A 57,671-nucleotide genomic window follows, 5' to 3' on the forward strand; every position below is an offset into this window, starting at 1 on the left:
CTTATCCCGAACTGACGTGTATAGTAAAGGTTATATAAATTCTGGGATACGGTCAATTTTACTTTTAGAATGTAAAGAAATTGAGGATTTATGTGACAAAGAGAAAACTTTAGAAAAGCTGATTATCAGCAATAATAAGCAAAGTGAGAAAGCTACTAGGTTGCAGACAATTTTTGGCATTGGAGCAATCAATGCTAGTTGTTTGAGTGTAGCCCCAATGGAAAGTTATCCAACCCCGAGGGATTTTGCTGCTTCGCTTGGTTTGGTACCAAAGCAACATAGCTCAGGAGATAAGATAGTTTTAGGAGGGATTACCAAACAGGGAGATAGATATGCCAGAACTATGTTGATTCAAGCCGCAAGGACAATAGCAATAAGAGCAAAAAGTGGTAAGGAATCGAAAGATAAACTAGTGCAGTGGGCAGTGAAGAAATTTGCTGAAAATAAATCATATAATATTATATGTGTTGGTTTAGCAAATAAGTTAGCAAGGATTGCTTATGCAGTAGTCACCAATGGTAGCGAATATGTTGCAAATTAGTTTAGTTGAGAAAAAAGAAGAAACTATGTCAACTAAATAAAAATTGGTAATTGATAAATATTGCGAGTAAAGAATAGTAACAATAAAGAGAACGAAAGTTAAAGAGTTAATGAATAAGTATTCTGAATAAATCCGTAATTATGTCGAGGCTCTAGAAGCCGTGGGAATGAGAGGTCACTCAAGGATATTTATAAGAATGCAGAAACCAGAGCCTATCCAAATGCCAAGTAACTCCTTTTTCCCTTCTATATTTACAGCAAGTGCTAAATATACTGCTTTATTTATTACTATGTGATTGTCTCTAGATTTTACATAGATACAGTCCAAGTATAATATTGGATACACCCTATCTAAACAACGATTTTGCCACCTAGTTACTTCTTCTATTACCCCATCTGTTATGGTGGATATCAAGTCACCAGATACATCAGTTTGATATATTTCTTCTAAATGCCCTCGGATCTCGCTGACTGTCATACCGCGACCATAAAGGGATATCACTTTCTCATCAAATCCATTAAATCTCCTCAGCCCTTTTGGTATTAATTGAGGATTATACTCTCCTTCCCGATCTCTTGGTACTTCTACTGTCAGCTTACGACCATCCCCATCAATTACTGTCTTCTCATAGCTACCATTACGACGATTATTATCTACTTTTGCCATCTTGCTATGTTTTGAATATCCTAATTCATGATCCAACTCACTTGCTAATATTTTCTCAACTATTTGCTTCTTTAGCTGTTGAAATAAACCATCTCGACCAAATAACTCCGATGGATCTGCTTTTGATAATAATTCTTCTACTAGCTGATTACTGATGTTTAATGTATCTTTATCTGTATCTAATTTTTTAGCCATAATTCCTCCTTGCTTGCTTAAGTTACTTTTTTTACAGTAATCTCTTACTGCTTTCTTTGCAACTTACACAAACTATAGGACAGACTCGCCGAATATATGACCGCTTCCTTTGTGGCTCTATTTTTTTATTTTCTTTGTTGACAAATTCACTCGTCCATATATGACAAATTTTGCGTTTAAAGATAGATGTTGTGACTCGGATATATTCAAATTTCCTTCAAACAACCTACTATTTATAAGCTCTGCAAAAAACTTGATTATCGAGTATAAGTATTAAACAGCATAAAACGTCATTGCGAGAGGTGCGGAAACCGCCCGACGAAGCAATCCATCTAGTCTTGATGTATCATACTAATTCTTATGAGTTGCTTCGTTGTGCTTTAGCACTCCTCGCAATGACGTTTGGGGTGCATATACGTCATTGCGAGACCATGTAATGGTCGAAGCAATCCGTTTTTAATTACTTTCTGGATTACTTTGTCGGCTCATGCCTCCTCGCAATCTGATGTATCCCCACGAAATTAAGCACGACAAAGCTCCGTCTTTATAATAGATGCCAGGGGTTCTACCAATGGTTTTATGGCATGCAAATAATTAAATTCAATAATAAATTTCCCAAGGGTAAAATACGAATAAATCTTTTTATCTTTTACTGTGTTAGGTTGGAAAATTCTTTGCATACCTTGGCTATAGCCTACCACACCTATAACCCAATATGTTATAATAACAATGGCAGATAGTAACATTAAAACTCCCCATCTATTCACATCTAAAGTTCGAATATATCTTCCAGCAAGACCAAATTGATGACTTTTTATCCATAATACCCTACAATTTTTGTAAAGATGGTATTAGGATAGAAAAAAGTTTTTGTTTGGGAGGTATTAATAATGTGGATATTAGCTGCGTTATGGCTGTTGTAGATTGATAAAAAGCATTTTTGATATGATCAAAGCCATAGGTAAATAATGAAAACAATTGTCTTTCAATGGTTTTGTACCGTTTTATTCGGATGGGATTTAAGGCATTTTGTATTATTCCATTTTTGACTATTAAAGCTGAAGCAATAGCAGTTATCACTAATAATTTTTCAAATCTATCCAATTTTACAATGTGACTTTTTTCAATATCAAAACCACCGCTTTTTAGGTGCAAAAATAGTCGTTCAACACTCCAACGAAATTTATATAAAGCAAAAATATCTTGCTCTATTTCAATTGAAGACACCAGAACCATCAGCTCGCTCTTATCATTTCTATATGCGGTAAAATTAACCTTTCTATTCCATAATATACCACTACAAGCCCTATACTCTAAGGCTTTAACATCACTAAATATTCTTTCAATGGTTAAAGTTCTTAAACCTTTTGTAAGACGAATTTTATGATCCATTTTTAATGGAATAACAAACTTTAGATGGTTATTTATCAGAAAGTCTAACCATTCTTTATTCATAAATTCTCTATCAGCAAGCAAATATTTTATTCTTTCAACGCCAAAATTATTAATAAATTTCTGTAAAAATTCCTTCATAAATTCTGCAGAACACCCGCCACCATGCGACAAAGTCTTCCAGAATATTGGCACCGATATTTTACCAATTACCATTACTAAAAATAAAATATTAATATCGGATTTACCAAATTTCCAACTTGTCCTATCCATTGCTACGACATAATTTTTTGAAGCAAAAAAGCTTAATAGCAAATAGCCAACCTTCATATAATCAAAATTAAAATCTTTTAAAAAACGATAAATTCTATGAGTTTTTGACGTCGCTTTAGCATCACCTAAAATACCAAGTGCTAAACCTTTTTGATAAATTGAGCTGCCCGTCAGCAAACTAATTACCATACCAACCAAACATTTTAATCTTGATTTATTTCCGTCTATATATAAAATCAATTCTTGAAGTATTATATTATGCATTTTGTTATAAAAATACCTACCTTATACTACTTCACACCACTCTAAATCAACCATTCTTCTTCATCTTCTCAAAATTGTAGGGTACTATAGTCCTATACTGCAAACTACTTTACGCTTACGGTTAGGATTTGGTAATATATATTTATTTTGCTCCGTATCAAAATGCTTGCAAAAATCATCAATTAAGCAGAAAATCTCCGTAATAGGGATCATAATATATTCTCCAATTTTGTTGTTATTATTCGAGAACTTTATAATCCCTCCCTTCTTACTTTTCAAATATTCTTTCTCCTAACACACTAGTTTGAAAGAAGGTTTTATTTTTACCATAGCTCACCACCAACAGTTTGTTTATGTTATTACATAATGCTTAGCATTTTGTTTGGTGCTTACGTCAAACTCAGGTTGATATAGATATACCTACGCTTGGTGATAGTAATTCAACTGAAAACTAAAAGTTTACAAGACTCAATTTAGTTCTGAAATTTAACTTTTAGATGTAATTTTTACAGTTTCTACAGTCTTTAATTGCAAAATTCTCAAGCAATTAAATTTCATTAATCTGATATTCTAATGCCACTTCCTTACCACAAAAAGCCATAGCAATTTTGATGATTTTTTGAACATGTGAGTGTTCTTTTATTTTAGCCTCATATTTTTTTCTCACGATTTGATCTAACCCTTCTTTTGCAACAGATTCTAAAATATCAGGAGATTTACATATTTTATATTCAATAATAATAGCATTGTCACTTTTACCTATCTTGGGTAGTAGCACAATATCCGCCCTACCGCTACCGCTTTCTCTTTCACTGTCTATTATATAGCCAAGAGATAACGTGTTAATCAAACCTAGCATAAAGCCGCTATAAAATAGCTCAGCTTTTTTCTCACCTGTTTGGTAGAAACTGGTAGCATTGAGTAACAACTCTTGTAATTTCTCTTTAAATTCTTCTATTTTACCCGCAGGCAACAAACTAGCAAATGAATAATATAAAGAACTATCCATTTGTAGTTTGCTACTCACCCATTGTAATAATCTTGCATTATATATGTGTTTCACCTCTTTATTAGGAGCAGATAATTCATAAATATCCTCGTCTGACTCGATTACCATTGGGTTTAAATAACCACTAAATAGCAATAGACTAAATAGCCCTGACCGTGTGTTAATATCACTGAAACTAATTTGTCTGGTAATAGGGGAGATAATAGTCTTACCACTAGCGAGTAGCTGAATATCTTGTTGTATTTCATCCGATAGTAATGCTTTATCAATGAGTCCAGTACCCCCGCTATCTAGCCAATAATGATCAAGCTTGCCCTCATTAGATAAACACTGCATAATTGACCAGGGATTGTAGATGATTTCTCCACCAAAGCTGTAACCATTATACCAATATTTAATTTCTTCTGCTTCAGTATTGAGTGGTACTTTAGTTAATAAATCATCAACCTCTGCTTGAGTAAAGCCGTAACTGCTAGCAAATTTTTTGTCTAATAGACTACATTCAGTTAAATTATTCAAATCTGAAAACAAATTAGCCTTAGCAATCCGTAATATGCCAGTAATAACGCCTTTTTGTAATGAATCATTAGTTTTAAGACTATTGCCAAATATTGCCCGAAATAGAGCTAATACTTCCTCAAACTCTTCTGCCTTACTGCCAAACTTCATATATGCACTATTAATTGGCGTATCATATTCATCAATTAATATGTAAACTTTTTGATTAAAATGTTTAAAAAGTAAGTCACTTAAAAACTTTAAACTATTTTTAATGTCATCTTCTATTAACTTGCCTGTAAAATATCTTTGTAATATTTCCTTTTGTGCATCAATCAATAATTTTTCATCTTGTTTTATATAACGCTCTAAATAACGATGCTTGGCAAATAAATTAATTATTTGACTTTTAATTCCCACCTCAATTTCTTCATAACTACTACCCCTAACGCCCTTAAAAGTTATAAGAATAACTGGGAATTGACCTTGACGTTTCATAGAGTTTGCTACATTAGCAATTTTTAATGGCTTTAGTTCTTTAGTTTCATCAAAACCCAAATCCACCTCTCCTCCACTAAACAACTTATAATTAACTCTTTGTTCTTGCGGCAAGGGTATCGCATGCTCATCCACCTCTATCTCAAAGAATCTCCGAACCATATCCATATTCAGGCTTTTCCCCCACCGCCTTGGGCGGGTGATGAGTGTTACATCTCCAGTATTAACCAATAGTTCTTTGATCATTAAACTCTTATCAACAAATACGTTGCTATTAAGCAATAATTTCTTAAAATCATCAGTACCAACTAGCATGGTTGGTTGATCATCAACATTATTTTTGTTTGTTTCTTCTATCATTGTTTTCACGTATTCCTTCCAACTATAATATCCATTATACTACTTTTTTATTGTCCACTAATAGCTAATTAGCAAAATTTTTATAATTTTTTGTTTTTTATAGTGAATTAACCTGAATTAACACCCAGTACGATATAATTATGCAGCCTTAGAAAATGTTATAATTTCAGTGCCGTTGGTAGTTGTTATGTGCAACTCTGCTTTATCTACCTGGCTCGGTGTAAAAATCTTTCCGCCTAAATGAAATTTATAGTCAATTCAGGAGAATTTGGGGCTAGGAGCGATGGAGCGACGCCTATAAGTAATAGGCGAGCGACAACGTCCCCAACTTCTCCTGAATTGACTATAGCAATATCCGGTAAATGATCGCTATTACTCGCGTAAACATTTTTCATGATTTTTTTAAGATTTTCGATATCTTGTAACTTGTTAAATTTGACAGTAATTTTTCTCATATAAATCCCCTGTAGTATCTGTATTTCAAGGGAATTATTATATAGTCAATTGATGAGAAGTTGGTGACGTCGTTACTCGTCGCTCGCCTATTACTTATAGGCATCACTCCATCGTTCCTAGCCCCAAATTCTCCTGAATTAACTATACCATAAAAATCACAATTTGCATCATATTTCGTGATATTTTTACCTCGTATTTTTAATTGTATAATTACCACTAAATTTGATATTCCACAAATTTCTTTAAAAAGTACTTTGCATGTTAAAATATATTAATATTATACAAAGCATATTAAGCTTTAATAATAAAGATTACTTTGTTATATTATAGAATAGGACTCGTATGAGTCTAAAGAACGTCATTGCGAATTATGTCATTCTTAGCAACGGCGGGAATCTGGATACCTGCCTACGTAGGTATGACACAAAACAGGCTTGCTTCGTCACCGCTAAGCAGCTCCTCACAATGACGTCATACTAATCTAGCCTGAATATTGCATGAAAGAATAGAGACAAAACCCTTGTAATACACGTCAATTCGGGATAAGGATATTGTGAACATGTAGATTAAAATCAAATTTTGTTGAAGGTTTATTTTTCTTTAATGAGTAAGCAACAAGAGTAGATAATATATGGACAAAGGCATTTATTGGTGATCTATGTCTAGTATGTTCAAGGTTCATTTTATTTTTTAGATAATCAAAAACTGTTTCAATTAAGTTACGCTTTCGAAGTAAGATTTTTTCTTTCAAATCCATTAATTTATTTTCCATATTCTTCTTAATTCCATGAATCATTTTTAAGCCTCTTTCATATAAATTTAAGAACAAATTTTGCTTAATATAACCTTTATCAGCTGCTATAATTCCAGTTAATCTTTTTGTTAACTCCGGTACTGGAACCCTATCATCTACATTGCCTTTGGTCACTTTTAATGCCATAAACTCCCCTTTATTATTGATTATTACATGTAATTTAAAACCATAAAAATACCCCATAGAGGATTTACTATGTTTGGCTAATCCTTTAAAAACTTTATTGCTATAACGCCTTTTATTGTGACAAGCTTTAATCGTTGTAGAGTCAATAAAATAAATACCTGTTTCCTCACCAAACAACAAATGAATCAACATATTTAGCGGTATGAATAATCGTGCCATTAATTCAACAAATCTATTATAACTCAAGGCTTTGGGAAAATCATCCTTATGCATGCACTCTATATAACTTTTATAGAAAAATTTAAAATTCTTAGCATAGGATGTATGAAACATAATTATTATTGTTAACATTTCACTTAGACTCATGCTACAACAGCGATTTCTTTGCTTATTTGATGGTAATAACTTTCTCTGTTCATACTCCAAATAAATTTTACAAAAATCATCTATAAAACTATATAATTCTGTGATATCTTTTTTCATGCCTGTAGTTTGTTTTTTTGTTTAAAAATATAAATACTGCAGGCACTCCTTTTTGACAATCCTTTTATCTATTACTATTTCATCTATATCTTATCCCGAACTGACGTACTACTATATAATATCAGTGTTAAAAGAAGATTACATAGAGGGTTTTGCCATGACAAATTGTACAGGATTAATTTACCAATCGAAAGTAAAAAATCGTCAAATAGAAATAAATTTCACAGGAGGTAATATTAGTAGCGATGGAGGTGTATTATTGCTAAGAGAAGCAGATAAAAGACTTGGTCTAACTAATGAACTGGCTAAGATTTTTCCTGATAAGCGAGATTCTGATAAAATTACTCATACTATTTTAACAATGCTCAAACAGCGTATTTATGGTATTGCTCTTGGTTATGAAGATTTAAATGATCACGATAATTTAAGAAAATGTCCAGCTTTGCAAACAAGTATAGACACACTGGACGATATGGCTAGTAGCTCTACTTTATGCCGTTTAGAAAATAAAGCAGATCGTGGATTTGCTCTTAAAGCTCATAAGGTGATGATTGACAAGTTTGTCGAATCTCATAAAACCGTGCCGAAACAATTAATACTTGATTTTGATGCCACTGATGATGAAATTTATGGCAATCAAGAGGGGAAGTTTTATCATGGATATTATCGTCATAATTGCTTTCTACCTTTATATGTTTTTTGTGGAAAAAAGCTGTTAGTAAGCAATCTTCGCAGCTCAAAGCTAGAACAAGCAAAGCATAGCTGGGCAATATTATCTCTATTAGTCAAGCGTTTTTGTCAATCGTGGCCTGAAGTAGAGATTATTTTTCGTGGTGATGGTGGATTTTGTCGTCATCAGATGCTGGATTGGTGTGATGAAAATAATGTAAAATATATAGTCGGAATAGCCCAAAATACTAGACTCAACAAGCTGCTTGAGCCATTGATGCAACAATCTAACGAAGCCTTCACAATTAGCAAAGAGAAGCAACGCTTTTTTAGTGAATTTAAATATAAAGCTGATAGCTGGAGTCGTCATCGTAAGATAGTTGGTAAATCAGAAGTAACTAGCCTTGGTGAGAATCCAAGATATATAGTAACTAATTTAACCTGAGTTTGACGTAAGCACCAAACATAATGCTTAGCATTTTGTTTGGTGCTTACGTCAAACTCAGGTTATTATAAAAAACAATCATCAGACAATAGGTGATTTGTTTAATATTATTAGTGGTTTAGATATAGACCAAATCTGGAGAGAGCAAAAAGCATTTACTGTAGCAGAAGCAATATACATTGCTGCTACAACTTATGATGGTGCTAGAAGTGCTTGTATCCATGGAATATGAACTCAGATTATTAAGAGTGCAACTGAAATAAGCTCAACATTGCTTGAGAAGTTTAGTAAGTTTCGGGAAGAAGAGATCAGAAAAGAGAAAGCAAGGGATTCTATCACAGAAACCAATATTCAGGAATTTATTGGCGTATTGGCTAAGAAATTAATAGAGTATGTTAAAGATAAAGCAGAATTACAAGAATGCCTTGCAGAATTTGGTTCAGGTTGGGTAGACATTAGCAACCCCCTGAAGATTACTAGAGAACAACAAAAGATTTTAGCTGAAATCAATAAAGTATTTAGGGAAGTAATCCAAGAATTCTTACCTCTTTATATTAAAGAAATGCCAGGATTTGAGGAATATAAAATTATAATCACAGAATTAGCAGAAAATAATGATATGAGAAAGTTTGCAAAAGACTACTATGACTATGAGCCGCCAAATAAAATAAGGATATTAGAAACAGTTGAGATACACCCACAACAATTGGATAAGGATGACCAAGATGGTGTTGACATAATTGGGGATACCGAAGGTCAGCAATTATAATTGTCACCCCTGCGTAAGCAGGGGTCTAAAGATTCCGCACCGAAGCGAGAATGATGGTATGGACGAGTGAAGCGAAATATGCTTTACTGGTACGGAGTCAGCTGAAAAATAGTTTTCAGCTGCTCCAAATTAAATAATAATTTAATTAATAGGTCCATACCATGATAAATAATAGCATAAAAAATACTATAATAGGAATAGATTTAGCAAAAAATAGTATGCACTTGGTGCAAGTCGATCAAAATGGCAAAAAAATAGGTTATCAAAAAGTTACAAGAGATGAGTTAATAGCCTATTTAAGCAATCTCGATAAAAGTTCATTGGTAGCTATGGAAGCATGTGGAGGAGCTAATTATTGGTCACAGGAAATTGCTAAGCTTGGTTTAAGGTGGTCCCCTTTGTCTAGACAAAAATTTAGATAAATAGAGATATAATTCACAAAAATTAAATTGTTGTTTTTATACAATATTTTTTTCAAAATATACACATTCTGGGAGCCTTTCTAATTAAGTGTGTAAATTTTTCATAGGGCTTAAATTCTACCTTCAAATTTTATCAAAAAGTGAGCCATAGCTGCGTTCCAGTTCGGAATCGGCATAACCCATTTCTTGGTCATATAATCAATTGCCAAATATAAGGTCTTAAAAACGGCATTATCATTTGGAAAAACCCTTTTATTCTTAGTAACCTTACGTAATTGGCTATTGACAGATTCTATACTATTAGTTGTGTATATTACTTTCCTTATCGCCTCAGGGTATTCTAGAAAAACCATTAAATTTTCCCAATGAACATACCAAGATTTAGCAATTTGTGGATACTGTTTACTCCATTTAGCTTCAAAAGATTCTAAAGCAAGATGTGCTTCTTCCTCTGTGCTAGCAGTATATATAGGCTTTAAATCAGCCGCTAATTCTTTTCGGTCTTTATATGATACATATTTTAAACTATTTCTAATCTGATGTACAATACATAATTGATGTTCGGTTTTCGGAAAAACTGCTTCTATTGCCTCAGACATACCGGTTAAATTATCACTGCAAGCAATAAGCATGTCTTGCATACCTCTGTTCTTCATCTCAGTAAAATTACCAAGCCAAAATTTAGCTCCTTCATTTTCACTGTTCCACAATCCTAAAATATCCTTCCTTCCAGATAAATCAATACCTAATGCTACATATACAGACTTATTGATAATTCGTTTATCTTGACGTACTTTTACTACTAAACAGTCAAAAAATACTATAGCATATACTCGATCCAATGGTCGGCTTTGCCATATCTTGACATCCTCAATTACATCATCAGTAATTTGACTTATCAAACTTTCGCTAACGTCAGCTCCATACAATTCTTGCATTTGAATCTTAATATCAGATAAGCTCATTCCTTTAGCGTATAACGATATTATTTTATCATCAAATCCTTCAATACGTCTTTGACGCTTCGGAATTAATGCAGGTTCAAATGTACTACTTCTATCCCTTGGAACCTCAATCTCTACAACTCCATTATTTGTTACTAGATTCTTTACTTTACTACCATTACGAACATTATTGCTATCAGTATGACAATATTTATCATATCCTAAGTGATTATTCATCTCTGACTGCAATGCCTTCTCTACAAGCCTTTTGGTTAATTGTTTTAATAAACCATCCTCTTTAAATAAAGTTGATATATCTGTATCATTATTTATTAATAAATCTATTGCTTGATTCATTGCTTCATTTTGTTTGTGACGCATTATAATTTCTCCTTTTGTTATATTATATTTTTATATAACCTTTGAAAAATTTACACACTTATTTGTACAGAGCCTTAAAATCTCCACAAAGTATTTCAAATTGATTTAAAGCTAAAGACCAATCTTTAATAGGCATGGTCCATTTTTTGGCTGCATTTTGTAGGGATAAAAATATTATTTTTTGAATTGACTTATCATCTGGAAACACCCCCTTATTTTTGATAATTTTTCTAATTTGACGATTTACAGATTCTATAGTGTTAGTAGTATAAATTACCTTTCTGTTCTCTTCAGGAAAGGCAAAAAACGGTATTATCCCAGACCAATTACGTTGCCAAATATCAGAAATTACCGGATATTTTTTATCCCATTTTACACCAAATTGCTGAAGTTTTAAACGTGCCATTTCGTCATTATTAGCTGTATAAATTTGTTTTAGATCTGATGTGACCTCTTTTAAATCTTTATATGACACATACTTTACTGAATTGCGAACCATATGTACAATACATAATTGTACTATAGTACTCGGGAATACACTGCTTATAGCTTCTGGAAAGCCCTTTAAACCATCCACACAAGCAACATAAATTTGTTCAATTCCTCGATTCTTTAACTCAGTAACTACTTGCATCCAAAATTTAGCACCTTCATTTTTGCCTATCCAAATGCCAAGTAACTCCTTTTTCCCTTCTATATTTACAGCAAGTGCTAAATATACTGCTTTATTTATTACTATGTGATTGTCTCTAGATTTTACATAGATACAGTCCAAGTATAATATTGGATACACCCTATCTAAACAACGATTTTGCCACCTAGTTACTTCTTCTATTACCCCATCTGTTATGGTGGATATCAAGTCACCAGATACATCAGTTTGATATATTTCTTCTAAATGCCCTCGGATCTCGCTGACTGTCATACCGCGACCATAAAGGGATATCACTTTCTCATCAAATCCATTAAATCTCCTCAGCCCTTTTGGTATTAATTGAGGATTATACTCTCCTTCCCGATCTCTTGGTACTTCTACTGTCAGCTTACGACCATCCCCATCAATTACTGTCTTCTCATAGCTACCATTACGACTATTATTATCTACTTTTGCCATCTTGCTATGTTTTGAATATCCTAATTCATGATCCAACTCACTTGCTAATATTTTCTCAACTATTTGCTTCTTTAGCTGTTGAAATAAACCATCTCGACCAAATAACTCCGATGGATCTGCTTTTGATAATAATTCTTCTACTAGCTGATTACTGATGTTTAATGTATCTTTATCTGTATCTAATTTTTTAGCCATAATTCCTCCTTGCTTGCTTAAGTTACTTTTTTTACAGTAATCTCTTACTGCTTTCTTTGCAACTTACACAAACTATAGGACAGACTCGATCTGTGCCTTGTATGGTCTATATGACAAAGGTTTTTTAGTTGATCGTTAATGGTTTCAATAATATACCTTTTATTTAAAAACCGCTTTTTAATAGGATCTATTATTCTTTCTTTCATATTACTTTTAATTTTTGTTATTAGTTCTAAACCTTGATTAGCAAGGGATTGAGTGAGTTTTTTACTGATATACCCACGATCACCAAAAAGCCAGCCTTGTAATTTATCTACTAAATTTTCCACCACTGCTCTATCATCAACATTTCCTGGAGTTAAAGAAAAACTCATAATCTCTCCGCAACTGTTAATGACAATATGTAGCTTACAACCAAAGAACCACCCAGTGGAAGTCTTACCTCTTTTTGCTATGTCTTTGAATACTTTATGTCTATTAATTCTTAAATTAGGGCAAGCAGGAAGTTTAGTAGAGTCGATATAATATTGACCAGTTTGTTTTCCTGATAGGCTTTTTAGCAGTAATACCATGGGCATGAAGCTCATTGGCATTAACTGAACAAAACGACTATAGCTCACAAGTTTTGGAAATTCCTTTCTATAACTTTGACATAGGCAGCATAAATAAAAATCTTTAAAGGTACGGTAGTGACTCAAGTGAAACATTACTATAATAGTAATAATCTCTGAGAGTCCTATACTGCAAACTACTTTACGCTTACGGTTAGGATTTGGTAATATATATTTATTTTGCTCCGTATCAAAATGCTTGCAAAAATCATCAATTAAGCAGAAAATCTCCGTAAGAGGGATCATAATATATTCTCCAATTTTGTTGTTATTATTCGAGAACTTTATAATCCCTCCCTTCTTACTTTTCAAATATTCTTTCTCCTAACACACTAGTTTGAAAGAAGGTTTTATTTTTACCATAGCTCACCACCAACAGTTTGTTTATAAGGTGGTCCCCTTTGTCTAGACAAAAATTTAGATAAATAGAGATATAATTCACAAAAATTAAATTGTTGTTTTTATACAATATTTTTTTCAAAATATACACATTCTGGAGTTTTATAATCCAAAGCTTGATGCATCCTTTGTCTATTATAAAAGTCCATATATTCGTTAATTGCTGTCTTTGCCTCCTTTACTGTTGTTAAAATAATCCGATAAATTTTTTCCTGTTTTAATGATCGCCAAAAACGTTCAATAAAAATATTATCTAAGGCTCGTCCCTTACCATCCATACTAATCAAGATATTATGTAGCTTTAGCATACTAATAAAATTCTCCGAGGTAAATTGTACTCCTTGATCAGTATTAAATATTTTTGGCATACCATATTTTTCTATAGCGTCTTCAAGGGCTGTTACACAAAATTCACTTTCCAAACTAATGGAGATTCGCCAACTTAGAATATAACGACTATACCAGTCAATAATAGCTACTAAATATACGAACCCTTGGCTCAGTCTTATATACGTTATACCAATTGCAATAATTAACGCAGTGGTGTAAAATGGGTTTTTAACTGATAAAGGTACTCAAATGGCTAGGTTAATATTACCACAAGGTTTTCATGGTCATGATTTTATAAAAATGATGAAACATGAGCCGCATGGTCGAAATCGTATACGTTTATTGGCGATGTATCACCTTCAATTAGGCAAATCTTTAAAAGCCATATCTGAAATAGTGAAGTCACACTGGAAAACTGTGCAATCATGGCTCAGAAGATTTAGGAATCATGGTTTTGAAGGATTATTTGAATCACAAAGAAGCGGCGCCCCTAGGAAGATTAACACTATACAAGAGTCTGCTCTTTTTGATAAAATCAATACGCTCAGTGAAAGTAAAACTGGTGGGTATATAACTGGAAAGGAGCTACATATCATGTTACTTGAGGAATATGGTGCTAAATGCGCTTTAAAAACAGTCTACAATACTATGCACCGCCTTGGTTTTAGCTGGATTACTTCTCGTTCAATGCATCCAAAGTCAAATCAAGAGACTCAAAATACATATAAAAAAACTTCCCAGACATGTTAACAAAATTATTACCAAAAAATATCGATAGATGTAAAGTTGATATATGGTCTCAGGATGAAACTCGAGTTGGGCAACAAGGTAGCTTAACTCGTATATGGGCTAAGCGTGGCACTAGACCCCGTAAAGTTCGGCAACAGCAATTCATTTCAACATATATTTATGGAGCTGCTTGCCATGATACAGGAGAAGCTTTTGCATTAATTTTACCATATGCAAACACACAGGCAATGAATAAATTCTTAGAAGAGCTTTCTCGCAGTATTCAAGGCAACCGACATATAGCTTTACTAACGGATAATGCAGGTTGGCACACAGCCAAAAAACTAACTGTGCCAAGCAATATCACTTTGATACCGCTTCCGCCCTATGCACCGGAACTTAATGCAATGGAACAAGTTTGGGAATGGATCAAAAATCATTTCTTGTCTAACCAATGTTATGGTGTATATGAAGATATCGTCACTATGGCTTGTTACGCTTGGAATCAATTTGCTCATAATGTAGATTTAGTAAAATCAATTATGTATAGAGACTGGATAAACACACCGTGTTAATTATTGCAATTGGTATTATATCTGCACTCCAAACCTGGTTTGGCAATACTATTTCTAATCCTTTTAGTAAATAAGGATATATTTTATGCGCTTGATTCCTCTTGCTTAAATTTATTTTAGGATAAACAGCTTCAAGACCCATTATCTTGTAGTAACGTCTAACAGCTTTACGACCTACCGAAAAACCTTGGGCTTGTAAATATTTAGCCATCCGCCGCATACCATAATATGGATGCATAGTATAGGTCTCATCAATTATTGCCATAATCTTGATATCTTGTTCACTAATACCAGTAGGTTGATAGTAATAGGTTGACCTGCTAATATCCAATAACTTACACTGTTGTACAATTGTTAACTTATTATGATTAGGCTCTATCATATTACACCTAACCTTTAATTCCAAACAATGCAGATTTTTTTTTGAGCCAGTCACACTCAACGCTTAACTGACCAATTTGCTCATATAGATTCTTGATTAACCCCTGCTGATTTGGATCAGCACTCTGTGTTTTATTCTTAAAACCTTGTACTAACAACTCAAGACCTTGTTTTTTCCAGTTACTTATCTGTGTTGCATGAACACCATACTTACTGGTTATCTGGGCTATTGTTAGCTCTCCCTTAATTGCTTCTATGACAATTTTGGCTTTCTCCTCAGCACTATATTGCCTTACTTGTTTTTTCATCTCTAGCTCTCCTTGTTTGCTAAAGAATTCTATCTCATTTTTCTTATTTTTCTGTCCAAAATATTGGAACCATTATACGATCTCTGATCGTATTACTTCTAATTTTATGCAAAAATTTTATATCTTGTTCCTCTTTGCTTTTTGGCAGCACAGTTTTTAATTCTGGATCACGAGCCGCTTTGCATATTGCTAACGCATCGTTATAATCATTTTTCTGTTTCGATGTAGCATAAACTTTTACATCTTTTGTTTTCATTAGTTTGACTTGCAAACCAAGCTTAGCAATTTCCTGTGACCAATAATTAGCTCCTCCACATGCTTCCATAGCTACCAATGAACTTTTATCGAGATTGCTTAAATAGGCTATTAACTCATCTCTTGTAACTTTTTGATAACCTATTTTTTTGCCATTTTGATCGACTGGCACCAAGTGCATACTATTTTTTGCTAAATCTATTCCTATTATAGTATTTTTTATGCTATTATTTATCATGGTATGGACCTATTAATTAAATTATTATTTAATTTGGAGCAGCTGAAAACTATTTTTCAGCTGACTCCGTACCAGTAAAGCATATTTCGCTTCACTCGTCCATACCATCATTCTCGCTTCGGTGCGGAATCTATAATACCTCAGGGTATTTTTAGATCCCTGCTTTCGCAGGGATGATAACCATGATCCTATATTTTATTCAAATCTGCAAAAAAACTTGATTATCGAGTTTAAGAAAACAATAATTGAAAAATCGTCATTGCGAGGAGACCGTAAGGTCGACGAAGCAATCCAGAAAAGTGATTAGAAATGGATTGCCACGCCACCTACGGTGTATAGTACCCTACAATTTTGAGAAGATGAAGAAGAATGGTTGATTTAGAGTGGTGTGAAGTAGTATAAGGTAGGTATTTTTATAACAAAATGCATAATATAATACTTCAAGAATTGATTTTATATATAGACGGAAATAAATCAAGATTAAAATGTTTGGTTGGTATGGTAATTAGTTTGCTGACGGGCAGCTCAATTTATCAAAAAGGTTTAGCACTTGGTATTTTAGGTGATGCTAAAGCGACGTCAAAAACTCATAGAATTTATCGTTTTTTAAAAGATTTTAATTTTGATTATATGAAGGTTGGCTATTTGCTATTAAGCTTTTTTGCTTCAAAAAATTATGTCGTAGCAATGGATAGGACAAGTTGGAAATTTGGTAAATCCGATATTAATATTTTATTTTTAGTAATGGTAATTGGTAAAATATCGGTGCCAATATTCTGGAAGACTTTGTCGCATGGTGGCGGGTGTTCTGCAGAATTTATGAAGGAATTTTTACAGAAATTTATTAATAATTTTGGCGTTGAAAGAATAAAATATTTGCTTGCTGATAGAGAATTTATGAATAAAGAATGGTTAGACTTTCTGATAAATAACCATCTAAAGTTTGTTATTCCATTAAAAATGGATCATAAAATTCGTCTTACAAAAGGTTTAAGAACTTTAACCATTGAAAGAATATTTAGTGATGTTAAAGCCTTAGAGTATAGGGCTTGTAGTGGTATATTATGGAATAGAAAGGTTAATTTTACCGCATATAGAAATGATAAGAGCGAGCTGATGGTTCTGGTGTCTTCAATTGAAATAGAGCAAGATATTTTTGCTTTATATAAATTTCGTTGGAGTGTTGAACGACTATTTTTGCACCTAAAAAGCGGTGGTTTTGATATTGAAAAAAGTCACATTGTAAAATTGGATAGATTTGAAAAATTATTAGTGATAACTGCTATTGCTTCAGCTTTAATAGTCAAAAATGGAATAATACAAAATGCCTTAAATCCCATCCGAATAAAACGGTACAAAACCATTGAAAGACAATTGTTTTCATTATTTACCTATGGCTTTGATCATATCAAAAATGCTTTTTATCAATCTACAACAGCCATAACGCAGCTAATATCCACATTATTAATACCTCCCAAACAAAAACTTTTTTCTATCCTAATACCATCTTTACAAAAATTGTAGGGTACTTATATCTTTAAATTATGATATAAGTAATGGTAAGAGGGTGATTTGAGGGGTACTTGATTGAGATAATCGAGCATAGAATAAGTACCCTCTTACAAAGTTTGCTTTGAACAAATTGCAGAAGGTGTTGGAAGTAGCAGCCTTGCACAATAAGACGAAGGAGATTATATCATGAGTAAAATAATAGGTCTAGATGTAAGTAAACAATGGCTTGATATATGTGTATATAATACAAGCGATAAACCTAAATATCATCGTTTTGCCAATGATGCAGCTGGTCATGAAGAGGTGATTAAATTAGCAAAAGAGCAAGAGATTAAGCTAATAATATGTGAACCCACTGGAGGATACGAAGCTGAGATTTGTCAAAAGCTGTATAATAATAAGCAACAAATACATAAGGTCAATACATATAGTTTTAATTCTTTTAGTAAATCGGTAAATTTGTGTAAAACTGATAGGAAGGATGCATTTAAATTAGCATATTATGGTGATAAGATGCAGCTTTCAGCGAATTATATATATCAAGTTGAATCAGAGAATTTGAAGAGATATAAGCAAAGACGAGAAGATTTAGTATTAATGCTTAGCAATGAAAAGAAAAGACTACATCATAGTATTGATGGTATTGATAAAGATAGTATAGAAAAACACATTAAATTCTTACAAAATGAAATAGCTGAGCTTGATAAGAAGTTAAACAAAACAATAGATGAGTCAGAAGAGTTAAAAGAGAAGGTAAAAATATTAGAGACTGTACCTGGTATTGGTAAATGTTTGGCTACAAAACTAATTAGTTTTGTACCTGAATTAGGGGATAAAAATTATAGTAGTAATGAATTGTCAGCAATTGTGGGGATAGCTCCGTACGCCCGTGATAGTGGTAATAAGCAAGGACGAAGATTTATTAGGGGAGGCAGAAAAATACCACGGGATGCTTTATACATGGCGGTATTAACTGGCAAAAATGGTTTTCAATATTTAAAAACTTTATACAATAGGCTTGTTAATAATTTTAAACCTAAGAAAGTTGCGATAGTTGCTTGTATGCGTAAGCTACTTGAAGTTTGCCATAAACTTATTCAACAAAAACGTTGTTTTATTATTTAGATAAATATTTTTTTGAAAATTTAGATAAAAGATAATTGCTCTGTACAAATAAGTGTGTAAATTTTTCAAAGGTTATATAAAAATATAATATAACAAAAGGAGAAATTATAATGCGTCACAAACAAAATGAAGCAATGAATCAAGCAATAGATTTATTAATAAATAATGATACAGATATATCAACTTTATTTAAAGAGGATGGTTTATTAAAACAATTAACCAAAAGGCTTGTAGAGAAGGCATTGCAGTCAGAGATGAATAATCACTTAGGATATGATAAATATTGTCATACTGATAGCAATAATGTTCGTAATGGTAGTAAAGTAAAGAATCTAGTAACAAATAATGGAGTTGTAGAGATTGAGGTTCCAAGGGATAGAAGTAGTACATTTGAACCTGCATTAATTCCGAAGCGTCAAAGACGTATTGAAGGATTTGATGATAAAATAATATCGTTATACGCTAAAGGAATGAGCTTATCTGATATTAAGATTCAAATGCAAGAATTGTATGGAGCTGACGTTAGCGAAAGTTTGATAAGTCAAATTACTGATGATGTAATTGAGGATGTCAAGATATGGCAAAGCCGACCATTGGATCGAGTATATGCTATAGTATTTTTTGACTGTTTAGTAGTAAAAGTACGTCAAGATAAACGAATTATCAATAAGTCTGTATATGTAGCATTAGGTATTGATTTATCTGGAAGGAAGGATATTTTAGGATTGTGGAACAGTGAAAATGAAGGAGCTAAATTTTGGCTTGGTAATTTTACTGAGATGAAGAACAGAGGTATGCAAGACATGCTTATTGCTTGCAGTGATAATTTAACCGGTATGTCTGAGGCAATAGAAGCAGTTTTTCCGAAAACCGAACATCAATTATGTATTGTACATCAGATTAGAAATAGTTTAAAATATGTATCATATAAAGACCGAAAAGAATTAGCGGCTGATTTAAAGCCTATATATACTGCTAGCACAGAGGAAGAAGCACATCTTGCTTTAGAATCTTTTGAAGCTAAATGGAGTAAACAGTATCCACAAATTGCTAAATCTTGGTATGTTCATTGGGAAAATTTAATGGTTTTTCTAGAATACCCTGAGGCGATAAGGAAAGTAATATACACAACTAATAGTATAGAATCTGTCAATAGCCAATTACGTAAGGTTACTAAGAATAAAAGGGTTTTTCCAAATGATAATGCCGTTTTTAAGACCTTATATTTGGCAATTGATTATATGACCAAGAAATGGGTTATGCCGATTCCGAACTGGAACGCAGCTATGGCTCACTTTTTGATAAAATTTGAAGGTAGAATTTAAGCCCTATGAAAAATTTACACACTTAATTAGAAAGGCTCTGAATTTTATCAGAATCTCGCTTATCAGGAAAAATCTTAGCCAGTTCATTAGTTAGACCAAGTCTTTTATCTGCTTCTCTTAGCAATAATACACCTCCATCGCTACTAATATTACCTCCTGTGAAATTTATTTCTATTTGACGATTTTTTACTTTCGATTGGTAAATTAATCCTGTACAATTTGTCATGGCAAAACCCTCTATGTAATCTTCTTTTAACACTGATATTATATAGTATTACAAGGGTTTTGTCTCTATTCTTTCATGCAATATTCAGGCTAGCTCTATCTGCGTAATATTTATTTCTTACCTCATGATCTGCCCACGTTCCTTTCATATTGCCGCCTCAATAAAGTTTATATATCTTGTATGTTAATCCTTTAAATTAGGTTCTGTTGACAAAAATTTTTAGCAAAAAATAGTTGCAAAAATAAAAATATATAGTAGCTTTTAGTTTCAATTTCAACAAGGAACTACCAGTATGAATTATTACATGAATGCAGAAGAATGGAAAGGAATTTTATAAGTCTTGATATAAGAAAATTCAATTTTGTTGTTGCTATAGTCAATTGATGAGAAGTTGGTGACGTTGTCGCTCCTAGCCCCAAATTCTCCTGAATTGACTATATATATTATGCTAGTAATGACCCACCAGAGACTATTTTGGCTGCTTCCTTTCGAACCTGACCAACTGAATAGAGCCAATGCCCACTACTAGCATGTGATAAAATAGTGCTTTTTTCATCTATAGGCAAGCTATTTAACTAGCTAAATTATATTTTTTTTCTATATCGCTTTTGTTCAGTCTCTTTGGTACTCCAAATATGTCTGGATGTTTGAGCTTGAACAAATCATCATCAAAATTCTGTACTTTTGCAATATGATTAAATTTTATGGTAATAACATTGTCATCCTCAAGTATTTTAAACATTTTCATCTGTTTAGTCTCTTTGTCAAAGGTAATTTGACTACGTCGCTCTGATAAAGTATGATAAATAGTAATTTCAAACATATTATCTCGATCTATCGTCGACTCAATTTTAAAATATTTATCAAAATCTATGTTGTCTTCTAACAAAAAATTAAATACGTTCTCCTCTGCCTTAATACGACTTACATGTTTCATATCATAGTCATATACCGACACATAGTTAGCATTACTAATAATCACCAAAGGAAATGGTGAATAATAATTACAGCGAAATTTCGCAGGTTTATTAATTAACAGCTTCCCTTCAGTCTGATTTCCCGCCGAATCTTCTTGGGTAAAATCCACAGCAATAGATTTTATTTCCCGTAAATATATTTTGAGCTGGTCAATAGCCTGGTTGTCAACAGGTCTATTCTCTAACTGTTCACCCTGTTTTTTGACTACAAAAAAATTTTCAGCATGGACTGCATGGGTTATAGTTAGAAGAAAATAAACAACAATAATACCTTTACAAAACCAGTTAGTCATTTATACCTACATAAAGTTACATTTGTTTTGTATACTACATGAAGATATTATTATTTCAATTTATTTTCCGCAGCTGGTTCAACACATCTTCAGCATGTTTAGCCACTTGCACTTTTGACCAAATGTGAGCTATCTTACCTTTTTTGTCTATTAAGAAGGTAGTTCTCTCGACCCCCATATATTTCTTACCAAACATCGATTTTTCTACCCAAACTCCATATTTTTCACAAGTATCAGAGTTAGAATCTGACGCAAGATCAAAATCCAAACAATATTTTTTCTTGAATTTATCATGAGAATCTAAATTGTCCTTTGATACACCAACAATTACGGTATTCATTTTTTCAAATTCTGGCTTTAGCCTATTAAAATCACCTGCTTCAATAGTACAGCCCGGTGTATCATCTTTCGGATAAAAATATAATACAACAAACTTACCTGATAAATCTGATAAATTGATTTTACTATCTTCGCCTATTGGCATAGTAAAATTTGGTGCAATATCGCCTACTTTTAATATCATAACCACTCCTTTTTTGTGTCCCATAGTCTAGTTTACACTCTAATTTTTTTTTAGGCAAATGATAAATTACAAAAATCACTATTAATGCAATTGCCAAGGCAAACCAAGTAATGGCATATTCTAAATGATCATTTCTGACATTTAACAGATTGTTAATTGATAAAGCTTTAAGAATATCAGATTGATCCTCTTTACCTTCCATAATTAAATAAAAATTCTCTAATGTTAAACCAAGAATATCGGATGCTTGAGTTAAGTCTAAAGTAAACCAAACATTATTTTTAACATCATTATCTAAGACAAACATCTTGGTTTTCTCCCCAGGGAGAATCACACCAGTAATTTCCGTCGAATCATCTGTTATATTATCAATATCTTTCTTATACCTCGCAGCAAACCACCCTAGGGCAACTAAGATTATCTTGTTATCATCAGTTTGAAAAGGCCTGACTAAATAATAGCCATCTTTTTCCGTGGCCATGGATTTACGTCCATAAAGATGCAAATTCTTACCAACCAAAAAACGCCCCTTCACTTTTACTTTAGCATATAATTTATCTACACTAAGTGTTTTTATATCAATAGGAGAATTATTAAGGTTATTTTTCATTGAACTTAAAAATAGTTCTTTTTCCTGTAATCTAGCAATTTGCCAAAACCCCAGTGATAAAAGGATGACAAATGCTAATATAGTAAGAAATAAAGGTAGTAACTGTACTTGACACTTACCGATTTTTAGAATTTTGGACATCATTATTTCTATTAAACTGAGGTTGTATAGTCAATTAACCTGAATAAGCACCCATCGCACTGTCATTGCGAGGAGACCTTAGGTCGACGAAGCAATCCATTTTAATCGTTTTTTTGGATTGCTTCGTCACCACTAAAGTGGCTCCTCGCAATGACGCTGATGCTAAATACTAATCGAATTTATAACGTTGCCAATTCAAATTAATTCACTATACTTTCATTCACCCCACTCACCACGTAATTTTTGTTGATATAATAAGCCATCCAATTTTTGATCTTTCCATATACCAAATGCTGATTTATAGCCTTTTTTACTTTTAGTATAATTGGTTATATAGTCAGCCAAAGCTTGTCTTATAATTTCTGCCCTCGACACTTTTTTTTCTTTGATAGTTGATTCAAAATTTTTACTTGCATGTCAGGTATATCAATAATAGTTCTCATACTATGTTCACTATATTAGTTATCATTATAGTCAATTGATGAGAAGTTGGTGACGTCGTCGCTAATCACTCGCCTATTACTTATAGGCGTCACTCGTCGCTCCTAGCACCAACTTCTCATCAATTGACTATACCAGCACTAATCCACCATTAACATGGATAGTTTGACCAGTGATATAAGAAGCTTTGTCACTTGCTAAAAAAGCTACTACATTTGCAACATCTTCAGGGTTTCCCAAAGTTTTCAGAGGAATTTTTTGCATTATAGCTTCTTTTTGAGTTTCATTTAATTTATCGGTCATATTTGATTTAATAAAACCAGGAGCAACTGCATTAACTGTGATCCCTCTACTTGCCACCTCAAGGGCTAGAGACTTTGTCATACCTATCATCCCAGCTTTGGAAGCACAATAATTTGCTTGCCCTGGATTACCAGAAACTGCAACCACAGAGGCTATATTAATTATTCTACCATAACGAGTTTTCATCATTTTTTTTATCGCTTCACGATTTAGAATAAAACTAGCTTTTAAGTTTATATTTATAACTTGCTCAAATATCTCATCGGACATTCTTATTGCTAGCATATCGTTGGTGATTCCAGCATTACAAACTAAAATATCTATTTGTTCAAGATTAGCTACCAAGTTATTACATTCCTCGCTATTGGCTAAATTGCATGGTGCTATCATATAATTATTTTTTAAATCATTACCCAATTCTTGTAGTTTTTCTTGGTTACTACCACTAATTATTACATGGCTACCAAGAGAGTGTAATAGCTTAGCAATGCTACCACCAATTGCTCCAGATGCTCCAGTAATTAGAGATTTTTTATCAGTCAAGTTTATCATTTTAGCTCCAATTTGTAATTATTTTTTGTCATATATGGACGAGTGAATTTGTCAACAAAGAAAATAAAAAAATAGAGCCACAAAGGAAGCGGTCATATATTCGGCATCGAGTGCCATAATGGTTTCTGCATTCTTATAAATATCCTTGAGTGACCTCTCATTCCCACGGCTTCTAGAGCCTCGACATAATTACGGATTTATTCAGAATACTTATTCATTAACTCTTTAACTTTCGTTCTCTTTATTGTTACTATTCTTTACTCGCAATATTTATCAATTACCAATTTTTATTTAGTTGACATAGTTTCTTCTTTTTTCTCAACTAAACTAATTTGCAACATATTCGCTACCATTGGTGACTACTGCATAAGCAATCCTTGCTAACTTATTTGCTAAACCAACACATATAATATTATATGATTTATTTTCAGCAAATTTCTTCACTGCCCACTGCACTAGTTTATCTTTCGATTCCTTACCACTTTTTGCTCTTATTGCTATTGTCCTTGCGGCTTGAATCAACATAGTTCTGGCATATCTATCTCCCTGTTTGGTAATCCCTCCTAAAACTATCTTATCTCCTGAGCTATGTTGCTTTGGTACCAAACCAAGCGAAGCAGCAAAATCCCTCGGGGTTGGATAACTTTCCATTGGGGCTACACTCAAACAACTAGCATTGATTGCTCCAATGCCAAAAATTGTCTGCAACCTAGTAGCTTTCTCACTTTGCTTATTATTGCTGATAATCAGCTTTTCTAAAGTTTTCTCTTTGTCACATAAATCCTCAATTTCTTTACATTCTAAAAGTAAAATTGACCGTATCCCAGAATTTATATAACCTTTACTATACGCTAACTCTACCTCCAGCCTACATGATTTGCAAAATTTATTTTTACTTAATTTTATATTATAGCCATATTCACATAAACTTGATATTGTAGAATTAGTTTTTTGCACACGATCTCTGATCGTATTACTTCTAATTTTATGCAAAAATTTTATATCTTGTTCCTCTTTGCTTTTTGGCAGCACAGTTTTTAATTCTGGATCACGAGCCGCTTTGCATATTGCTAACGCATCGTTATAATCATTTTTCTGTTTCGATGTAGCATAAACTTTTACATCTTTTGTTTTCATTAGTTTGACTTGCAAACCAAGCTTAGCAATTTCCTGTGACCAATAATTAGCTCCTCCACATGCTTCCATAGCTACCAATGAACTTTTATCGAGATTGCTTAAATAGGCTATTAACTCATCTCTTGTAACTTTTTGATAACCTATTTTTTTGCCATTTTGATCGACTTGCACCAAGTGCATACTATTTTTTGCTAAATCTATTCCTATTATAGTATTTTTTATGCTATTATTTATCATGGTATGGACCTATTAATTAAATTATTATTTAATTTGGAGCAGCTGAAAACTATTTTTCAGCTGACTCCGTACAAGTAAAGCATATTTCGCTTCACTCGTCCATACCATCATTCCCGCGTAGGCGGGAATCTAGATACCTGCCTTCGCAGGTATGACTCTAACTTTTTTGCTATTCCAGCCCACTAGGATATTAAATATTTGTTATTCATCCTCTTCCATAATTACCGTTTCACTATCAAAAGTAATATTAGTATTATTAGAAGATTTTTGACGAATTAGCTGTTCTATTTCATAGCAGATAGCAGGGTGTTCTTTTAGGTAATGTTTAACATTTTCTCTACCTTGTCCTATACGAATATCTTTATAGGAAAACCAAGAACCAGACTTTTCTATTATTTCCAATTTAACGCCAAGGTCTATTATCTCGCTTTCTTTAGAAATACCACTACCATACATTATATCAAATTCTGCAGTTTTGAATGGTGGTGAGACTTTATTCTTAACAACCTTGACCTTAGTTTGACTACCTACTACTTCATCTTTATCCTTGATTGATGAGATTCTTCTGATATCTAGCCTTACTGAGGCATAAAATTTTAAAGCATTTCCACCTGTGGTAGTTTCTGGACTGCCAAACATGACGCCTATTTTCATTCTAATTTGATTAATGAAAATAATTACACAATTAGTTCTGGAAATTGATGCGGTGAGTTTCCTAAGTGCTTGGCTCATTAATCTAGCTTGTAACCCCATATGGGAGTCACCCATTTCTCCTTCAATTTCTGCTTTAGGTACAAGAGCAGCAACACTATCTATAATGACCATATCAACAGCCCCAGAGCGTACTAGAGTATCGGTTATTTCAAGTGCCTGTTCTCCAGTATCTGGTTGAGAAATAATAAGCTCGTCAATATTTACTCCCAATTTTTTGGCATATGCTGGGTCTAAAGCATGTTCTGCGTCAATAAAAGCACAAGTGCCACCTTTCTTCTGTGCTTCAGCAATTACATGTAAAGTTAAGGTAGTCTTTCCCGAACTCTCTGGTCCAAAAATTTCAATAATCCTTCCCTTAGGGAGACCGCCTATACCAAGTGCTAGGTCAAGTCCTAGCGATCCTGTTGGTATTGCCTCAACGTCTACAGCTCGGCGTTGCCCAAGTTTCATAACCGAACCTTTACCATAACTTTTTTCAATTTGGCTAAGTGCAGCAAGTAGTGCTCTTTCTTTGTCTATAACATTCATTTTTAGAATCTGCTAAATAAAATCAAGTTAAATTTATAAAGTAACATACGAGAGAAATCCAGTAAAATATAGTCAATTGATGAGAAATTGGGGACGAGTGTTACTCGTCGATCCTAGCCCCAAATTCTCCTGAATTAACTATAGTATCACGACGATTTACAAATCGCAACTGAAAATAGAAATATAAGTTAAGTTGCCATTTCCGCCCACCATTGTCATTCTTAGCAACGGCGGGAATCTAGACCTCTACCTTCGCAGGGGTGACACTAATTCTAGCAGGGATGACATCTGCCCCTCTCGAGTTAACTATAACCTGAGTTTGACGTAAGCACCAAACAAAATGCTAAGCATTATATAATAACATAAACAAACTGTTGGTGGTGAGCTATGGTAAAAATAAAACCTTCTTTCAAACTAGTGTGTTAGGAGAAAGAATATTTGAAAAGCAGCAATTCCAAATATGACATTATGGATACATAGGGAAATTTTAGCATTGCGATCCACTCAACTTTAAGACGAATAATCTATTTTTCTGTTAAAGATTTGTATGTATTTTCTTGAATTCTATAAATATTTTTATACAAACTTATCATAATTCACGTTATTACGTCAGTTCGGGATAAGATATAGATGAAATAGTAATAGATAAAAGGATTGTCAAAAAGGAGTGCCTGCAGTATTTATATTTTTAAACAAAAAAACAAACTACAGGCATGAAAAAAGATATCACAGAATTATATAGTTTTATAGATGATTTTTGTAAAATTTATTTGGAGTATGAACAGAGAAAGTTATTACCATCAAATAAGCAAAGAAATCGCTGTTGTAGCATGAGTCTAAGTGAAATGTTAACAATAATAATTATGTTTCATACATCCTATGCTAAGAATTTTAAATTTTTCTATAAAAGTTATATAGAGTGCATGCATAAGGATGATTTTCCCAAAGCCTTGAGTTATAATAGATTTGTTGAATTAATGGCACGATTATTCATACCGCTAAATATGTTGATTCATTTGTTGTTTGGTGAGGAAACAGGTATTTATTTTATTGACTCTACAACGATTAAAGCTTGTCACAATAAAAGGCGTTATAGCAATAAAGTTTTTAAAGGATTAGCCAAACATAGTAAATCCTCTATGGGGTATTTTTATGGTTTTAAATTACATGTAATAATCAATAATAAAGGGGAGTTTATGGCATTAAAAGTGACCAAAGGCAATGTAGATGATAGGGTTCCAGTACCGGAGTTAACAAAAAGATTAACTGGAATTATAGCAGCTGATAAAGGTTATATTAAGCAAAATTTGTTCTTAAATTTATATGAAAGAGGCTTAAAAATGATTCATGGAATTAAGAAGAATATGGAAAATAAATTAATGGATTTGAAAGAAAAAATCTTACTTCGAAAGCGTAACTTAATTGAAACAGTTTTTGATTATCTAAAAAATAAAATGAACCTTGAACATACTAGACATAGATCACCAATAAATGCCTTTGTCCATATATTATCTACTCTTGTTGCTTACTCATTAAAGAAAAATAAACCTTCAACAAAATTTGATTTTAATCTACATGTTCACAATATCCTTATCCCGAATTGACGTGAGTTGTAAACGTTGCCTAATTAGAGGGCATAAAAATAACCAATATCATTGTCATCAAGTATTACAAGGGGCTATTGTAAAATTTGGGTTACGACAAGTAATACCAGTAATGCCTGAGGAAATTCGTGTACAAGATGGTGATGAGAAAGAGGATTGTGAGACGAATGCTTTCAAGAGATTTTTGACAAGATTTAGAAAGGATCATGATAAATTAGGGATAATAATCAATGCTGATGCCTTATACCAATTGCAATAATTAACACGGTGTGTTTATCCAGTCTCTATACATAATTGATTTTACTAAATCTACATTATGAGCAAATTGATTCCAAGCGTAACAAGCCATAGTGACGATATCTTCATATACACCATAACATTGGTTAGACAAGAAATGATTTTTGATCCATTCCCAAACTTGTTCCATTGCATTAAGTTCCGGTGCATAGGGCGGAAGCGGTATCAAAGTGATATTGCTTGGCACAGTTAGTTTTTTGGCTGTGTGCCAACCTGCATTATCCGTTAGTAAAGCTATATGTCGGTTGCCTTGAATACTGCGAGAAAGCTCTTCTAAGAATTTATTCATTGCCTGTGTGTTTGCATATGGTAAAATTAATGCAAAAGCTTCTCCTGTATCATGGCAAGCAGCTCCATAAATATATGTTGAAATGAATTGCTGTTGCCGAACTTTACGGGGTCTAGTGCCACGCTTAGCCCATATACGAGTTAAGCTACCTTGTTGCCCAACTCGAGTTTCATCCTGAGACCATATATCAACTTTACATCTATCGATATTTTTTGGTAATAATTTTGTTAACATGTCTGGGAAGTTTTTTTATATGTATTTTGAGTCTCTTGATTTGACTTTGGATGCATTGAACGAGAAGTAATCCAGCTAAAACCAAGGCGGTGCATAGTATTGTAGACTGTTTTTAAAGCGCATTTAGCACCATATTCCTCAAGTAACATGATATGTAGCTCCTTTCCAGTTATATACCCACCAGTTTTACTTTCACTGAGCGTATTGATTTTATCAAAAAGAGCAGACTCTTGTATAGTGTTAATCTTCCTAGGGGCGCCGCTTCTTTGTGATTCAAATAATCCTTCAAAACCATGATTCCTAAATCTTCTGAGCCATGATTGCACAGTTTTCCAGTGTGACTTCACTATTTCAGATATGGCTTTTAAAGATTTGCCTAATTGAAGGTGATACATCGCCAATAAACGTATACGATTTCGACCATGCGGCTCATGTTTCATCATTTTTATAAAATCATGACCATGAAAACCTTGTGGTAATATTAACCTAGCCATTTGAGTACCTTTATCAGTTAAAAACCCATTTTACACCACTGCGTTAATTATTGCAATTGGTATCAGATAATGCTAAAACAATAATAGACGGAGCAAGAGCACGTTGGAAAATAGAGAACGAATGCTTTAATAGCTTAAAGAATCATGGTTATAATATAGAACATAATTACGGTCATGGTTCTGAGAATCTATGTTATAATTTCTACAATTTTACTTTGTTAGCATTTACTATTCATCAAATACACCAATTAGTTGATAAATTATTTCAAGAAATGAGGGAGCAATTTGGTAGATTAGGATCGTTATGGGAACGAATAAGAAGTTTAGTAGACCTTTTTTTCTTTGAATCAATGGAAATGTTATGGGAGATATTAGCTGGCAAACGAGATTACAGAGTCCCGCCAATATAGATTCGACCTATCAAAAGCTTTTTCTAGAGCAATAGACTTATTTATTGCTGGAAGTGTAATATAGTGAGTTGACATTGTTATAAAAAGGCGATACAATAATGTCATTATTAGCAACTATGAGTAATAGGATGACAACAAGAAGATATAGAATAATATATGAATCGTATGATCATAAGCAACCCACTACAACAATTTCAAGAGTAGAAGTACTTAATGGCGAGCTTAACGAACCAAGTAATTGTCTAGATTTTTCCATAGGTTTGGATAATCAAATTGCTTTAATTCAAGGAGTACAGGATATAGTTTTGCAGGAAAAGATTCAATTAATCCATAAACTAACAAAAGTTACTTGCCCTAAGTGTAAAATTAAAATGCATAAGACTGGTGTAAATAAATCTACTTTTCACGATGTTTTCACTGATCATAACATTGTAATACAGAGATTTAAATGCCATAATTGCGGATATGAAACGCACTCTACCGTCCGCACGTTATTGCAGGGAGTAATTTCTGGTGATTTAAAAAAAATACAAGCTACACTAGGTGCTACACATAGTTTTAGAGAAGGAGAGAAATTATTTGAATTATTTTCTGGTAAAGATCGGCAAATTAATAATCATAATCGTATTAAACAAGTTACAGAATCAGTTGGCAATGCTATTGAAGATATCAATGCTGATGAGAAGGAAATGCTCATTACTGAAGATGCTGTTGAACTAATATTAAATGTAGATGGAGGACATATAAAGACAACAGAGGATCAACGTAGTATGGAGGCTATGGTGGCTGTAGTTTACAAACCAGAATCTATAAAATCAAATAGTCAAGATACCAGGAATTATATTATAAGTAAGAATTGTGCAGCGTCAATTAAGGATGATCGTCAAAAACAAATTATAAGTTCTACTATTATTGCAGCATTGAAACAAGGCTTAAGCCCAAAAACACATATTACCGCACTATGTGATGGGGCGGCAAATTGCTGGAATATAGCAAAGGCACTAGAGCCTTTGTGTGCTAAAATAACTTATATTTTAGATTGGTTTCATTTGGGTATGAAATTTGAGAATATATCGTTACCAAAAAGGCTAAAAGAAGATCTGATGCATATCAAGTGGCATTTATGGAGAGGAGATGTGGAGAAGGCGATGATAAGATTTAAAGAAATATTAGCACTGACAAAAGAAGAACAGCATCATGATAGGATTAAAAAATTATCCCAATATGTTGATAATAATAAAGATAAAATTGTGGATTACTCAACAAGGAAGGATCAAGGGCTGATCTTTACTAGTAATCTTGCTGAATCAACTGTTGAGAGTTTAATCAATCAAAGATGTAAAGGGCAGCAACACATGAGATGGTCTAGAGAGGGGTTAAATCCTATTTTGCAATTAAGATCTATAATCCATAGTAATGATTGGTCTAGCAAATGGAAAACTGCGGTACTAAATGCTGCTTAATAATTCACTATATTACACTTCCATGTCTCTATCTTTGATTTATCTACAGATTGAACATTATCCATTAATGTCTTATGATTATTGGGTTTTACTTTAAAAATATAATTAGCTTTATGATCACGAATTGTTTCTATCACTGGAGTTGTTGCATATAAGGCATCAGCATTGATTATTATCCCTAATTTATCATGATCCTTTCTAAATCTTGTCAAAAATCTCTTGAAAGCATTCGTCTCACAATCCTCTTTCTCATCACCATCTTGTACACGAATTTCCTCAGGCATTACTGGTATTACTTGTCGTAACCCAAATTTTACAATAGCCCCTTGTAATACTTGATGACAATGATATTGGTTATTTTTATGCCCTCTAATTAGGCAACGTTTACAACTCACTTTATCAGAGCTGTAATATTGTGTACCATCAACATTTAATAAGTATTTACCAGGAAATATTTGATATTGTTCTAGATGCTTCCCTCGTTGTAATTTACTAAATAATTCTTTGAAAATAGGTCTAAACGTTACGTCACTATCTACTTGGTCTATTACGTTCCTCATCCCCTGATCGCTAGGAAGCGATTGTACTGTAAACATGCTACGCAGATTATTACGTTGTTCCTTCCTTTCCATACGCCTTTGAAATTCTAGCAAAGATACTGATTGAAAATACATACACGCCAAACCAGATAACATAATATCTGCTATACTATTACTACTATTTACACCCCTTCTATCTTCTATACCAGCAAATCTATCTGCAATCATACTTCTGATTGCACTAAAACTTAAATGTTTCTTTGAATGCATAACTTGATACCAATATTATATTGATATTATCTTAGATAATTTATCCAACTTTGACTACTTTTTTAACTATTCCTCTACGAAAAACTTATTCCATATCCTTTTACTTACCTTCCTTCTATGACATATTTGGAATCGCTGTCTAAAACCCGCATCCTCTTTTGATTTTCAACAATTGTGCCTATTACCTTTCCCGTCCTGTGCTTTGGGCTTTGGGCTTTGTTATTGCTATTTCCAAGAGCTATTTTCATAGCATTACCAATTTGTACTAGTGTGGATAGCGGTTTTAAAGTAGTTTTTAATAATGTCATATCTTGTAAAAAATGTGCAGGAAGGATATTTTTTGTTTTATCTTTAACTAAATTTACAAAAGTTGAAACGATTTTTTCTCTGTTTGGTGTTAATTTGACTGCTTCTTGTATTTGAGATGTGATAGTAAATATATTTTTTGTTGCTTTATAACAACAATCTAATTTTTCAATGATGCTTTTATTAGGATTTAATGTAGCGAGGAGGTTTTCTTTTATAGCGGATAATTCTGGTTCGATTGAATTTTTTAGAGCTTTTTCTTTATTTGGCGTATATCCAAGGATTTTACTCACGCTATCAGATATGACATTAACAACCCCAATTATACTACCTTTACTATAGGGAATTTCTTCAGACAAGTCAATAAGTTTTTTAAAAGAATCTTTTTCTTTTGGATCTTGTGCAACCGATTTTTTAACTTTGTTCAAAGAGTCACTATCCAACCCTAATGCCGCTACAGCTACAGGTGAAGCTCCAGTTATCTCTGATATTTCAGCAATTTGTTTTGCTTTGCAGCATTTTTCTTTAAGATATGGATGTTGTTCTATTTTTACTAATTTTTCTTCAACTGCTCCTAGTTTTGCCTTCCAATTATCTACTGTTTTTGTTAGATTTTCCGTACTGAGAAAAGATTTTACCGAATCTAACAAGCCACTTCCTTTGAGTACCAAACCAACTATCGGCATTTGTATAGATATTAAAGCAATTAATAAATTTCCACAAAAATCGATAATCTTTTCTGACGCTCCAGGATACGAGGCATTTAGTTTGTTTTGAAACTGTAAAATACTTTCAAGAATGTTTATTATGTATTCAATAAAAGTACTTTCAAAAAACCACATTTCCTCTTTTGTTTGTTCTTGTTCGTCAAGATATTTATCTAATTCATCTAAGGAATTGCCGACTGTTTTTTTAAAAGCTTCAGCTATTTCTCGGGTTTGTTGTTGAGTATGTTGTTGAGTATGTTGTTGATCATTCGAATCTGAATCTACAAATATGTCATATATATAACCAGCTCTTTTCTTTATGTTTTTTAAGTTACTAGAAAACATTTTGAATGTGTTCGTAGAATCAAACTTCAATTGCTGTACAGTAGCAGCAATTGAAGGGTTTGATAAGATACTAGGTAAAGCACTTTTTGCAAGGAAAGAATATAAGTTAGGCATAATAAATTTAATTTAAATTTTTTAATTGATAATCTACCATCTTGTTTAAAGATAATACAAATAAAAACTATAGTTTAACACTGTTATGTTGCTCTTAAGGTTAGTTTTTGATATGTTACATATTAGCTATAATATGTTAGCTTTTACAATAGGTCAATTTTTAGCTCAATGATAGCTTTAACTTGTTGCAGAATCTAGCCAATTTTTTAACATAAACATATTTAGAATCAACTATGTATAAATTTACACGTTTTGTTACGCATTTTTCCATTATCATTTTGTTCAATTGTTCAGTTTTGGCTGTCGACTTACCTAGTGCTTTATCTAGTGCGTATGATAATAATGGTGATTTAAACGTCCTTAGACAGAATTTTTTAGCTGAGGTTGAGCAATTTTCTGCAGCTTTTTCAGGTTTTATGCCTAGCATATCTTATAATATTGATTATAATGTTAGTGGTAGTAAACCGGATAGTCAATATGCTCATTCTTCTAAAAGAGAGGTAAGATCAAAACAAGGAGCTTTTATGTTAGAGCAGCCTATATTTAATGGTGGTAGTAGTGTTGCAGCTTTGAAATCTGCCCAGTCAGCTTTCAGGGCATCGCGTGCTAAATATTATGAGGGAGAGCAGAAGGTTCTTTTAAGCTTAATAAAAAATTATCTCGAATGTTATGAAACAAAAGAAAAATATAAGATTTCTGAGATTAGTCTAAAAATGACCAAACATAACTTAGACACCATCGAAGAAAAACTAAAATTAGGTGAAGCAACATCAATAGATTTAGCTAGTGCCAAGGCATCTCTTGCAGCAGCTGAGACTAATAGATTAAACCTATATGCTAATTATCAAGCAACAAAAGCAAACTTCATTCGTCTGTTTGGTATAGAAGCTGATGATATTGCTATGCCTTCTATGCCCGACAATTTGCCTAATTCATTAGAGGATTTAATACAGAGAGCGGTAAATGTTAATCCTAGCATAGATAATACAAGACATAGTGTTAGAAGTCATAAAGCTGCCGAGATAGCAGCAAAGGCTGAACTTTTGCCTAAGGTAAGTTTTAAAGTTCAATCTGGTAAAACTTACTATATTCCAGAAAAGCCAATGGATCGCCTCAATAATAGAAGCACCACATCAACCTTATCAGTTAACATACCTATTTATTCTAAGGGTACTGAATATTCAAAAATTAGGAAAGCTAAAAATAGTACTAGGAGTGCTGCTATTCAACTTGATGATACAATAAAACAAATACGGGCAAGTGCTATTGGTAGTTGGGAAGGATTTGAAGCAGCAAAATCTAGAATTATTGCCGCATCACAAGGGGTAGAAGCTGCCCAAATAGCTTATGATGGGACAATACAGGAAGAAGTTGTTGGCTCTAAAACAGTCTTAGAAGTTTTTACTGCTGAAGAAAAATTATATAATGCTAAGATAGCAAAAGTTGATGCACATAAAGGCTCTATCTTAACGGCTTACCAAATTAAATCTTTATTGGGAGAATTGACGGCAAAAAGCTTGAATTTGAAAGTTAAATATTTTACTCCTGAAGATGAGTTTAAGGGACTTAAGAAAAAGCTTATTATAGGTTTTTAATTATGAGTAAAGATCATAAGAAAAATCAAGATATGTCAATTGAGGAGATATTGAAATCAATTAAAGGGATGATTGATAATCGTAGTGGCAGCCAATCTAATGATGACGATATATTAGAATTGACTAATATAGTAGGTGAGGGGGAAGTCTTGCATGAGAAAACCTGGGTTAAAGAAGATGGACTAGAGGATAATCCCCAGAGCCAATTAACAGAAGAATTATTGCAGGAATCGTTGATATCCGATAAATCGGCAGCAGAAACTACTAAGATTTTTCAACATTTCTCGAAAGCAGCTCAAGAGATTAACGCAAATGCAAACTCTAAGGTTAAAACGTTAGAGGAGCTAGTTGTTGAGATGATAAGACCGCAATTGAGACAATGGTTAGATAAAAATTTACCTTTATTAGTAAAGCAGTTAGTAGAAAAAGAGATTCAAAAGTTATTGCCAAATGATCAAGATAAATGAGAGATAACAAAAATAACTTAGTGCAGGAAGTAAATTATGTTACAATTACAGTGATGTCGTAAGGTTAGTTGAGTTAGCATACTAATAATATAAAATAATGTGAGAATTCTAATGTACTTTAATAGAACTCTTGAAAATGAGAGTAGGAGTTTTGTCATTCTAAAATTATTAGCTAGATTAAGTTGTAAAAAATTTCTGGTAATACTTCTAATAACTATTTTTTTGTTTACAGATAATGTTTATTCTGCCCCACCACCTCTTCCTCCAGCATTGCCACAATTAGAAAATGATAAAGTCAATAAACATCAAGAAGATTCAGGAGAGACAGATTCTTTGCTGAAAGAAATACAGCAGTTTATGCACTCCGAGAAAGATGCTCAAATACCAGAATCAGTAAAACCAATATCCACCCCACAAGATAGCAGTAAGGAAGAGGGCGAAACCGATTCTTTCATTGATTTAGGAGATAATAAATTACCAATTCTAGAAAATACTCTAGATGATAAAAAAATAAATAACCCAAAAGAATCAGAACAATTAGATAAAATTCCATCTCAGAAGATTGAGCTAGAAGAGTCCAATAAAAACAATAATAATATTAATAACCATTCTACCCTACCACCAGCTGAAAATCATAATACAGAGAGTCAAGATACTGTACCGCCTATAACTATGCCTGATAAAGAGAAAAATTCAGTAGAGTTGCAGCAAGTAGGTAGTGAAGATAAAAAGGAAGTGGTTACGCCTAATTTAGATATATTACCTTCTTCACAAGAAAAAAAGCCGACTGAGGCTCAAGCAACTCCCCATATCATACCAGCAATATTACCTAAGGAAAATACTGAACCTAAAGTGACTGAACCTGCCATTGCACCAGTTATTCCTAAAGGCTCCCCAGTTTCTGTGACACCACAAGCTCAAACAGCTGTACCAGTATTCGTAAAAGATAATAAGGCATCAGAGCAATCTAGTAAGGTTGTTGAAGAGAGAGCAGTAAATAACAAACAACCTGATAAATCTACTCCAATTGCTAAAAGTTCAACTAGTAGCATTAAAGAAATATCACCGGAAATAGCTCTTTTCATAAAAGATGAAAAACAAATGTTATTTTTGCCAGATGATGATATAGTATTAGGAGAGCTTACAGAACAAGCAAGATTAAATCAAATGCCGATATATGCATTTATTCAAATGTTTAAGAAAATTTGTGATAGCGAGCATAGAGAAAGTCAAAGAAAGGTAATAAATAGGTTTATTGATAATTATAATATTGATGTGCATGTTGCTAGTAGTATAGTAAATGATGCAACAGATAGAGCGTTTGAGGCGGTTAGAAAAAATAATTTATTTGCTCTTAGGGTTCTTTTGGATAATTACTCAATCATTCAAAAAAAGGGGAATGATAATTACACTCTTTTACATGAAGCTGCAGAAATTGGCAATTATTATATGGCAAATTTTTTGATTATGCGTGGGATAAACATTAAAGCTACTGATTATCATTATAGAACAGCATTAGGAGTCTCTGATGAACAAAATAATAATGTTAGCTGTTTGATAAGGAAGGCAACAGCAAATTAGTTTCGAAAGAAGGAATCATGAAAACTATTACTTTCCCTATCATGTCTTTTTGTGTTTTTTTAAATTTAGATTTTTCCTAATAGCTCGAACATAGTTTTACCGATATCAGCTGGCGATCTAGTGATAGTGACCCCTGCACTCTGTAGTACCTCCAATTTATGTTCGGCTGACCCCTGTCCATTAGAAATAATCGCACCAGCATGCCCCATCCTTTTCCCTTCAGGAGCAGTAATACCAGCAATGAAACTAACTATTGGTTTTTTAATCTTTGAATTTTTTATTAATTCAGCAGCCTTTTCTTCAGCATCTCCACCTATTTCACCAATCATAATAATCGATTCTGTTTCATCATCTTTTAAAAACATTTCAATACAATCAACAAAATCAGTACCATTAACTGGATCCCCACCAATACCAATACAGGTGGATTGACCAAGACCAATAGCTGTAGTCTGTGCTACTGCTTCGTAAGTTAAAGTACCTGACCGAGATATAATTCCAACTCTTCCTCTCTTATGAATATAACCAGGCATTATGCCAATTTTACACTCATCAGGAGTAATAATACCTGGACAATTAGGGCCAATTAATCTAGTTTTTGATCCTACTAATGCCCTTTTGACCTTTATCATATCAAGTACTGGTATACCCTCTGTAATACACACTACTAATTTAATACCTGCATCTATAGCTTCCAAAATTGAATCAGCAGCAAATAGTGGTGGAACATAAACAACGCTGGCAGTAGCCTCAGTTTTTTCAACTGCTTCATGTACTGTATTATATACGGGTAGATCTAAATGAGTATTACCACCTTTTCCAGGTGTCACTCCTCCTACCATCTTAGTGCCATAATTGATGGCTTGTTCAGAATGAAAAGTCCCTTGTGAACCAGTAAAACCCTGGCAAATTACTTTTGTGTTTTTATCAACTAATATTGACATATATACCTTTTCCGTATTTTTTAAGATAATGATTAAAATAGACCTCTTTTGAGACTAAGAAGCTGCAATAAAGTACCCTTTTAATTTTACAAAACATCTTGGGTTATAACAGAACCCAATCTTAATTAGTTCCTAGGCTCTGTGAACAAAATTTTAATTGTTTAGATTTCGACTCTTTTTAGCTGCAAATTATAAGATTTTTTTGAAATAGAACTAACTATTCCGGCAAAAATCTTATAATTTGCAGCTAAAAAGAGTCGAAATCTAAACAATTAAAATTTTGTTCACAGAGCCTAGAAATTAAAAAATTATTTTGTGACAATGATTAATTTAATAATTCATTAATTTACTGTAGTTTCAGTAATTCATTGATTTTAGTAATAGATAGTCCAGTAATTTTCGCTACTTCTTCAATAGAGCTGCCATTATTTATCATCATTTTTATTAATTTAGCTTCACCTCTAGCTTCTCCGATTTTAATACCATCTTGCACTCCGATTTTGATACCATCCTGTAGCCCTATCTCTATCCCTTCTTCTTTCCATACTTGAGCTATACTAGGCATAAGTTCTTCTCCTTTTTCTTTAGTTAAACTATTTTTTAATATTTTTTCTAACTCTATTTTATCATTTTGCTCAATAAAGGTCAAAGTATACTGTAATAGATTTCTTATATGGTCATAGCCTATTGTTATTTCACTCAATTTAGGCAAGAGATGAGAGATTTCTTGCCATCTCTTCAGTAATTGACGTTCGTGGATGTGTTTGAGGAAAAATAACAAAATCCCAGACCATACTTTCTCCTTGAGTTCTTCATCAGGAATATCATGTACGTTAATAAGCTGACAATCATTTATCCAGAAACCTCTAGCTAAATCTGGATGGCTAAATAAATTCCATATATTGAGCGATGCGTTATATTTCTTCTTGCCATTATAAATTATTAGGGGATAAATTAATGGAAGGCTTTTAGCTTTAGGATTAGTAGTTAAATATAGATCGCAAATATTAATCATATATTTAAATAACCTAAACGCCATCATTTTATCAACAGTACTTTGATGTTCAAATAGCAAAAAAATATAGCCATCCTGATCATTAAACTTAACAGAAAATAATACATCTGAAATAGTTTCAGAAAGGTCTGGCTCAATAAAACTATCTTTTTCTAATTTTAAAGATGTACTATTTATTAAAGCCAGCACATCCTTCGGCAAATGAGTTGCCAAAAACTCTTGAGCAACTATTGGATTCTCCATAGATTTGCGAAAGATTTTGTCATGTTTTGGCTTGTCTGAGGTCATAATTTCCCAGGGTGTTTTGGCACTAAAGTTAAAAAATTATTTCGTAATAATGCCTAAGTTCATACAATTACTTTACCGCAGCGACAATTTTAACAGCAGCATCACCTAAATCATTTGCAGCGATTATTTTTAAACCAGAATTTGCTAAAATATTTTTACCTAATTCAAAATTGGTGCCGGCTAAACGTACAACTAGTGGCACTTTAATACCAATCTCTTTTACTGCAGCAATAATCCCTTCAGCAATTATATCGCAACGCATTATACCACCAAAAATATTAACTAAAACTCCCTGTACATGCAGGTCTGATAAAATTATTTTTAGAGCCTCCGTTACTTTTTCACGATCAGCTCCACCGCCAACATCTAAGAAATTTGCTGGTTCAGCCCCATAAAGCTTGATAATATCCATTGTTGCCATAGCTAACCCAGCACCATTTACCATACAACCAATAGTACCATCCATCTTGACATAACTAAGACCAAGGCTATTTGCTTGCATTTCAAGAGCATTTTCTTCATCATTATCTCGCATATTTAAAATATCAGGATGTTTAAATAATGCATTATCATCAAAGTTAATTTTAGCATCAAGTACCAATAAACTACCATCAGGTTTGGTTATTAATGGATTAATTTCAATTTGGTTAGCATCAGTTGCTATAAAAGCCTGATAGGTTGATTCAACAATTTTCATCATTTGTTTAGCTTGTTCATTTTTAAAGCCAAGCTTGTATGCTATTTGACGACAATGAAATGGTTGTATACCCGTTGCCGGATCAACTGATACTTTGATAATTTTCTGTGGGGTATTATGAGCAACTTCTTCAATATCTACACCACCTTCAGTAGAAGCTATAAAAGTTACTTTACTATTACTACGATCAAAAACAGCACTAAAATAATATTCTTTTAGAATATCACAGCCAGATTCAATATATAAACGACGAACCTTTTGCCCAGCAGATGATGTTTGATGAGTTACTAGGTCAATTCCAAACATCGCGTGAGCTGCCTTCTTTGCCTCTTCTTTGCTTTTTACAACTTTTACACCACCAGCTTTTCCCCTACCACCTGCGTGAATTTGGGCTTTAACCACATATATTTCTGCCTCTAAATCATCAATTAGTCTATCGATATCTTCTTTTTGCGATATCACAACTCCTTTAGAAGTAGGTATACCATATTGTCTCAAAATCATCTTTGCTTGGTATTCATGAATATTCATTTTGATAATTTTTTAAATAATTTAATCCTATATTCTTATACAATAAATGTTACCCATCTGTAAAGCATCATTTAGTTTTCATTATCCTACATCCGCTAATCTAGGAGACTACCAGCGATTCCAAATATGTCATAGAAGGAAGGTAAGTAAAAGGATATGGAATAAGTTTTTCGTAGAGGAATAGTTAAAAAAGTAGTCAAAGTTGGATAAATTATCTAAGATAATATCAATATAATATTGGTATCAAGTTATGCATTCAAAGAAACATTTAAGTTTTAGTGCAATCAGAAGTATGATTGCAGATAGATTTGCTGGTATAGAAGATAGAAGGGGTGTAAATAGTAGTAATAGTATAGCAGATATTATGTTATCTGGTTTGGCGTGTATGTATTTTCAATCAGTATCTTTGCTAGAATTTCAAAGGCGTATGGAAAGGAAGGAACAACGTAATAATCTGCGTAGCATGTTTACAGTACAATCGCTTCCTAGCGATCAGGGGATGAGGAACGTAATAGACCAAGTAGATAGTGACGTAACGTTTAGACCTATTTTCAAAGAATTATTTAGTAAATTACAACGAGGGAAGCATCTAGAACAATATCAAATATTTCCTGGTAAATACTTATTAAATGTTGATGGTACACAATATTACAGCTCTGATAAAGTGAGTTGTAAACGTTGCCTAATTAGAGGGCATAAAAATAACCAATATCATTGTCATCAAGTATTACAAGGGGCTATTGTAAAATTTGGGTTACGACAAGTAATACCAGTAATGCCTGAGGAAATTCGTGTACAAGATGGTGATGAGAAAGAGGATTGTGAGACGAATGCTTTCAAGAGATTTTTGACAAGATTTAGAAAGGATCATGATAAATTAGGGATAATAATCAATGCTGATGCCTTATATGCAACAACTCCAGTGATAGAAACAATTCGTGATCATAAAGCTAATTATATTTTTAAAGTAAAACCCAATAATCATAAGACATTAATGGATAATGTTCAATCTGTAGATAAATCAAAGATAGAGACATTGAGCCTTAGAAGGAACAAATTGATAATTGAATGGGTTAATGATGTTGAATTATTTACTAGCACTAAGGTAAGAACAAATTATATAGCGGCATGGGAGCTAGTGCCGCAGAAAGATGGTAGTAACAAAAGTCAGTATTATGGTAAATGGATTACTGATCTAGAAATCACCTCAGATAATGCTAAAACAATAATAGACGGAGCAAGAGCACGTTGGAAAATAGAGAACGAATGCTTTAATAGCTTAAAGAATCATGGTTATAATATAGAACATAATTACGGTCATGGTTCTGAGAATCTATGTTATAATTTCTACAATTTTACTTTGTTAGCATTTACTATTCATCAAATACACCAATTAGTTGATAAATTATTTCAAGAAATGAGGGAGCAATTTGGTAGATTAGGATCGTTATGGGAACGAATAAGAAGTTTAGTAGACCTTTTTTTCTTTGAATCAATGGAAATGTTATGGGAGATATTAGCTGGCAAACGAGATTACAGAGTCCCGCCAATATAGATTCGACCTATCAAAAGCTTTTTCTAGAGCAATAGACTTATTTATTGCTAACCGTTGGTTTTTACCAAATTGATTACAATAACGTGAATTATGATAAGTTTGTATAAAAATATTTATAGAATTCAAGAAAATACATACAAATCTTTAACAGAAAAATAGATTATTCGTCTTAAAGTTGAGTGGATCGCAATGCTAAAATTTCCCTATGTATCCATAATGTCATATTTGGAATTGCTGGCACGGTGGGTGCTTATTCGGCACTAATTCAGGTTAATTGACTATAGCTATAAATTTTATAATAAATTGATAATATAACGATGTTCAAACTTTTTTACGTATTTTTTAAATTATTTTTAATATTAGGGCTAATAGCTATTAGTGCTTGTATATATTTGTTGTATAATTACTCTAAGGATTTACCGGACTACTCACAACTTGCCGATTATCATCCACCATCGGTAACAAGAGTGTATGCTCAAAATGGAAAATTAATGGAGGAATATGCTTTAGAACGTAGAGTTTTTGTACCTATTAGTAGTGTGCCACGCTCTCTTATAGAGGCTTTTATTTCAGCTGAAGATAAGAATTTTTTTGAACATTCAGGAGTTGATATTATAAGCATAATCAGAGCAGCAATACTAAATATTTCTAATATTGTAAACCACCGTAGGGTGGAAGGAGGGTCAACTATTACCCAGCAAGTAGTCAAGAATTTTTTGTTAACCTCCGAGGTATCGATAGAACGTAAGATTAAAGAGGCGATTTTATCCTATATGGTCTCAAAAACCTTTACTAAAGATCAAATTTTGGAGCTATATCTTAATCAAACATTTTTTGGTAGGGGGGCCTACGGAGTTGCCATGGCTGCTCAAAATTATTTTAATAAATCTATTGACGATTTAACTCTTGCTGAATCAGCTTTTATTGCTGGGTTACCAAAAGCTCCATCAAATTTTAACCCGGAAAGAAATTATGCCAGGGTAAAAGAGCGTAGAGATTATGTCATTATGAGAATGTTGGAAGATGGTTATATAACGCAAGAAATAGCAAAAGAGGCAATAGATACGGCAATTACTTTACAAAAGCGGGATCGTAGCGAAACCGTTACAGCCGGTTATTATGCTGAGCAAGTGCGGGAAGAAGTTATTCGCAGAATTGGCAGTAAAGAATATTTTTATACCGGAGGCTTAACAGTCATTACCTCACTTGATGCTAATATGCAGCAAGCTGCAGAGAATGCTCTTAGAAAAGGTATAAGAGAATATGACAGAAAACATGGTTTTAGAGGAGTTATCACTAATATAGATATAAATAACTGGCAAGATAATTTAAATAAACTAACAAAGCCACCAGCCATTCTAGAATATCAATTGGCGGTAGTATTAAATGTTTCAGATAATCAAGCGGAAATTGGTCTTTGCGACTTGAGTAAGTCCAAAATAGCTTTATCAGAAATGAAATGGGCGAAAAATAACCTTAAATCTGCAAAAACTCTTTTGCAGAAAGGGGATGTTATAGTAGTCGAAAAAATAAATGCTAATTACTCTTTAAGGCAAATTCCTACTGTTAATGGGGCTATTATGGTGATGAATCCTACAACAGGGCAAGTACTTGCGAGTGTTGGTGGGTATGATTTTGCGGTTAGTAAATTTGATCGTGTTACCCAGGCTTTACGACAACCAGGGTCACTCAGTAAAACTTTCGTTTATCTTGCTGCTTTAGAAAACGCCATCCAGCCAAATAGAATTTTTGAAGATAGTAAAGTAGAGGTTCCACAAGGTCCTGGTATGCCAATTTGGCGACCAAAAAATTATAAAGGAGATTTTTTGGGTTTAATTACTATGCGTACAGGTCTTGAGAAATCGCGAAACCTTATTACTGTCAGGGTAGCACAATCTATAGGACTAAACAAAGTTGCTGAAATAATCAAGCGATTCGGCATTAATAATGAGCCAAAGAGATTTTATTCTATGGTGCTTGGTTCGCTCGAAACCACGTTAAAAAAAATGATAACTGCTTATGCAATAATTGCCAATTCAGGGAAAAAAGTCACCCCACATTTTGTCGAACTCATTAAAGATCGTAACGGTAAAATAATTTATCGTAGAGACAATAGAGAATGTGAAAATTGTAGTGTATCTGATTCCCAGCTTACTGATAACGTATCACCGCCTATCTTGTCTCAACCAGATTGTCGAATGATTACCGATGAGGCAAGTGATTATCAGATTGTCTCATTTCTTACTGGAGCAGTTGAAAGAGGTACCGCAATAGCTGCAAAGAAACTTGGTAAGGTTATAGCTGGTAAAAGCGGTACCACCAATGAGAGTATGGATACTTGGTTTATTGGTTTTACTCCCAAAATAATTGTTGGAACATATATTGGCTATGATACACCAAAAACACTTGGAAAAACTGCCACAGGGTCAAGTGTTGCCTTGCCAATATTTATCGACTTTATGGAAAAGGCATATTCTGATATCCCTTCACTGGCGTTTAAAATACCAGAATCGATTAAATTATTACCAGTAAATCCACAAACCGGTAAAATTACCTCTTCTGGTAGTATTATGGAAGCATTCAAAACTCATGATATACAGATATTAGATTATCAACAAGAGACCCAAGATAATGATGATTTCCATAATAGCTCACCTGAAAAAGATAATTCTCAGGAGGTATATTAGGCTCTGTGAACAAAATTTGTCTAGACAACGGATAATACTATGATACTATTTCAATTATTGCCTGACAGTAACGTTTGAGTACTCATTTATTAAATTATTGAGTTGTTTTTATGTTAATATACTCTATGTTTCTGTAGTATTAGCTAAACCTCCACATGAATATTTATCAAATGCTTTTAAAAGTGTGCTTAAAAATTTTGAAGAAAACCCTAGAATGCTCATATATGGACGAGTGAATTTGTCAACAAAGAAAATAAAAAAATAGAGCCACAAAGGAAGCGGTCATATATTCGGCATCGAGTGCCATAATGGTTTCTGCATTCTTATAAATATCCTTGAGTGACCTCTCATTCCCACGGCTTCTAGAGCCTCGACATAATTACGGATTTTATTCAGAATACTTATTACGTCAGTTCGGGATAAGATATAGATGAAATAGTAATAGATAAAAGGATTGTCAAAAAGGAGTGCCTGCAGTATTTATATTTTTAAACAAAAAAACAAACTACAGGCATGAAAAAAGATATCACAGAATTATATAGTTTTATAGATGATTTTTGTAAAATTTATTTGGAGTATGAACAGAGAAAGTTATTACCATCAAATAAGCAAAGAAATCGCTGTTGTAGCATGAGTCTAAGTGAAATGTTAACAATAATAATTATGTTTCATACATCCTATGCTAAGAATTTTAAATTTTTCTATAAAAGTTATATAGAGTGCATGCATAAGGATGATTTTCCCAAAGCCTTGAGTTATAATAGATTTGTTGAATTAATGGCACGATTATTCATACCGCTAAATATGTTGATTCATTTGTTGTTTGGTGAGGAAACAGGTATTTATTTTATTGACTCTACAACGATTAAAGCTTGTCACAATAAAAGGCGTTATAGCAATAAAGTTTTTAAAGGATTAGCCAAACATAGTAAATCCTCTATGGGGTATTTTTATGGTTTTAAATTACATGTAATAATCAATAATAAAGGGGAGTTTATGGCATTAAAAGTGACCAAAGGCAATGTAGATGATAGGGTTCCAGTACCGGAGTTAACAAAAAGATTAACTGGAATTATAGCAGCTGATAAAGGTTATATTAAGCAAAATTTGTTCTTAAATTTATATGAAAGAGGCTTAAAAATGATTCATGGAATTAAGAAGAATATGGAAAATAAATTAATGGATTTGAAAGAAAAAATCTTACTTCGAAAGCGTAACTTAATTGAAACAGTTTTTGATTATCTAAAAAATAAAATGAACCTTGAACATACTAGACATAGATCACCAATAAATGCCTTTGTCCATATATTATCTACTCTTGTTGCTTACTCATTAAAGAAAAATAAACCTTCAACAAAATTTGATTTTAATCTACATGTTCACAATATCCTTATCCCGAATTGACGTTTATTCATTAACTCTTTAACTTTCGTTCTCTTTATTGTTACTATTCTTTACTCGCAATATTTATCAATTACCAATTTTTATTTAGTTGACATAGTTTCTTCTTTTTTCTCAACTAAACTAATTTGCAACATATTCGCTACCATTGGTGACTACTGCATAAGCAATCCTTGCTAACTTATTTGCTAAACCAACACATATAATATTATATGATTTATTTTCAGCAAATTTCTTCACTGCCCACTGCACTAGTTTATCTTTCGATTCCTTACCACTTTTTGCTCTTATTGCTATTGTCCTTGCGGCTTGAATCAACATAGTTCTGGCATATCTATCTCCCTGTTTGGTAATCCCTCCTAAAACTATCTTATCTCCTGAGCTATGTTGCTTTGGTACCAAACCAAGCGAAGCAGCAAAATCCCTCGGGGTTGGATAACTTTCCATTGGGGCTACACTCAAACAACTAGCATTGATTGCTCCAATGCCAAAAATTGTCTGCAACCTAGTAGCTTTCTCACTTTGCTTATTATTGCTGATAATCAGCTTTTCTAAAGTTTTCTCTTTGTCACATAAATCCTCAATTTCTTTACATTCTAAAAGTAAAATTGACCGTATCCCAGAATTTATATAACCTTTACTATACGCTAACTCTACCTCCAACCTACATGATTTGCAAAATTTATTTTTACCTAATTTTGTATTATAGCCATATTCACATAAACTTGATATTACAGAATTAGTTTTTTGCACACGATCTCTGATCGTATTACTTCTAATTTTATGCAAAAATTTTATATCTTGTTCCTCTTTGCTTTTTGGCAGCACAGTTTTTAATTCTGGATCACGAGCCGCTTTGCATATTGCTAACGCATCGTTATAATCATTTTTCTGTTTCGATGTAGCATAAACTTTTACATCTTTTGTTTTCATTAGTTTGACTTGCAAACCAAGCTTAGCAATTTCCTGTGACCAATAATTAGCTCCTCCACATGCTTCCATAGCTACCAATGAACTTTTATCGAGATTGCTTAAATAGGCTATTAACTCATCTCTTGTAACTTTTTGATAACCTATTTTTTTGCCATTTTGATCGACTTGCACCAAGTGCATACTATTTTTTGCTAAATCTATTCCTATTATAGTATTTTTTATGCTATTATTTATCATGGTATGGACCTATTAATTAAATTATTATTTAATTTGGAGCAGCTGAAAACTATTTTTCAGCTGACTCCGTACAAGTAAAGCATATTTCGCTTCACTCGTCCATACCATCATTCCTGGTGGTTCTATGCTATTAATTGATCACGATAAAAGCAAGTCGATTAGTCAAGATACCGAACCTATAGAGCAAATATCACAGCCATTTGTTAATACGTTACCTGCATCAGCAACCATAAATGTATCTCCAAATAATTTATTAAGAGACTCCTATGATAATCGCGGAACAGACTTAAGTGATCAAAGCACAGATTCTCTTGTTGAGATTAGTGATAATTCTGATAATTTGTTCACATCATTAGATTCTACGAGTCTGTCCTATAGTTTGTGTAAGTTGCAAAGAAAGCAGTAAGAGATTACTGTAAAAAAAGTAACTTAAGCAAGCAAGGAGGAATTATGGCTAAAAAATTAGATACAGATAAAGATACATTAAACATCAGTAATCAGCTAGTAGAAGAATTATTATCAAAAGCAGATCCATCGGAGTTATTTGGTCGAGATGGTTTATTTCAACAGCTAAAGAAGCAAATAGTTGAGAAAATATTAGCAAGTGAGTTGGATCATGAATTAGGATATTCAAAACATAGCAAGATGGCAAAAGTAGATAATAATCGTCGTAATGGTAGCTATGAGAAGACAGTAATTGATGGGGATGGTCGTAAGCTGACAGTAGAAGTACCAAGAGATCGGGAAGGAGAGTATAATCCTCAATTAATACCAAAAGGGCTGAGGAGATTTAATGGATTTGATGAGAAAGTGATATCCCTTTATGGTCGCGGTATGACAGTCAGCGAGATCCGAGGGCATTTAGAAGAAATATATCAAACTGATGTATCTGGTGACTTGATATCCACCATAACAGATGGGGTAATAGAAGAAGTAACTAGGTGGCAAAATCGTTGTTTAGATAGGGTGTATCCAATATCACGTCAATTCGGGATAAGGATATTGTGAACATGTAGATTAAAATCAAATTTTGTTGAAGGTTTATTTTTCTTTAATGAGTAAGCAACAAGAGTAGATAATATATGGACAAAGGCATTTATTGGTGATCTATGTCTAGTATGTTCAAGGTTCATTTTATTTTTTAGATAATCAAAAACTGTTTCAATTAAGTTACGCTTTCGAAGTAAGATTTTTTCTTTCAAATCCATTAATTTATTTTCCATATTCTTCTTAATTCCATGAATCATTTTTAAGCCTCTTTCATATAAATTTAAGAACAAATTTTGCTTAATATAACCTTTATCAGCTGCTATAATTCCAGTTAATCTTTTTGTTAACTCCGGTACTGGAACCCTATCATCTACATTGCCTTTGGTCACTTTTAATGCCATAAACTCCCCTTTATTATTGATTATTACATGTAATTTAAAACCATAAAAATACCCCATAGAGGATTTACTATGTTTGGCTAATCCTTTAAAAACTTTATTGCTATAACGCCTTTTATTGTGACAAGCTTTAATCGTTGTAGAGTCAATAAAATAAATACCTGTTTCCTCACCAAACAACAAATGAATCAACATATTTAGCGGTATGAATAATCGTGCCATTAATTCAACAAATCTATTATAACTCAAGGCTTTGGGAAAATCATCCTTATGCATGCACTCTATATAACTTTTATAGAAAAATTTAAAATTCTTAGCATAGGATGTATGAAACATAATTATTATTGTTAACATTTCACTTAGACTCATGCTACAACAGCGATTTCTTTGCTTATTTGATGGTAATAACTTTCTCTGTTCATACTCCAAATAAATTTTACAAAAATCATCTATAAAACTATATAATTCTGTGATATCTTTTTTCATGCCTGTAGTTTGTTTTTTTGTTTAAAAATATAAATACTGCAGGCACTCCTTTTTGACAATCCTTTTATCTATTACTATTTCATCTATATCTTATCCCGAACTGACGTAAGTAGTTACTGAGTTAAAGAATCGAGGAATTGAACAAATTTATGTTGCTTGTGTGGGGTTTAAAGGGCTTTCCAGAAGCTATAAGCAGTGTATTCCCGAGTACTATAGTACAATTATGTATTGTACATATGGTTCGCAATTCAGTAAAGTATGTGTCATATAAAGATTTAAAAGAGGTCACATCAGATCTAAAACAAATTTATACAGCTAATAATGACGAAATGGCACGTTTAAAACTTCAGCAATTTGGTGTAAAATGGGATAAAAAATATCCGGTAATTTCTGATATTTGGCAACGTAATTGGTCTGGGATAATACCGTTTTTTGCCTTTCCTGAAGAGAACAGAAAGGTAATTTATACTACTAACACTATAGAATCTGTAAATCGTCAAATTAGAAAAATTATCAAAAATAAGGGGGTGTTTCCAGATGATAAGTCAATTCAAAAAATAATATTTTTATCCCTACAAAATGCAGCCAAAAAATGGACCATGCCTATTAAAGATTGGTCTTTAGCTTTAAATCAATTTGAAATACTTTGTGGAGATTTTAAATATGATTTATTGGAAAATAAAAAATGAACTTTGTGAGTAGACCTAACCAATTGCTTGGTTAAGCCCCTCCTCAGAACCGGACATGCAGAGCTACCGCATCCGGCTCCCGAAAGGTAAGATAGGCTTGTACCCTATTTTTTTTTGTTGGTTTTAGAACATTGAAATGGTCTTCCACTTATTTGGAAAGTCGACCCTTTTGAGTATTTCAGCTAATCTTTGCCAATTCATCTTACGCTTCCCACCCATTCTATTAAACCACCCATATATTGCTCGCCTAGTTTGGTGAATAAATGAACTTACTCGTCTTTGATTATCTGATATACCATGATAATTGATCCACCCCTTTGTAGCTCTAATGACTTGCAATAATATCTGTTCTTTGCCCCTCTCATTAAGGTGACTTCGTAGATATTCTCTTAGCCCTTTAAGCTTCTCGGTAAATCGATCTTTCCTTGTGGTATATTTTAATCTCCATATGTTACCAAACCTTGATTTACCCCAATAGCAAGTAAAGCCAAGAAAATTATAACTCTTGATCTTCTTACCTTGCTTAGCTAAGTCCTCAGCATGGTATCTACCGGACTGAATCATCTGCGATTTAGCTTCATTGATGTTCAAGCCATACTTGTTTAATCTTTTGGGCAAAACCTCATAAAACTTCCTCGCGTCTTCTTCATTCTCAAAGACGAACACCATATCGTCACAATACCTCACCATTCCAGTTTGCCCTCTTATGTTTTCCTTGCTGATTTTAGCAAACCAACAGTCAATAACATAATGTAGGAAGACATTTGCCAAAATTGGTGATGTTTTAGACCCTTGGCGGCATCCTTCCTTGTTAGTAACTGTAATGCCGTTTTCTATAATTGGTGTTTCCATCAGTTTCATAACTAGTCTTAGGAATCTTTTGTCAGATATTCTCTTTCTTAGGAATCCCATCAACTCAGAATGTTTGATTGAATTGAAGCACTTAGTTATATCAATTTCAACTACAGCTCCTTTATTGAAGTTATACGTAAGTCTATTCAACTCCTTAAGTGCATCATGGGCGTTTAATTTAGGTCGAAACCCGTAAGAACATTTTAAGAATATTGGCTCGAACACTGAGTTTAATATCTTGCTTACTGCCGACTCGATTATCTTGTCTTCAAAGCATGATATTACCAAAGGTCTTTTGCCTCCATCTTCTTTTGGAATCAATGTAATTCGTGCAGGTTTAGCTTGATATTGCCCCTTGCGAATTTTAGTAAGGAGCGAGAGCAAATTTGCTTCCAACTTCTTACCATAAACCGCTTTGGTTATACCATCTATTCCTACAGCTTTCTTGCTATCAAGTTCCTTATATTGTTCTTCTAACATCTTTAAATCAATAATATGTCCAAGATTATTAAACTTTATGTCTTGATTTTGTGATGATAGCAACTTTATACGCTCAAGTTTCGTTGACCATGTATTTCCGTCTATGCTGTGTACGGTCATTGTTTCCCTCTTACGTTCTTACCTTTCTGTCAGCCCTTCGCTCCACTCCCATTACGAAGCTTCATCACTACTACAACTGACTCAGCCATCCTTAACACCATCTCCAAAGCCTTATGTTTCGGCACTTGTACTTTGAATACTTACTTAACTCAGTAAGAGTTATAAGGACTTCTCAAGTTGTGTCATTAATCTCTACAAACTCGCTGACGCCTGAGACCCCGATGGTTGAAAACTTTCGGATTTTCGCTAGTTTGACCTCTAGTTTTCTCTTGTCTACTGCGTTGTGTAGCACATCGACTTCCACTACCAATATCATTTCAGGGCTATCACGTTCACCATTTGGTTTCGGCTCGGATGTTTCGCTGTCTACGCTTTACTACTGTCGTTACCTTCAGCAGCACAAGACTCGCTATATGGTGGAGCTAGCTACTCCTTCCATAACAGGACTTTCACCCGTAAGATTAATGCACCTTATCTTGACGCACACACAAATTAAATGATTGACTCGTCGGCTTACGTCGCTTCGCAATGACGAAGTAATGTATAATCAATTGATAAGAAATTGGTGACATCGTCACTCGTTGTTCCTAACCCCAAATTCTTCTGAATTGACTATGGTCGAATTAGCTATAAAGAAAAATGTTCACAACAAACTTAATAAAATTGCTTGTCATTTTGTTTCCATTCTATTAAAGTATTAGTATGTACTAGCCTAATAAGTTATGGGGTGTTAATGATAACAATTTTATCAAGGCAATTATTATATGTTCAACACTCTTAAATATTTAAAATATTCTTTTACAGCTATTCTTTATGATAGCACCAATGCTTGCTTGTGCCAACATAGAACCCAAATATAAGGTCAGAAATTTTACGGTATAAAATAATGTTGCAGCTAATATGACGTCATTGCGAGGAGGCATAAAGCCGACGAAGCAATCCATTTGTGGTTACTTTTAGGGATTGTTTCGTCGCTATAGTCAATTCAGGAGAATTTGGGGCTAGGAGCGATGGAGCGACGCCTATAAGTAATAGGCGAGCGACGACGTCCCCAACTTCTCATCAATTGACTATACTATAAGTAGCTCTGAGCCATGACGTTGTGTTGCAAACATTAAAACATTAATGCAAGATGCATTAATGTAAAGAATTTAAACAATGAGTTATATTAAATGTCTGCTCAAATAATAGAGTTATTAATTTTTGCTGGGATTGCTTTTTTTATTATAAATAGGTTAATTGCTACGCTTGGCTCTACATCAGATGAAGATCCATCTAAAGGTAAATCTTCCTTTTTTGGTGAAACAACAATTAGAGATGTTACTTATACATCAAAAACTGCTACTAGTAGTATTTTTAAGAAAGGATTACCTCAAATTACGGTAAGACCTCCACCTATCAATCCTATGGAATTTGATGGATTAATAGTTGACGAAGATTCTGTGGCTATAATAGCTGGAATTCAAACTATATCTGCTAAACTTCCATCATTTCAAGCAAGAAAATTTTTGCAGAGTGCAAAGGCAGCCTTTGAGCTGATCATTGAAGCTTCTAACGATGATGATATTGACGATTTACTGACATTAGTGGATAAAAGATATATTCAAGAGTTTCATATTTTTTCTCAAACCTATGGAGAATTTGCTCATGGTAGCGTACTAGATGCCCAAATTTCTGAAGCTTATACATTTGCGAATAATATTTTTCTAAAAGTATTATTCACAGGTAAAAAGGTAACTAGTAAGATAAAAAACATGAAAGAAGAATGGACGTTTTCCAGAAGTCTTATTTCTAAAAATACAGATTGGTTTTTAACTAATGTTGTTCGCCTAGAAAATGAGGAGCAGCTAACTTCTTAGCCTCTGATGATTCACCAGTATAAATTATATTTTGGTAATTAAGTTTGATAGCAGTAAATAAAGCTGGGTGATCATTTTCTACATTAACGATAATTTTTACGATTTGGGGGAATTCTTTAGTTAATGTCTTAAACATATAATCAAGCACTAGCATACCGTAATATCTCGTACTACCAGTTTTATTAGTTAAAATAACAGGATCGTGAAATTCAGCCAAAAACTCTCGAGCATCACATAAGTTTTCTATTGTATAAGCTGTTGGATTTGGCATTTTATAAACCTATATAGAATTGATAAGAAGTTATAGTCAATTCAGGAGAATTTGGGGCTAGGAGCGATGGAGCGACGCCTATAAGTAATCATAGTACCCTACAATTTTTGTAAAGATGGTATTAGGATAGAAAAAAGTTTTTGTTTGGGAGGTATTAATAATGTGGATATTAGCTGCGTTATGGCTGTTGTAGATTGATAAAAAGCATTTTTGATATGATCAAAGCCATAGGTAAATAATGAAAACAATTGTCTTTCAATGGTTTTGTACCGTTTTATTCGGATGGGATTTAAGGCATTTTGTATTATTCCATTTTTGACTATTAAAGCTGAAGCAATAGCAGTTATCACTAATAATTTTTCAAATCTATCCAATTTTACAATGTGACTTTTTTCAATATCAAAACCACCGCTTTTTAGGTGCAAAAATAGTCGTTCAACACTCCAACGAAATTTATATAAAGCAAAAATATCTTGCTCTATTTCAATTGAAGACACCAGAACCATCAGCTCGCTCTTATCATTTCTATATGCGGTAAAATTAACCTTTCTATTCCATAATATACCACTACAAGCCCTATACTCTAAGGCTTTAACATCACTAAATATTCTTTCAATGGTTAAAGTTCTTAAACCTTTTGTAAGACGAATTTTATGATCCATTTTTAATGGAATAACAAACTTTAGATGGTTATTTATCAGAAAGTCTAACCATTCTTTATTCATAAATTCTCTATCAGCAAGCAAATATTTTATTCTTTCAACGCCAAAATTATTAATAAATTTCTGTAAAAATTCCTTCATAAATTCTGCAGAACACCCGCCACCATGCGACAAAGTCTTCCAGAATATTGGCACCGATATTTTACCAATTACCATTACTAAAAATAAAATATTAATATCGGATTTACCAAATTTCCAACTTGTCCTATCCATTGCTACGACATAATTTTTTGAAGCAAAAAAGCTTAATAGCAAATAGCCAACCTTCATATAATCAAAATTAAAATCTTTTAAAAAACGATAAATTCTATGAGTTTTTGACGTCGCTTTAGCATCACCTAAAATACCAAGTGCTAAACCTTTTTGATAAATTGAGCTGCCCGTCAGCAAACTAATTACCATACCAACCAAACATTTTAATCTTGATTTATTTCCGTCTATATATAAAATCAATTCTTGAAGTATTATATTATGCATTTTGTTATAAAAATACCTACCTTATACTACTTCACACCACTCTAAATCAACCATTCTTCTTCATCTTCTCAAAATTGTAGGGTACTATAATAAGTAATAGGCGAGCATTGAGCGACAACGTCCCCAACTTTTCATCAATTGACTATAGTAACATCACCACTCATCGCTCTTGCTAGCCAATTCTTCTGAATCGACTATAGTATATGGTCAATGACGCCAATTATTTTTTTGCAACTTTTAAAATGCCATGATGTCCTTTGGATGAGATTTATATTTTTTAAATATTTTTAACATAATTACATTCTTGAAAGCAGGGAAATATAAATTTGTTCACAGCTCCTAATAAAATCTTTTACTAATAAAACAGCAAATTGGTATAGACAAAATATATATAGAGGCAATGAATGGTAATAAATACCATGGATATATAATAAGACTTATGATGATAATAGCAAACACCATCATGGCTAATGATAAATATTCGTGTTTTATCTTAATATTTTTTGTTGAAAATGTTGGCAACCTACTAGCCAGTAAAAAAGCAATTACCACAATATATAAACCTATTATAATGGTATGGGTACGAATATTGATACCTAAAATGCCACTCACTTCAAAATCTAGAATCATGGGAATTAGAGCAAGTAAAGCTCCACAAGGAGCAGGTACACCAGTAAAAAAATATTCTAGTTTCTTATTATTTGCCTCATGAAAAATAGCAGTATTAAATCTCGCAAGCCTTAATGCCATACATACGATAAATAGCAATATAGTTCCCCATGAAAATACTTTATATTCATATTGTTGAAAAGACCATAAATATACAAGACAAGCCGGCACTACCCCAAAATTAGCAAAATCACATAATGAGTCCAGTTCAGCACCAAACGGACTAGTAGCATTTAGCATCCGTGCTATCCTACCATCAATTCCATCTATTATAGCAGCAACTAAAGTACAATATACAGCCCTTTCCCATATACCATCCAACCCAAATTTAATGGCACTAATACCAATCACAAGCCCCAATAGAGTGATAAAATTAGGAAGCAATTTTATAAACGGAATTGGTTTTGTTATTCTAACTTTGCGTATTCTAATCAATTTATACCTATATACTTACATTAAAGTAGCAACCTCACCTTCTTTCAAATTTAAGTTCAGATGTTTTTTTGTTCTTAAAATCAGCAATAATAGTTTCTCCACCAACTGCAGTTTGTCCTTCAGTAACACAAAGGGCAGTTTTAAGTGGCAAATAAACATCCGCTCTACTACCAAAACGGATAATACCATATCTATCACCAATTCTAACCTCAGTATCTTCTTCTAAGTCACATAATATCCTTCTGGCTATTAATCCTGCTATTTGGACAAAAGCAATTTTATGCCCACTTTTTGTTTCCATTAAAACAGATTGACGTTCATTATAGATACTGGCTTTATCAAGAGAAGCATTGAAAAACTTCCCTGGATTATAATGTAGAGATAAAATCTTACCGTTAGCTGGAATACGATTTACATGAATATTAAAAATATTCAAAAAAATACTAACTCTAATCATCTCCTGATCACCAAGACCAAGTTCTATCGGCGGAACTGCTTCAGTTATTTTTTGTACTATTCCGTCTGCTGGGCTGACCACCAAATCGTCACTAATAGGGGTAAATCGATCCGGATTTCTAAAAAAATATACACACCAAATTGTCATAACCAATCCTATATACCCACAGGTATTATGGACAGTAAAGAGTAAAAAAGTTATCACAGCAAAGCTTACAATAAATATGTAGCCTTCTCGATGAATAATCTTCGACAAATCATTATATTGCTTCATTCTCACTCTCTAATTTGTATTATTTACTTTTGGCAATATTGTTATTATACATTATATTATTAATGACACTAATAGGTAATTGCATTTTATTTTTTTACGCTAACTATTAGCGACTAAGCAATCTAATAAATGTGGATTGCCGCGACCACTATGTGGTCTCGCAATGACAGATAACGTCATTGCGAGCTGATGTATCCCCACGAAATTAAGCACGACAAAGCTCCGTCTTTATAATAGATGCCAGGGGTTCTACCAATGGTTTTATGGCATGCAAATAATTAAATTCAATAATAAATTTCCCAAGGGTAAAATACGAATAAATCTTTTTATCTTTTACTGTGTTAGGTTGGAAAATTCTTTGCATACCTTGGCTATAGCCTACCACACCTATAACCCAATATGTTATAATAACAATGGCAGATAGTAACATTAAAACTCCCCATCTATTCACATCTAAAGTTCGAATATATCTTCCAGCAAGACCAAATTTATGACTTTTTATCACT

Annotated in this window: 54 protein-coding genes, 1 other RNA gene and 2 pseudogenes (1 of these 57 only partly in view); 23 read left to right on the plus strand and 34 right to left on the minus strand. The window is 32.9% G+C overall.

Translation table 11 applies throughout. The features are described from left to right. Positions 1–16: 16 nt before the first annotated feature. Positions 17–541 carry a transposase gene (locus NBW66_RS13750; RefSeq protein ID WP_250311302.1) on the plus strand — a complete coding sequence of 175 codons (525 nt, stop codon included), beginning with the start codon at positions 17–19 and terminating at the stop codon, positions 539–541. Between the two features lie 174 nt (positions 542–715). Here NBW66_RS13750 and NBW66_RS13755 read toward each other — a convergent pair whose 3' ends face one another. From NBW66_RS13755 to NBW66_RS13770, 5 genes and pseudogenes are all read right to left on the minus strand, one after another. Then, positions 716–1,402 carry an IS256 family transposase gene (locus NBW66_RS13755; RefSeq protein WP_250311303.1) on the minus strand — a complete coding sequence of 229 codons (687 nt, stop codon included), beginning with the start codon at positions 1,400–1,402 and terminating at the stop codon, positions 716–718. A 521-nt stretch (positions 1,403–1,923) separates the two neighbouring features. After that, a complete protein-coding gene (locus NBW66_RS13760; RefSeq protein WP_250310733.1) occupies positions 1,924–2,169 on the minus strand; it encodes a hypothetical protein in 246 nt (81 codons plus the stop codon). 61 nt (positions 2,170–2,230) lie between these two features. Then, positions 2,231–3,331, minus strand: coding sequence for a transposase (locus NBW66_RS13765; RefSeq protein WP_250310546.1), 1,101 nt, complete (start codon positions 3,329–3,331; stop codon positions 2,231–2,233). Positions 3,332–3,418: 87 nt separating this feature from the next. Continuing rightward, positions 3,419–3,544: pseudogene (locus tag NBW66_RS14715) on the minus strand (IS982 family transposase); the annotation flags it as partial. Positions 3,545–3,878: 334 nt separating this feature from the next. Next, positions 3,879–5,696: an AAA family ATPase gene (locus NBW66_RS13770; protein ID WP_250311304.1), complete on the minus strand. Its 1,818-nt coding sequence runs from the start codon at positions 5,694–5,696 to the stop codon at positions 3,879–3,881. 240 nt (positions 5,697–5,936) lie between these two features. Between NBW66_RS13770 and NBW66_RS14720 the strand changes: the two genes are divergently transcribed. Continuing rightward, positions 5,937–6,062: a hypothetical protein gene (locus NBW66_RS14720; RefSeq protein WP_284346698.1), complete on the plus strand. Its 126-nt coding sequence runs from the start codon at positions 5,937–5,939 to the stop codon at positions 6,060–6,062. A gap of 622 nt (positions 6,063–6,684) precedes the next feature. Here NBW66_RS14720 and NBW66_RS13775 read toward each other — a convergent pair. Beyond that, positions 6,685–7,575, minus strand: a complete 891-nt coding sequence (locus tag NBW66_RS13775; RefSeq protein WP_250310582.1) for an IS982 family transposase — start codon at positions 7,573–7,575, stop codon at positions 6,685–6,687. Positions 7,576–7,699: 124 nt separating this feature from the next. On the opposite strand from NBW66_RS13775, the gene NBW66_RS13780 reads away from it, so the two are divergent. The 4 genes from NBW66_RS13780 to NBW66_RS13790 all read left to right on the plus strand — a co-directional run bounded on the left by NBW66_RS13780 (position 7,700) and on the right by NBW66_RS13790 (position 9,880). Beyond that, entirely contained in the window at positions 7,700–8,689 is a 990-nt protein-coding gene (locus NBW66_RS13780) for an IS1380 family transposase (protein ID WP_250311305.1), read from the plus strand. 97 nt (positions 8,690–8,786) lie between these two features. Next, positions 8,787–8,921 carry a hypothetical protein gene (locus NBW66_RS14725; RefSeq protein WP_284346699.1) on the plus strand — a complete coding sequence of 45 codons (135 nt, stop codon included), beginning with the start codon at positions 8,787–8,789 and terminating at the stop codon, positions 8,919–8,921. A gap of 39 nt (positions 8,922–8,960) precedes the next feature. Beyond that, a complete protein-coding gene (locus NBW66_RS13785) occupies positions 8,961–9,458 on the plus strand; it encodes a hypothetical protein (protein ID WP_250311306.1) in 498 nt (165 codons plus the stop codon). A 161-nt stretch (positions 9,459–9,619) separates the two neighbouring features. Beyond that, positions 9,620–9,880: a hypothetical protein gene (locus NBW66_RS13790; RefSeq protein ID WP_250311307.1), complete on the plus strand. Its 261-nt coding sequence runs from the start codon at positions 9,620–9,622 to the stop codon at positions 9,878–9,880. A gap of 110 nt (positions 9,881–9,990) precedes the next feature. On the opposite strand, the gene NBW66_RS13795 is transcribed toward NBW66_RS13790, so the two are convergent. From NBW66_RS13795 to NBW66_RS13835, 4 genes are all read right to left on the minus strand, one after another. Beyond that, positions 9,991–11,205 carry an IS256 family transposase gene (locus tag NBW66_RS13795; protein WP_250310568.1) on the minus strand — a complete coding sequence of 405 codons (1,215 nt, stop codon included), beginning with the start codon at positions 11,203–11,205 and terminating at the stop codon, positions 9,991–9,993. 58 nt (positions 11,206–11,263) lie between these two features. Next, the gene (locus NBW66_RS13800) at positions 11,264–12,514 is read right to left on the minus strand and encodes an IS256 family transposase (protein WP_250311308.1); all 1,251 of its coding nucleotides are present in this window, start codon (positions 12,512–12,514) and stop codon (positions 11,264–11,266) included. A gap of 3,033 nt (positions 12,515–15,547) precedes the next feature. Beyond that, a complete protein-coding gene (locus tag NBW66_RS13830) occupies positions 15,548–15,847 on the minus strand; it encodes a transposase (protein ID WP_094649795.1) in 300 nt (99 codons plus the stop codon). Between the two features lie 43 nt (positions 15,848–15,890). Then, positions 15,891–16,340 (minus strand): IS110 family transposase, encoded by a 450-nt coding sequence (locus tag NBW66_RS13835; RefSeq protein ID WP_250310545.1) that lies wholly within the window; start codon positions 16,338–16,340, stop codon positions 15,891–15,893. 423 nt (positions 16,341–16,763) lie between these two features. On the opposite strand from NBW66_RS13835, the gene NBW66_RS13840 reads away from it, so the two are divergent. The 3 genes from NBW66_RS13840 (at position 16,764) to NBW66_RS13850 (ending at position 20,302) form a co-directional block, all read left to right on the plus strand. Beyond that, the gene (locus NBW66_RS13840; protein WP_250310546.1) at positions 16,764–17,864 is read left to right on the plus strand and encodes a transposase; all 1,101 of its coding nucleotides are present in this window, start codon (positions 16,764–16,766) and stop codon (positions 17,862–17,864) included. Positions 17,865–18,038: 174 nt separating this feature from the next. Continuing rightward, positions 18,039–18,977, plus strand: a complete 939-nt coding sequence (locus tag NBW66_RS13845) for an IS110 family RNA-guided transposase (protein WP_250310767.1) — start codon at positions 18,039–18,041, stop codon at positions 18,975–18,977. Positions 18,978–19,087: 110 nt separating this feature from the next. Beyond that, complete coding sequence (locus tag NBW66_RS13850; RefSeq protein WP_250310568.1) at positions 19,088–20,302, plus strand: IS256 family transposase; 1,215 nt, start codon at positions 19,088–19,090, stop codon at positions 20,300–20,302. Positions 20,303–20,339: 37 nt separating this feature from the next. Here the strand turns inward: NBW66_RS13850 and NBW66_RS13855 are convergent. The 9 genes and pseudogenes from NBW66_RS13855 to recA form a co-directional block, all read right to left on the minus strand. After that, a pseudogene (locus NBW66_RS13855) lies at positions 20,340–20,528 on the minus strand (transposase); the annotation flags it as partial. 440 nt (positions 20,529–20,968) lie between these two features. Next, positions 20,969–21,062: signal recognition particle sRNA small type (gene ffs, locus NBW66_RS13860), an RNA gene on the minus strand. A 37-nt stretch (positions 21,063–21,099) separates the two neighbouring features. Next, the gene (locus NBW66_RS13865) at positions 21,100–21,798 is read right to left on the minus strand and encodes an outer-membrane lipoprotein carrier protein LolA (RefSeq protein ID WP_250311311.1); all 699 of its coding nucleotides are present in this window, start codon (positions 21,796–21,798) and stop codon (positions 21,100–21,102) included. Between the two features lie 55 nt (positions 21,799–21,853). Continuing rightward, the gene (gene bcp, locus NBW66_RS13870) at positions 21,854–22,321 is read right to left on the minus strand and encodes a thioredoxin-dependent thiol peroxidase (protein WP_250311312.1); all 468 of its coding nucleotides are present in this window, start codon (positions 22,319–22,321) and stop codon (positions 21,854–21,856) included. After that, positions 22,263–23,075 carry an SURF1 family protein gene (locus NBW66_RS13875; RefSeq protein ID WP_250311313.1) on the minus strand — a complete coding sequence of 271 codons (813 nt, stop codon included), beginning with the start codon at positions 23,073–23,075 and terminating at the stop codon, positions 22,263–22,265. The genes bcp and NBW66_RS13875 overlap by 59 nt, the downstream gene beginning before the upstream one ends. A 213-nt stretch (positions 23,076–23,288) precedes the next feature. Next, positions 23,289–23,447: a hypothetical protein gene (locus NBW66_RS13880; protein WP_239832578.1), complete on the minus strand. Its 159-nt coding sequence runs from the start codon at positions 23,445–23,447 to the stop codon at positions 23,289–23,291. A gap of 195 nt (positions 23,448–23,642) precedes the next feature. Then, positions 23,643–24,368 carry a 3-oxoacyl-ACP reductase FabG gene (fabG, locus tag NBW66_RS13885; protein WP_250311314.1) on the minus strand — a complete coding sequence of 242 codons (726 nt, stop codon included), beginning with the start codon at positions 24,366–24,368 and terminating at the stop codon, positions 23,643–23,645. A 327-nt stretch (positions 24,369–24,695) separates the two neighbouring features. Continuing rightward, positions 24,696–25,742 (minus strand): IS110 family RNA-guided transposase, encoded by a 1,047-nt coding sequence (locus NBW66_RS13890; protein WP_250311085.1) that lies wholly within the window; start codon positions 25,740–25,742, stop codon positions 24,696–24,698. 201 nt (positions 25,743–25,943) lie between these two features. Further along, positions 25,944–26,984 carry a recombinase RecA gene (gene recA, locus NBW66_RS13895; RefSeq protein WP_250311315.1) on the minus strand — a complete coding sequence of 347 codons (1,041 nt, stop codon included), beginning with the start codon at positions 26,982–26,984 and terminating at the stop codon, positions 25,944–25,946. Positions 26,985–27,697: 713 nt separating this feature from the next. Between recA and NBW66_RS13900 the strand changes: the two genes are divergently transcribed. Next, the gene (locus tag NBW66_RS13900) at positions 27,698–28,588 is read left to right on the plus strand and encodes an IS982 family transposase (RefSeq protein WP_250310582.1); all 891 of its coding nucleotides are present in this window, start codon (positions 27,698–27,700) and stop codon (positions 28,586–28,588) included. Between the two features lies 1 nt (position 28,589). Next, positions 28,590–28,847: a hypothetical protein gene (locus NBW66_RS13905; RefSeq protein WP_250311316.1), complete on the plus strand. Its 258-nt coding sequence runs from the start codon at positions 28,590–28,592 to the stop codon at positions 28,845–28,847. Here NBW66_RS13905 and NBW66_RS13910 read toward each other — a convergent pair whose 3' ends face one another. Together NBW66_RS13910 and NBW66_RS13915 are read right to left on the minus strand one after the other, a co-directional pair. Next, entirely contained in the window at positions 28,848–29,408 is a 561-nt protein-coding gene (locus tag NBW66_RS13910; protein WP_250310543.1) for an IS630 family transposase, read from the minus strand. Then, positions 29,402–29,902 (minus strand): helix-turn-helix domain-containing protein, encoded by a 501-nt coding sequence (locus NBW66_RS13915; RefSeq protein ID WP_250310542.1) that lies wholly within the window; start codon positions 29,900–29,902, stop codon positions 29,402–29,404. The genes NBW66_RS13910 and NBW66_RS13915 overlap by 7 nt, the downstream gene beginning before the upstream one ends. Before the next feature lie 50 nt (positions 29,903–29,952). Here NBW66_RS13915 and NBW66_RS13920 point away from each other — a divergent pair, with 50 nt between their 5' ends. Then, positions 29,953–30,312 carry a hypothetical protein gene (locus tag NBW66_RS13920; protein WP_250311317.1) on the plus strand — a complete coding sequence of 120 codons (360 nt, stop codon included), beginning with the start codon at positions 29,953–29,955 and terminating at the stop codon, positions 30,310–30,312. 98 nt (positions 30,313–30,410) lie between these two features. Beyond that, complete coding sequence (locus tag NBW66_RS13925) at positions 30,411–31,775, plus strand: UPF0236 family transposase-like protein (protein WP_250311117.1); 1,365 nt, start codon at positions 30,411–30,413, stop codon at positions 31,773–31,775. On the opposite strand, the gene NBW66_RS13930 is transcribed toward NBW66_RS13925, so the two are convergent. After that, positions 31,772–32,584 carry a transposase gene (locus NBW66_RS13930; protein ID WP_250311318.1) on the minus strand — a complete coding sequence of 271 codons (813 nt, stop codon included), beginning with the start codon at positions 32,582–32,584 and terminating at the stop codon, positions 31,772–31,774. The genes NBW66_RS13925 and NBW66_RS13930 overlap by 4 nt on opposite strands. Positions 32,585–32,688: 104 nt before the next feature. Next, the gene (locus NBW66_RS13935) at positions 32,689–34,056 is read right to left on the minus strand and encodes a hypothetical protein (RefSeq protein ID WP_250311319.1); all 1,368 of its coding nucleotides are present in this window, start codon (positions 34,054–34,056) and stop codon (positions 32,689–32,691) included. Between the two features lie 233 nt (positions 34,057–34,289). On the opposite strand from NBW66_RS13935, the gene NBW66_RS13940 reads away from it, so the two are divergent. From NBW66_RS13940 to NBW66_RS13950, 3 genes are all read left to right on the plus strand, one after another. Further along, the gene (locus NBW66_RS13940; RefSeq protein WP_250311320.1) at positions 34,290–35,651 is read left to right on the plus strand and encodes a TolC family protein; all 1,362 of its coding nucleotides are present in this window, start codon (positions 34,290–34,292) and stop codon (positions 35,649–35,651) included. A 2-nt stretch (positions 35,652–35,653) separates the two neighbouring features. Next, positions 35,654–36,118 (plus strand): DUF2497 domain-containing protein, encoded by a 465-nt coding sequence (locus NBW66_RS13945; RefSeq protein ID WP_250311321.1) that lies wholly within the window; start codon positions 35,654–35,656, stop codon positions 36,116–36,118. 222 nt (positions 36,119–36,340) lie between these two features. Next, positions 36,341–37,699, plus strand: coding sequence for an ankyrin repeat domain-containing protein (locus tag NBW66_RS13950; RefSeq protein ID WP_250311322.1), 1,359 nt, complete (start codon positions 36,341–36,343; stop codon positions 37,697–37,699). Between the two features lie 65 nt (positions 37,700–37,764). On the opposite strand, the gene sucD is transcribed toward NBW66_RS13950, so the two are convergent. From sucD to sucC, 3 genes are all read right to left on the minus strand, one after another. Further along, positions 37,765–38,643 carry a succinate--CoA ligase subunit alpha gene (gene sucD, locus NBW66_RS13955; protein WP_250311323.1) on the minus strand — a complete coding sequence of 293 codons (879 nt, stop codon included), beginning with the start codon at positions 38,641–38,643 and terminating at the stop codon, positions 37,765–37,767. A 346-nt stretch (positions 38,644–38,989) separates the two neighbouring features. Then, positions 38,990–39,946 carry an Rpn family recombination-promoting nuclease/putative transposase gene (locus tag NBW66_RS13960; protein ID WP_250311324.1) on the minus strand — a complete coding sequence of 319 codons (957 nt, stop codon included), beginning with the start codon at positions 39,944–39,946 and terminating at the stop codon, positions 38,990–38,992. Positions 39,947–40,013: 67 nt separating this feature from the next. Then, the gene (gene sucC / locus NBW66_RS13965; protein ID WP_250311325.1) at positions 40,014–41,174 is read right to left on the minus strand and encodes an ADP-forming succinate--CoA ligase subunit beta; all 1,161 of its coding nucleotides are present in this window, start codon (positions 41,172–41,174) and stop codon (positions 40,014–40,016) included. Positions 41,175–41,424: 250 nt separating this feature from the next. On the opposite strand from sucC, the gene NBW66_RS13970 reads away from it, so the two are divergent. The 3 genes from NBW66_RS13970 (at position 41,425) to NBW66_RS13980 (ending at position 46,820) form a co-directional block, all read left to right on the plus strand. Further along, a complete protein-coding gene (locus NBW66_RS13970) occupies positions 41,425–42,729 on the plus strand; it encodes a transposase (RefSeq protein WP_250311217.1) in 1,305 nt (434 codons plus the stop codon). 317 nt (positions 42,730–43,046) lie between these two features. Continuing rightward, entirely contained in the window at positions 43,047–45,416 is a 2,370-nt protein-coding gene (locus NBW66_RS13975; RefSeq protein ID WP_250311326.1) for a penicillin-binding protein 1A, read from the plus strand. Between the two features lie 513 nt (positions 45,417–45,929). Continuing rightward, the gene (locus tag NBW66_RS13980; RefSeq protein WP_250310582.1) at positions 45,930–46,820 is read left to right on the plus strand and encodes an IS982 family transposase; all 891 of its coding nucleotides are present in this window, start codon (positions 45,930–45,932) and stop codon (positions 46,818–46,820) included. Positions 46,821–46,940: 120 nt separating this feature from the next. Here NBW66_RS13980 and NBW66_RS13985 read toward each other — a convergent pair whose 3' ends face one another. Next, positions 46,941–47,987 carry an IS110 family RNA-guided transposase gene (locus NBW66_RS13985; protein ID WP_250311327.1) on the minus strand — a complete coding sequence of 349 codons (1,047 nt, stop codon included), beginning with the start codon at positions 47,985–47,987 and terminating at the stop codon, positions 46,941–46,943. A 450-nt stretch (positions 47,988–48,437) separates the two neighbouring features. Here NBW66_RS13985 and NBW66_RS13990 point away from each other — a divergent pair, with 450 nt between their 5' ends. After that, positions 48,438–48,995, plus strand: a complete 558-nt coding sequence (locus NBW66_RS13990; protein WP_250311275.1) for a transposase — start codon at positions 48,438–48,440, stop codon at positions 48,993–48,995. Here the strand turns inward: NBW66_RS13990 and NBW66_RS13995 are convergent. Next, positions 48,971–49,861, minus strand: a complete 891-nt coding sequence (locus NBW66_RS13995) for an IS982 family transposase (protein ID WP_250310582.1) — start codon at positions 49,859–49,861, stop codon at positions 48,971–48,973. The genes NBW66_RS13990 and NBW66_RS13995 overlap by 25 nt on opposite strands. Positions 49,862–50,010: 149 nt before the next feature. Here NBW66_RS13995 and NBW66_RS14000 point away from each other — a divergent pair, with 149 nt between their 5' ends. Next, positions 50,011–50,550, plus strand: coding sequence for an IS256 family transposase (locus NBW66_RS14000; protein WP_250310813.1), 540 nt, complete (start codon positions 50,011–50,013; stop codon positions 50,548–50,550). Between the two features lie 123 nt (positions 50,551–50,673). Here the strand turns inward: NBW66_RS14000 and NBW66_RS14005 are convergent, their stop codons facing one another. Then, a complete protein-coding gene (locus tag NBW66_RS14005; RefSeq protein WP_250310618.1) occupies positions 50,674–52,002 on the minus strand; it encodes a reverse transcriptase domain-containing protein in 1,329 nt (442 codons plus the stop codon). A 946-nt stretch (positions 52,003–52,948) separates the two neighbouring features. Here NBW66_RS14005 and NBW66_RS14730 point away from each other — a divergent pair. Together NBW66_RS14730 and NBW66_RS14010 are read left to right on the plus strand one after the other, a co-directional pair. Beyond that, entirely contained in the window at positions 52,949–53,083 is a 135-nt protein-coding gene (locus NBW66_RS14730) for a hypothetical protein (protein WP_284346700.1), read from the plus strand. Positions 53,084–53,174: 91 nt separating this feature from the next. Further along, positions 53,175–53,861, plus strand: coding sequence for a TIM44-like domain-containing protein (locus tag NBW66_RS14010; protein WP_250311328.1), 687 nt, complete (start codon positions 53,175–53,177; stop codon positions 53,859–53,861). Here the strand turns inward: NBW66_RS14010 and NBW66_RS14015 are convergent. The 5 genes from NBW66_RS14015 to NBW66_RS14035 form a co-directional block, all read right to left on the minus strand. Beyond that, positions 53,818–54,132 carry a hypothetical protein gene (locus tag NBW66_RS14015; protein ID WP_250311329.1) on the minus strand — a complete coding sequence of 105 codons (315 nt, stop codon included), beginning with the start codon at positions 54,130–54,132 and terminating at the stop codon, positions 53,818–53,820. The two genes, NBW66_RS14010 and NBW66_RS14015, sit on opposite strands and share 44 nt — an antisense overlap. A 98-nt stretch (positions 54,133–54,230) precedes the next feature. Then, positions 54,231–55,331, minus strand: coding sequence for a transposase (locus NBW66_RS14020; RefSeq protein WP_250310546.1), 1,101 nt, complete (start codon positions 55,329–55,331; stop codon positions 54,231–54,233). 339 nt (positions 55,332–55,670) lie between these two features. Then, positions 55,671–56,435 carry a CDP-alcohol phosphatidyltransferase family protein gene (locus tag NBW66_RS14025; protein WP_250311330.1) on the minus strand — a complete coding sequence of 255 codons (765 nt, stop codon included), beginning with the start codon at positions 56,433–56,435 and terminating at the stop codon, positions 55,671–55,673. Positions 56,436–56,469: 34 nt separating this feature from the next. Next, on the minus strand, positions 56,470–57,165 hold the full coding sequence (locus NBW66_RS14030; RefSeq protein ID WP_250311331.1) for a phosphatidylserine decarboxylase: 696 nt from the start codon (positions 57,163–57,165) through the stop codon (positions 56,470–56,472). A 205-nt stretch (positions 57,166–57,370) separates the two neighbouring features. Beyond that, on the minus strand, positions 57,371–57,671 hold the 3' portion of the coding sequence (locus NBW66_RS14035) for an IS4 family transposase (RefSeq protein ID WP_250311332.1). The gene runs 890 nt beyond the window's last position; only the last 301 of its 1,191 coding nucleotides appear in the window; the start codon falls outside the window, past its right edge — the gene reads right to left on this strand; the stop codon is at positions 57,371–57,373.

The organism is Rickettsia endosymbiont of Oedothorax gibbosus (assembly GCF_936269705.1).
Lineage (GTDB): Bacteria > Pseudomonadota > Alphaproteobacteria > Rickettsiales > Rickettsiaceae > Tisiphia.

What these genes read in the sequence shown, in the direction of transcription:
- NBW66_RS13755 (WP_250311303.1), bottom strand. Translation starts at nt 1,402, where the DNA reads ATGGCTAAAAAATTAGATACAGATAAAGATACATTAAACATCAGTAAT.
- NBW66_RS13765 (WP_250310546.1), bottom strand. Translation starts at nt 3,331, where the DNA reads ATGCATAATATAATACTTCAAGAATTGATTTTATATATAGACGGAAAT.
- NBW66_RS13770 (WP_250311304.1), bottom strand. Translation starts at nt 5,696, where the DNA reads ATGATAGAAGAAACAAACAAAAATAATGTTGATGATCAACCAACCATG.
- NBW66_RS14720 (WP_284346698.1), top strand. Translation starts at nt 5,937, where the DNA reads ATGAAATTTATAGTCAATTCAGGAGAATTTGGGGCTAGGAGCGATGGA.
- NBW66_RS13775 (WP_250310582.1), bottom strand. Translation starts at nt 7,575, where the DNA reads ATGAAAAAAGATATCACAGAATTATATAGTTTTATAGATGATTTTTGT.
- NBW66_RS13790 (WP_250311307.1), top strand. Translation starts at nt 9,620, where the DNA reads ATGATAAATAATAGCATAAAAAATACTATAATAGGAATAGATTTAGCA.
- NBW66_RS13795 (WP_250310568.1), bottom strand. Translation starts at nt 11,205, where the DNA reads ATGCGTCACAAACAAAATGAAGCAATGAATCAAGCAATAGATTTATTA.
- NBW66_RS13800 (WP_250311308.1), bottom strand. Translation starts at nt 12,514, where the DNA reads ATGGCTAAAAAATTAGATACAGATAAAGATACATTAAACATCAGTAAT.
- NBW66_RS13830 (WP_094649795.1), bottom strand. Translation starts at nt 15,847, where the DNA reads ATGAAAAAACAAGTAAGGCAATATAGTGCTGAGGAGAAAGCCAAAATT.
- NBW66_RS13835 (WP_250310545.1), bottom strand. Translation starts at nt 16,340, where the DNA reads ATGATAAATAATAGCATAAAAAATACTATAATAGGAATAGATTTAGCA.
- NBW66_RS13840 (WP_250310546.1), top strand. Translation starts at nt 16,764, where the DNA reads ATGCATAATATAATACTTCAAGAATTGATTTTATATATAGACGGAAAT.
- NBW66_RS13845 (WP_250310767.1), top strand. Translation starts at nt 18,039, where the DNA reads ATGAGTAAAATAATAGGTCTAGATGTAAGTAAACAATGGCTTGATATA.
- NBW66_RS13850 (WP_250310568.1), top strand. Translation starts at nt 19,088, where the DNA reads ATGCGTCACAAACAAAATGAAGCAATGAATCAAGCAATAGATTTATTA.
- NBW66_RS13865 (WP_250311311.1), bottom strand. Translation starts at nt 21,798, where the DNA reads ATGACTAACTGGTTTTGTAAAGGTATTATTGTTGTTTATTTTCTTCTA.
- bcp (WP_250311312.1), bottom strand. Translation starts at nt 22,321, where the DNA reads ATGATATTAAAAGTAGGCGATATTGCACCAAATTTTACTATGCCAATA.
- NBW66_RS13875 (WP_250311313.1), bottom strand. Translation starts at nt 23,075, where the DNA reads ATGATGTCCAAAATTCTAAAAATCGGTAAGTGTCAAGTACAGTTACTA.
- fabG (WP_250311314.1), bottom strand. Translation starts at nt 24,368, where the DNA reads ATGATAAACTTGACTGATAAAAAATCTCTAATTACTGGAGCATCTGGA.
- NBW66_RS13890 (WP_250311085.1), bottom strand. Translation starts at nt 25,742, where the DNA reads ATGATAAATAATAGCATAAAAAATACTATAATAGGAATAGATTTAGCA.
- recA (WP_250311315.1), bottom strand. Translation starts at nt 26,984, where the DNA reads ATGAATGTTATAGACAAAGAAAGAGCACTACTTGCTGCACTTAGCCAA.
- NBW66_RS13900 (WP_250310582.1), top strand. Translation starts at nt 27,698, where the DNA reads ATGAAAAAAGATATCACAGAATTATATAGTTTTATAGATGATTTTTGT.
- NBW66_RS13910 (WP_250310543.1), bottom strand. Translation starts at nt 29,408, where the DNA reads ATGTTAACAAAATTATTACCAAAAAATATCGATAGATGTAAAGTTGAT.
- NBW66_RS13915 (WP_250310542.1), bottom strand. Translation starts at nt 29,902, where the DNA reads ATGGCTAGGTTAATATTACCACAAGGTTTTCATGGTCATGATTTTATA.
- NBW66_RS13925 (WP_250311117.1), top strand. Translation starts at nt 30,411, where the DNA reads ATGTCATTATTAGCAACTATGAGTAATAGGATGACAACAAGAAGATAT.
- NBW66_RS13930 (WP_250311318.1), bottom strand. Translation starts at nt 32,584, where the DNA reads ATGCATTCAAAGAAACATTTAAGTTTTAGTGCAATCAGAAGTATGATT.
- NBW66_RS13935 (WP_250311319.1), bottom strand. Translation starts at nt 34,056, where the DNA reads ATGCCTAACTTATATTCTTTCCTTGCAAAAAGTGCTTTACCTAGTATC.
- NBW66_RS13940 (WP_250311320.1), top strand. Translation starts at nt 34,290, where the DNA reads ATGTATAAATTTACACGTTTTGTTACGCATTTTTCCATTATCATTTTG.
- NBW66_RS13945 (WP_250311321.1), top strand. Translation starts at nt 35,654, where the DNA reads ATGAGTAAAGATCATAAGAAAAATCAAGATATGTCAATTGAGGAGATA.
- sucD (WP_250311323.1), bottom strand. Translation starts at nt 38,643, where the DNA reads ATGTCAATATTAGTTGATAAAAACACAAAAGTAATTTGCCAGGGTTTT.
- NBW66_RS13960 (WP_250311324.1), bottom strand. Translation starts at nt 39,946, where the DNA reads ATGACCTCAGACAAGCCAAAACATGACAAAATCTTTCGCAAATCTATG.
- sucC (WP_250311325.1), bottom strand. Translation starts at nt 41,174, where the DNA reads ATGAATATTCATGAATACCAAGCAAAGATGATTTTGAGACAATATGGT.
- NBW66_RS13970 (WP_250311217.1), top strand. Translation starts at nt 41,425, where the DNA reads ATGCATTCAAAGAAACATTTAAGTTTTAGTGCAATCAGAAGTATGATT.
- NBW66_RS13975 (WP_250311326.1), top strand. Translation starts at nt 43,047, where the DNA reads ATGTTCAAACTTTTTTACGTATTTTTTAAATTATTTTTAATATTAGGG.
- NBW66_RS13980 (WP_250310582.1), top strand. Translation starts at nt 45,930, where the DNA reads ATGAAAAAAGATATCACAGAATTATATAGTTTTATAGATGATTTTTGT.
- NBW66_RS13985 (WP_250311327.1), bottom strand. Translation starts at nt 47,987, where the DNA reads ATGATAAATAATAGCATAAAAAATACTATAATAGGAATAGATTTAGCA.
- NBW66_RS13990 (WP_250311275.1), top strand. Translation starts at nt 48,438, where the DNA reads ATGGCTAAAAAATTAGATACAGATAAAGATACATTAAACATCAGTAAT.
- NBW66_RS13995 (WP_250310582.1), bottom strand. Translation starts at nt 49,861, where the DNA reads ATGAAAAAAGATATCACAGAATTATATAGTTTTATAGATGATTTTTGT.
- NBW66_RS14000 (WP_250310813.1), top strand. Translation starts at nt 50,011, where the DNA reads ATGTTGCTTGTGTGGGGTTTAAAGGGCTTTCCAGAAGCTATAAGCAGT.
- NBW66_RS14005 (WP_250310618.1), bottom strand. Translation starts at nt 52,002, where the DNA reads ATGACCGTACACAGCATAGACGGAAATACATGGTCAACGAAACTTGAG.
- NBW66_RS14010 (WP_250311328.1), top strand. Translation starts at nt 53,175, where the DNA reads ATGTCTGCTCAAATAATAGAGTTATTAATTTTTGCTGGGATTGCTTTT.
- NBW66_RS14015 (WP_250311329.1), bottom strand. Translation starts at nt 54,132, where the DNA reads ATGCCAAATCCAACAGCTTATACAATAGAAAACTTATGTGATGCTCGA.
- NBW66_RS14020 (WP_250310546.1), bottom strand. Translation starts at nt 55,331, where the DNA reads ATGCATAATATAATACTTCAAGAATTGATTTTATATATAGACGGAAAT.
- NBW66_RS14030 (WP_250311331.1), bottom strand. Translation starts at nt 57,165, where the DNA reads ATGAAGCAATATAATGATTTGTCGAAGATTATTCATCGAGAAGGCTAC.